A 57,671-nucleotide genomic window follows, 5' to 3' on the forward strand; every position below is an offset into this window, starting at 1 on the left:
GTCGTCCCGATGGGGTTGGAAATGCATTTGGGCGTGGGTTCCGGGACTCTGGAGCCGGGCCATTTTCATGATGTCGCGCCGGGAGACTGGGAAATGTCGGATAGCGAGTTTCAAATTTCTAATGGAAAAACCGGGAGGCTACGCAGATGTAGAACTGCAAGTTTTGGGTATCGATTGAGCAGGATCGGGAGGCTAATGAGTGATGGAAAATCGGAAGGTATCGGAAGGTATCGGAAGGTATCGGAAGGCTTGGAAAATTTCGAATGGCGAATTTCAATTGTCGAACGGAGGGGGCGAAAGGTTGAAAGATGAGAGCTGGGAGAACAATAGAAGCCGGGATTGAGCTGAAATGGTGCATTTCGGTTGGTTGTGGTCGGTTAATGTTAATACATGAATGAGGGTTCGGTCGGCCATGGAAATTTCGAATGGCGAATTTCGAATGCCAAATGGGAGAATCAGACGGTGGATGACGGTAATAGACGCCAATGGTCGGTAACGGTCGGTTAAATTTTTTTGCGGGCTTCGAGAGGACAAAATATGCGCTGCTTTTTTGCTTTAATTGTATTGGGGGGAGTCGTAGCGTCGTTTGCCATGGGAACTAATTCAAGCTCGGCGATGTCGGCGGATTTGGTGATTGTCAATGCGAAGGTTCATACGATGGACGAGGCGCGTCCGAAGGCGGAGGCGGTGGCGGTTTATGGGAATCGGATTGCCGCGATTGGGACCACCGAGGAGATCAAGGAACTCGCCGGCAAAAATACCCGGGTGGTGGATGCGGGCGGGAAGCTGGTGTTGCCTGGGTTCAATGATTCGCATGTGCATTTTTTGATGGGCGGTTTTCAGTTGTCGCAGGTCGATTTGCGGGATGCGAAGTCGCCGGAGGAAGTGGCGGAGAGGTTGAGGAAGTTTGCTGAGAAATTGCCGAAGGGGCAATGGATTGTGGGCGGTGAGTGGGATCATGAGCGGTGGCCGGGAGCGCCTTTGCCGCACAAGGAGTGGATCGATGCAGCGACGCCGAATAATCCGGTGTTCGTGAGCCGGTTGGATGGACATATGGCGTTGGCGAACAGCCTGGCGTTGAAGTTGGCGGGGGTGACGAAGGAGAGCAAGGAGATTGATGGCGGTTTGATTGTTCGTGACCCTAATGGGGAGCCGACGGGGTTGCTGAAGGATGCGGCGATGTCGTATGTGGATAATGTGATTCCGGACAAGACTTTTGATGAGAAGTTGGCGGCGGCGAAGGCGGCGACGGATTATGCGGCGAGCTTGGGCGTGACGAGTGTTCAGGATATGTCGACCGGGCGGGATGTGGGAGTTTACCAGACGCTGCTGGCGGAAGGCGGGTTGAAGACGCGGATTTATGGGATGTCGCCGATTTCGTCTTGGGAACGGTTGGGGAATACGGGGATGAAGGCACCTTTCGGGAATGACATGTTGCGGATTGGGGGATTGAAGGGTTTTTCGGATGGGAGTCTGGGGTCGTCGACGGCGTTGTTCTTCGAGCCTTATTCGGATGATGCGCATAATCGGGGTTTGCCTGGGCCGGAGATGTTTCCTGAAGGGATCCTGTTGAAGCGGGTGCTGGAGGCGGATCGCGCAGGATTTCAAATCATCATCATGCGATTGGGATGAGGCGAACGCGCAGATTTTGGATATTTATAAAAGACGGTGGACAAGAACGGAGCCAGGGATCGGCGTCCGCGCATCGAGCATGCACAACATTTGCGGGCGCAGGAGATTCCGCGTTTCGGCGCGGAGCATGTGATTGCGTCGATGCAGCCGTATCATGCGGTTGATGACGGGCGCTGGTGCGAGGAGCGGATTGGGAAGGAGCGGACGAAGGGGACGTATGCGTTTCGGTCGCTGCTGGATTCGGGGGCGATGCTGGCGTTTGGGTCGGATTGGACGGTGGCACCGTTGAACCCAATGACTGGCATTTATGCAGCCGTAACGCGTCGAACGTGGGATGGAAAGCATCCGAATGGCTGGGTGCCGGAGCAGAAGATCACGTTGGAGGAGACGTTAAGGGGTTATACAGTTGGATCTGCTTATGCGGAGTTTACCGAGAAGGTTAAAGGGACAATTACGCCTGGCAAGCTGGCGGACGTTGTAATTTTGGATAAAGACTTGTTTGCCATTAATCCGGAGGAGATTTTGAACACGAAGGTGGTGTTAACGGTGATGGATGGACGGGTGGTTTATGAAAGGGAAGGCAAATAAGGCATTAGACATATGAAGTCTCTGAAAGTCATCGTTGCGGCCGCAGGAGTATTGGTGCTTGCGGTAGTGGTTTTGGTCATGCTGAAAATGGCGGACCATACGAAGGAATTTCGGAACGCGCTGTATTCTGGAAATGTGGCGTTGGTAGAAAAGCTGCTGAAAGAGCATCCCTCCCTGGCGAATGTGAAAAACGTGGACGGACAGGAGAAGGGTTGGACGCCGCTGCATGTGGCAGCTTATGTAGGGGACGCGGAGTTGGCCAAGGTTCTCCTGAATCATCACGCGAAGGTGGATGCGATGGACAATCGGGGTCTTACGCCGCTGCTCTGGACAGCATTTGGCGGGAAGGAAGAGATGGCGGCGGTATTGTTGTCCAACGGTGCGGATGTGAATGCGCGGGGAAAGGATGGGAGGACGACATTGGATCTGGCAAAAAACACGCTGAATGAAAAGTTGATTCAACTTCTGCGTGAACGCGGGGCAAAGGAGTAGATTTCAGAACGGTTGGGCGGTCACGGTGGACCAATGCGTCGGCGAATGGGGGAAAATAATCAAAAACCTTCAATTCAGGACTTTACAACTCCCGGCAGTTGTTGTTTATTAAATATATCACACCATCAGAAGCGTTCCTCAAGAACGATTCCCGTACTCTTTTCGAGTGCCGCCATCGCATGGAAGCCTGGAAGAGAGAGCAACGCAGGCAGCAGAAAAACTGGAAACTGAAATGAATCTCCTGAATGGAGATCAATCCGACCTAAACGACCAGCAACCAGGAGAGCGAACATGAATATCAGCGGAACAATCGACTCGATCCTCAACTATAAAGGCAAGCAAATCTGGTCCATCCAACCATTCGCCACCGTTTATGAAGCCGTTGAGAAAATGGCTGAAAAGAACGTGGGCGCGTTGCTGGTGATGGAAAATGACAGATTGGTTGGCATGTTTTCAGAACGCGATTACACGCGCAAAGTGGTGCTTCACGGAAAATCCTCCCGCCAGACACTGGTGAGAGAAATCATTTCGAGACCGGTTATTTCGGTTGACCCGGATTGTTCGGTGGAAGAAGCCATGCGGATAATGACCGAGAACCGCATCCGTCATTTGCCGGTGATTGAGAGCGACCAGGTTGTGGGGGTGGTTTCCATTGGTGACCTGGTTAATTGGATGATCTCCGCGCAACATCTGGCGTTGAACCAGATGGAAGATTACATCACTGGCAAGTACCCGGGTTGAGTGGCGATACCGAGGCCGGGCCAACTGCGCGAGAGGGATCAATTTGCCTGCGCGGTTTGTTTTGGAGCAGCTTCCAGTTCGTAAATTTTTCCGTCGAAGGCAAGAAGATAAACTTCGCCATCTCGATCTTCACCAAAGCTGGCGATTGAGCGTGCAAGATTTGGTTTCGTTAGCTGGCTGTCCGCGGTTATCTGACCGTGCTCGTATTTCAGTCCCCACACAGTTCCTTGAACGAAATCTGCATAAAGATAAACGCCCTGCAACCCGGGCAATTTCTTTCCATGATAAACATAACCTCCAGTGATGCTGAGGCCAATACTATGGTCGGGAAATTTGCACTCTTTCTGCAAGGCCGGGGTATGGGCGTATTCCATGATGGGGTCGATTAGCCTGGTGGACTGGTCCTTGAGCCGGTCGACGGGTTCTTTGAAAGGATGAAAGCCTTCGCGCACGCTCCAACCGTAGTTGCCGCCTTTGACGATAAGATCTATTTCTTCAAACTTGTCCTGGCCGACATCGCCGACCCAGAGTTCGCCGGTTTCGCGGTCGAAGCTCATGCGCCAGGGATTGCGCAAGCCGCAGGCATAAACCTCGCCACGCAGGCCTTTGTCACTTTTGCCAACGAAGGGATTGTCGTTAGGGATGCCATATTGCAATGACCCGGTGCGGGAGTTGACATCGATGCGAAGAATCTTGCCGTAGAGGAAGCGGGTGCTTTGGCCGAAGTTGTGCGGATCTCCGCCGAGACCGCCATCGCCGACGCTGATATAGAGATATCCATCACGGCCAAAGAGAATGGTGCCGCCGTTGTGGTTTCCATAAACCATGGGCGTCTGCATGATAATGCGCTCCGAGGCGAGGTCAGCCTTTTGGGGATCGGTTGCGGAGACTGTGAATTCACTGAGAACGCTTCGTTTCGGATTCTGCTGGGAGTAGTAAACGTAAAATTTGTGATTTTGTTTGAAATCAGGATGAAACGCAAAACCGAGGAGACCCTCCTCGTTGTTTTCATGCGGTTTGCGTTCGGTGATGTCCAGAAAGACGTTCGTATCCTTGCATTGCGTATCCTTGGAAAAGGACAGAATGCGGCCAAACTGTTCCACCACGAACATACGCTTGGAATCATCTGGAGCTTCCTCCAGCCAGAGGGGGCGATTGAAGGTCAGGTTGGGGAAGGCGACTTTCAATTGCATGGCGGCCAGTTCGTCAGCAGCAGGGCTTCGCAAGGCTGAAAATGTCAGGAGACAGAAGAGAGACAAAACGGGAAAGAAAGTGAACCGATTTAAAATGAGAGCCTTTCGCATGGAACAACTAAAGCCTGTTTCTAACGTCTTTGTCAAATCGGCAAGTTGATGACAAGGCGTGTCACCAACGGATTATTTGACCACCAACAAATTATCGACGTTGGTTTGGCCCACAACATTGGAAGCTATACTTCCAATCTTTTCTCTTTGTTTCTCACTTTTAACTTTGCCTGAGATGGTGACGTGGCCATTCACTGTAAGGATTTTAAAGCGCCTGGCCTGGACGGCGAGTTCGGTATCTTCACGAACGATCTGGGTGATGATTTCCTTGGAGGTAGCCCGGTCGTTAGAGGTTGCGAATTTTTTTTCTTCTGAGGAACTGGAATTGCTGGTTGTGTTCCTGGCAATTTGGGCCTGGCTTTTTGAGGTTTCCTGTTGATCTGGCGGAGAGGCGAAGCAAACAGAATTAACAGCTGCCACCATCGATGCGAGAACAACAATATGTACGATAGTTTTCATGAGGAGCTTTCAGTATTCAAACCTTCCAGCGCACACAGCTTGAGATCAGGCTGTCAGCCGATATGGCTGATGATCAGGCGTGGTTGTTCGCTGAATAGCGAACGCCTATTCCCCAGAAGTGGGGTTCAAACCCATGAACGCCGAAAGGTATCGATGTCTTGAAAAGCATCGCTCGTGCCAACGCAAAAATGAGAAAGCCAAGCCATCCAAGATACGTAGATTACCAAAGAAAAAGGGCTCCGACGCTGAGGCGCCGAAGCCCTATGAGGCTCGAACAGCGTTATTCGAGGTTTAAATTATTGTCGGTCACGGCGCCTAATGATGCGGAGGTGACGAGGTGGGCATATTTGGCGAGTACGCCACGGGTGTAACGGGCCTTGGGCTGCTTCCAAGTTTTGCGACGGGCAGCCATTTCCTTCGCGGAAATGTTTACGGAGAGTTCACGTTTTTCTGCATCGATGACGATGGTGTCGCCTTCCTTCACCAGTGCGAGAGGACCGCCAACGTGGGCTTCCGGGGTGATGTGGCCGACCACGAAACCATGGGTGCCGCCGGAGAAGCGACCGTCGGTGATAAGGGCGACTTCCTTGCCGAGGCCTTTGCCCATGATGGCGGAAGTGGGGCTGAGCATTTCACGCATGCCGGGGCCACCCTTGGGGCCTTCGTAGCGTATGACCACGACATCACCTTTCTTGATGCCGCCATCGAGAATCTTTTTGAGGGCGAGTTCTTCGGAGTTGAAGACGCGGGCGCGGCCTTCAAAGCGGAGACCTTCCTTGCCGGTAATCTTGGCAACGGAACCCTCGGGAGAAAGATTGCCATAGAGGACGACGAGATGGCTGTCCTTCTTGATGGGATCGTTGAGTGGACGGATAATTGTCTGACCAACGGGGTAGGGGCGCACGCCTTTGAGGTCTTCCGCGAGAGTCTGGGCGCTGACGGTGAGGCAATCGCCATGAAGCAAGCCGGCGTCGAGCAAGGTTTTCATCAAAGGACGTATGCCGCCGATGGCGACGAGTTCCGACATGAGATGTTTGCCGCTGGGTTTGAGATCGGCGAGGACAGGAACCTTTTTGCCGATGCGGGTGAAATCATCGAGCGAGAGTTTTACCTTGGCGGCATTGGCCATGGCGAGCAGGTGGAGAACGGCATTGGTCGAGCCACCGAGAGCGATGACGACCGTGATGGCATTTTCGAACGCCTTTTTGGTCATGATGTCGAGCGGCCTGATGCCTTTCTTGATCAGGTTAACCACGGCGGCACCGGCGCGCTGGCAATCATCCTTCTTGGCCGGAGAGATCGCGGCTTGAGCTGAGCTGTTCGGCAGGCTCATGCCGAGTGCTTCGATCGCGCTGGCCATGGTGTTGGCAGTATACATGCCGCCGCATGAGCCGGGGCCAGGGATGGCGCAGGACTCGATGGCTTGCAGTTCGCCGTCGCTGATTTTCTTGTTGGCATGAGCACCGACGGCTTCGAAGACGGAGACGACGTCGAGCTTGCGCGTGTCGCCAGTGATGCAGCCGGGGAGGATTGTTCCGCCATAAGCGAAGACGGCGGGACGGTTCATGCGGGCGATGGCCATCAGGGCGCCGGGCATATTTTTATCGCAACCACCAATGGCGACATAGCCGTCCATGCCTTCGCAACCAACGACGGTTTCGATGGAGTCGGCGATGACTTCGCGGGAGACGAGGGAATATTTCATACCTTCGGAACCCATGGAGATGCCGTCGGAGATGGTGATGGTATTGAAAATAATGGCCTTGCCGCCGGCGGCGTTGGCGCCTTTCTCGGCTTCGAGCGCGAGTTTATCGATGTGCATGTTACACGGGGTAACCATGCTCCACGTGGAGGCGATGCCGATGAGGGGCTTCTTGAAATCTTCGGGTTTGAAACCGACGGGATAAAGCATGGCGCGGCTGGGTGCGCGTTCAGGGCCGTCGAGGACGAGGCTGGAATAGGGGCGCAAATTGTCGGCTTTAGGCGACTTGCTGGCTTTCGAATTGTTTTTCATCGTTCATACTAATTTCAGCATGAATAGGGCAGATTGACAAGGCTTGGGAATGGATGACTTGGCGATTTGCGATTCACGCATAAAATGCTGTTGGAAACCGTGGTCAGTTTTATAATGGCGAACGGAGGAAGCATGGGACAAGCTGGACTCAAAACAAAAGGCCGCCAACCCAATGCTAAAATGAAACCTGAGAAGAATTACGTTTCCGGGGAGCATCACTACAAAACTCGTTTTTGGTGTGGAATGGTGGCGGGTGGCGGTTTAGGGGCTTGGATCGGGGGCGGTTTATTTCAGTCAGGATGGTTGGTGCTGGCATTCAGTGTTGGTGCGTCTGTTGTGTGTGGGCTGATGGCAGATCACTGGAGAGACGGATTTTGGGATTTTGTGCTGGAATTGCTGACAAGCTTTTGGTGGTGGTGGTGAGAGGAAAAGAGAATGGTTGCAAACAAATGATTTGAGATGTCATCAAATGCTTAATGGTTAAATTCAGGTGATATGATAAAAGTTTTATCTGAAGTGCACTGGTTGGTCATCGGCCTGTTATGTTCCAGGTTCGGTGACTCGCTGCGTTTCCGCATGTAACCTGCTTAGAATCTTCGACATGATAAGGAGGACTGCGATGAAGATGAGAATCCACGCCGTCGCCGTCACAATTCATCTCCACCGACTGTAAGTCTGGACCCGCTCCGGGCAATTCAGGTAACTGCGTGGAATCTCTCTCAACATGGCAAGCTCTTGCTTTTGGGGCATGGCGTGATGATGTTTAAAGTACAAATCTGAGCCAACGCCGATGGCCGATGTGCCGCAGCGTCTCTCTACTTCAAATACTTAGGGAAAGACGGCAGCATATCAAAATTGCTTTTTTCATGTTGGATAAAGAGCTTCGCATTGAGATTTTTCGCAATCCGGTTGACCCGGTCGATGGAGGCAAGCGTGTCAGCGCGACTAATGTTGAAGGCGGGAACCAATCTCTTATCACGGCTTAAAGATTGGTGATATAGATCCCCGGCGAAAATCAAGTTTTTGCCGCTGTCGAGCTTGATTAGTAAAACTTCGTGGCCCGGAGTATGGCCTGGGGCGGAAAGAATCTTCACCTTGCCGTCACCGAAGACATCATGATCACCATCAATCATCTGTTTTTTCACTTTTTCAGATTGGGAAAATGTCGACGGATCGACGCCAAATGGAGTGGGTTGTGAATTCGCCCATTGCAATTCCTTGTTCTGCAGAATCCACGTAGAACTGAGAAACTCATTGGCATTACCTGTATGGTCGAAATGAAAATGGGAGAATGCCAGATAAGTAATGTCTTCGGGTTTCAACCCAATATCGGCCAGTTGAGATGAAAGAGTTCGTTTGCGTGTGAATTCAAAGCCGTCATATTTTTTCGGCTGAACCCCTGTGTCCCAAAGCAGCCAGCCCTTTGGGTGGGCTACCAGGATGCACATGTCACTCAAATGGCCGACCTTTCCGTCAAATTCACCCGTGTCTGAAAACGGCGCCATATCGTTAAACGTAATCTGGCCGCCATCCAAAATATAAACTCGTACTTCTGTGACTACCGGTTTTTCAGTGGAATGCGCATATGGAGCGAGAAGAGTTGAAAGAAAAAGTATCGCTATCAGAGTTTTATACTTCGTAATGATTTTAAGCATGAGCGGAAAGTAGCCGTGCTGGATCGTACGGTCAAGTTGACCGGGCCCAATGACTGGACACTTAACGGGGTGGTAGTGTGGAGAACCGTCCGTGGGCTGTTCAAGGTTGAATAAAGGTGTAACTTTGCAGTTCCATTTTTAACTTCACGTCCCTGTAATTCTGCTTCCATTGTCTCTGTGCGCTATTGGACTGAAAGAAACAAGAAGTGTAAAAAATTTGGTCTGATCTCCATTGTTGACCCTTTTGTGTAAAGAACTATGACCAACTCCTTAAAGGTGGAACTGTCGATGGTGCAATCAGGCTCGAGATTCTTATGATACCAAGATGCTGGCTGACCCGGGCGGTTTGTCAGGCCTACTTGTGCGCTGCTGCATTATTCGTTTCAGCATGTCGCGTGGGAGCATAGGCTATTTCATTAGTTCCGAATTTATACAGAAGCAGACGTTTGTCGTGGTCAAACTCGAAAGTTCCGAGGTCCGGATAGGTGAGTAATCGCTCTTCTGTCTTTTGGATCGGGTTGAAATATACAAGACGGTAAAGGTACTTATGTTGTTCCACCTGGCGGGATGAGCCGTCATACTTTACTGCGATCCATAAATTTGTGCTCGACAACGGTGCAACCAAATCCCAAGGCATGGCAAAGCCCGCCTTTGCTTGTAAAAAACGTAAAACTTTCCGTTCGCCATCTTCACCTTGCAGGTAGAATCTCCATGTCTCGCTCGCCACATAGTTTAACTGCATGCCTTCCGGCGAGAAAGGCATGAAGACGTGGTTTTCAGTTGGCACTGCGAAAATCTGCTCTGAAATTTGTCCTTCAGAGTTTGTCCTAACGCCAACCACGCTTTCCCTGCCGACTTTGCTGCCTATGGGAATCTGGATACAGCCTGTCTGAAACATTAAACAAAGTAAAAGAATGATGGTCGCAGATGTGCGGTGTAGTTGCATGGTGTGATTGGTCAACGTTATTTGCTTTTAGCTTCAGAAAACCGGAGCTCCAAAAGAATATTGAGGTCCCAAAAGACAACGAAATATGGCGACGATTGGCCGGCATGCTCGATATGCAAGCCGACCGAAAAGATGCCTCTGTACCAGCTCAAACTCCGAATTCTGCTTTTGGGAAAGATTGTAGCGCCGTCCAAAACCCGAAAGCTGTAACACCTGACGATCGCCTGAAAGTGTCGTAAATGGGTAACTTGCGTTGAGGGAATCCAACCTCGCTGCTCCTGTCTGTGTAAATGCAACATTCATGTCAGCACGCGAATCCGCATACGATGCAAAACTGAGCCACGTCGGGCCAATAATGTCAACCGCGAAAGCGGAACGGAAACGGCCAGGATGTTGTCGACTCCAGCATCTCGTCAGAAAGCGTGGTCAGGTTGTCTAAGATTATCTCGCAGGATGAAAAACAAAAGCCACTATGCAATCAAAGTGGGGGGGGCACACAAATGAATGCATGCTCTCCAATCGCCAACGTTACAAATCGAATAATCTCTTCGATCTGGGTTATCGTTTTCCAAGCCATAGTGCTCGGAAGTGTAACCCATCACTCCGGTTCATACCGACTGATGTGAAATCGGCTTCGCCGGGCCGGTGGGGTTGATGATGCACTCATTTATTTGTACCCGAACTTACGCGCCGGCTCCGACTGCATGTTTTTCGGCCGTGAGTACTTCTAGAAGTGCACGGGCCGCAGCGGTGGACGAGGCCGGGTTCTGCCCGGTAATGAGGCGTCCATCCACGATTGCAAAACTCTGCCAGTCGGGAGCTTTCTCATAAAGGCCACCCACTCGCTTCAACTCATCCTCGACGAGGAAGGGCACAACATGGGTGAGGTGCACTGCCTCCTCTTCTCCGTTGGTGAAGCCAGTGACACGCTTGCCCTTTACGAGCGAAGCTCCCTCGTACATGGCCCGATGGAACACGGCCGGCGAATGGCAGACCGCAGCGACGGGCTTGCCGGAATTGTAGAAAGACTCGATCAGGGCGATGGAATCGGGGTTATCGACAAGATCCCACATCGGACCGTGGCCGCCCACGTAGAATATCGTGTCGAAGTCCTCCGCATTCATTTCGGATAGTTTGAGTGTTCGGGACAGCGTCTCTTGCGTCTTCGCGTCCTGCTTAAAGCGTGTCATCGCGGGAGTCTGATTTTCCGGCAAATCGCTCTTCGGATCGATCGGTGGTTGCCCGCCTTTCGGCGAGGCCAGTGTCAAATCGACACCCGCATCCCGAAATACATAGTAAGGTGCCGCGAATTCCTCCAGCCAGAAGCCGGTCTTGCGACCGGTGTTGCCCAGTTGATCATGTGATGTCAGTACCATTAGTATTTTCATAGCTCGTTCTCCTTTGTTTTCTTATTTGATTGTCGGCTTACCTGGTGGTCAGGCTTTCTGAAGTAAGCCACCACTTAACCGTATATCCTCAGCACAAGCTTCGCAAAGCTGCTCGATTGGGGTTCCAAGTAAGGCCTTGGTGACTAGTCCCCTTGCGCGTTGGCGTAATCCGGAGTCATGCCGAAATCCGGTTAAGGGCGAAAGTCGGTTGTGATCGGTCACCTCATGACAAAACGAGCAGAAATCATTTCAATAAACAATTGGCAATCGTTTTATCGGATTCGGTGCTGAGCCTGATGGAGGCCAATTCACACTGAGCTATAAATGGGCCGGTCAAATTATTGACGCTCATTTGAGATGGGGGTGTAAATAAGTTGGTCTGACCCCGTTTATGACCCGTTTATAAGGCATGGGCAGGAGAGGAAAGTCTTGTCGGAAATTGCCGGGTTGAAAAGGAAATGCGGGGAAGCGGGCGAGATGCTGGCACGGGAGCAAAACCATTTTGCCAATCATGCATCCCCAATGAACTACCAGACCATTGCGCGGCGAGGCTGGCCAATCGGCTCGGAGGCAGTGGAATCGGCCTGTAAACAGAAGCAATGCCGCTTCAAAAGACCCGGACAGTTTTGGACTCCAAAAGGACTCCGACACCTCCTGGCCATTGATGAAGCCCGCCGCAACCACCACTGGGACCAACTTTGGACTTCAAACTAAGAACAGTGTCAGGATGCGCACTCACATGAACATGTGGTTGGGTGTTGGATTGACAGGAGTTTTGGATTGCTTTAATCTCGCGGGTGAATTTCCAGTTCGCGTTGCATGCCCAGATGCTCTCTATTCGCAAGTCAAGAATTCTAGTTCAATAAAGACCCTACTCGCAAGAGCATAGCCAGGTTTAAAAGAGACAAATAAACAAGCCAGAAGCGCAGTCGTTTTTAATTTTCAATCATCGGCACACACGCGGGCGAAAGCCCACTTCTTAAAAAGCAGAAATTTTTTAACTGGCCCTTGTGTTGTAGAAGCTTGGGCCGCTGTCCCACCGGCAATTTGCGGTGTGCCGGACATAAAAGTTCAGAGCTTGTACATCTTACAAATAGGGCAGTAACAGTCTCTGCTGGATGAGGAGTCTGTCGCTGCTTGAGCCGCCCTGCCTTGCACATCATGAATCTGAAACCAACCAGTTCAGAATCTGCAATCCTCCATCACTGCGGGAGCATTGGGAGATTACAGATCCACAAATTAATGCTCCTGCAAAAGACTAACAGAAAGAAACAAACCATGAAAACCTTATTACAACGTATCGGGATGAAAACATCCCTCGGACTGGCTGCCGCGCTGGCGCTGGTTGTTGGTGCGCAAAGTGCGCAAGCGAACAACCTGTTTGGCATCGATGTATCAAGCTACCAGGGGTCGATCAACTGGTCGAGCGCGCATTCCTGCGGAGCGCAGTACGGCTTTGCCAAGGCGACCGAAGGGACCTACTTCCAGGATGCTTACTTCAATGGCAACATGAACAACGGCAAGGCTGCCGGCGTGCAAATGGGCGCGTATGATTTCTGCCGCCCTGACCTCTACAGCCCGGCCACGGAGGCCAATTACTTCTGGGGCTTTGCGGGAGGCAAGATCGCTCCCGACGGCAAGTCCCTCTATCCGATGGCGGATTTTGAGGTGTTTAATGGCCATGTTGGCGCCGCCAACTACACGGCCTGGTTCAATGCCTGGTCTTCGACCGTTAAGGGCAAGACCTCGCACTTCCTGCATCCGGTGATCTATTGCAGCGCCGGCAACGGTGCCTGCGACCTGATCGAATATGACCAGCCAGGCGGCATCTATCTCTCTGCCTGGATTGCAAACTACAACGGTCAGAACCTGTACACGGGCAATCCCTGGACCTGCTGCACTTGCTGCAACGCCTGGCAGCAGGGCTGTGGTGGTTCCAATTGGACCTACTGGCAGGTAAGCTCGACCGGCAGTTTGTGCGGCATTTCGGGCAACACCGACTTCGATGCCTATCCGCTGTCTCTGTCGGAGCTGATCGCCTATCAGGGCGTGAAATAGCAGGAAAGAGCATTCCGGTGGCGAGAGAGAGTATCTCCACTGTGTATGAATTCAAAACCTGCGCAAATCCACGAGACTTTGCGCAGGTTCCCTGCAGAAAATAGGTTTTAGTAACGGAAGCAGAAATGCAGAAGAATCAGAGTGAACCACTTTTTTTTTAGGTACACAGATATAACCAGTAAACAACAGGACTATTATGAATTTAAAATTAGAGAAAACATTAATCTTGATCACGGCGTTCACAGCGTTTTCCATCATTGCCCAGGAATTCGCACCAATCATTCCACCAGACAAAGAGAAGGTAAGTTATGCTTTGGGAATGCAGATGGCTTTGGAATTCAAGCCTACTGGTGTGCATCTTGATCCCGATGTGGTTGCCCAGAGCGTCAAGGATGTGTTGGAAGGAAAACCGACAGTCATGAAGGAATCCGACATTGCGGAAATTCTTAATAAGGCACGGCAGGATGGGCTTTCGACCTATACGATGACAGTAAAGGGCAGGGACAAATTCAGCTATGCGGCCGGAATGAGAAGGGGACTGCAACTTCAACTCGCAGGTGCGGAAATAGATTCCAGTGCTCTTGGCTTGGGGTTGAAGGAGATGTTGGAAGGGAAGCCAACTAAAGTTAAGGAATCAGAAATCGAGCCGCTTTTCAAGCAGGCACAAGCATATGCATTGGGTCAACAATCCAAAAAGAATAAAGCTGCCAGCGAAGATTTTCTGGCTAAAAACGCCAAAGAAAAGGGAGTCAAGGTTATGCCTGACGGTTTGCAATACAAGGTTCTGGAAGCAGGCAATGGCGAAAAGCCCACCACCAACGATCTCATCATAGTAAAGTACCGGGGTACGTATGTTAATGGAACGGTATTTGACTACAAAGAGCATTTTTTGACCAGAAGCGACGCAGGAACCATGGGAATGCAGGAAGCTTTGCAACAAATGAGAGTTGGATCTAAATGGCAGATTTTTGTGCCCTCGGATCTTGCCTTTGGTCATAAAGGGGAACAGGCGCTGAAGATTGGTCCTGATTCAACTCTGATTTATGATCTGGAACTGGTTTCCATGCCCAAGCCTGGTGATCCATTAATTGGCACCGGCACGGTGGGCCATGGACTGGATGGGGAATATACAGCCTCCAATCCGGCCAAATGATACGCGTTGAGAATCTCACCAAGGCGTTTGGCCCAAGTGTTAAGTGCCGCACTGCGGTCGTAAAAAGTGCCGTCTTCTGGCCGAACTGGTGTCACAAACACGGCGAGTTTTATGATGCCAATGCGGCCAAAATCCCGGAAAAAGTTGAAGTCCACCGTCCACACGTGGTTGGGGTGCGTGGGCACGGTCAGCCCTTCGTTGAGCGCAACGTACAGCCCCGCCTTGCGCCGCCGCTTTACGCTCAGGCCGTGGCGCCGGAGAATCTCGCCGATGGTGCTCGGCGCGGGCGGCGACTCAATCCCATGGTTGAGCTCCAAAACCTTGTGCAGCTTCTTGGGCTCCCAGGTCTGGTGCAGCCGGCGCTCGGCCAGGACTAGGGCTTCCACCGCCAGGTCGGTTCGTTGCGGAAACTGGAGCGGACGATGGCTGCGCTGGGCCAAGCCCTGCAAGCCATCCGCGGCGTAGCGAGCCAAATGTTTGTAGCCAGTTTTGCGGCTGATGCCGAACTGCTCGCACAGTTCCGTCACCGTAAAGCGCGCGCTCCGCGCCAACATCACAAATCGAATCATCTCTTCCATCGGGGTCACAGTTTTCCAAGCCATAGTGCTTGGAAGTGTAACCCATCACTCCGGATAGACTGTAACCCATCACTCCGGTTCATACCTGGACAAATGGTGAAAATCTAACTCGATGATTTGAACTACACCGTCCGATAAACTCATCAATTGAAATACTCCGATCGTAAATGGCTTCCGCATCACCGCATAATTATACCGAATGCCAAAATTAATTTCCGGAATGGGGAAAGAACTGGAATAAATGGGGGGCAATAACTTCCCTTGCTTCACTTAGCACGACGCGCCGTTCTACTTGCAAAATGCGCCAAATGAAAGATGGATTTGGGTCAGATGATGGTGGTTATCGGTCTATGCTTATAGGGATGACCTTCGACCAGCTTGAGCCATCGGCGAAGGCGCCGTGAACGAGTACGATGTCTTTAACAATTGAAGCGGATTGGATGATTTACAGAGACATCGGGTTCTCCTCGAATAATTGGGCGACCATCGCTGAGTCCAAGTAGGCCCGAACTCTTGTGATGACATTGTTTTCGAAGGTGCAAACCCAGCAGTAACGATTGTCAAAACGCATGCCATTTTTTGCCGTCGCTAACGAATGTAGTTCAACCACGGCTTCGTCATCCTTCACGAGAAGGTGCTCGACCTGCAACTGCGTACCTTTCGGAAGCACTTTTCCGAGCTTGGCGAACGTGCCGGCGACGAAGTCCGCCTTCGAGTGATAATGACCGGCCAAGGGATGGGTGCCCTCCACGATCCAATCGACGTCATTGGCAACGTGCGCAAAAAATTCAGCGCCGTCACCACTCTCGAGGCCTTTGAAAACCTGACGAACATAGTCTGCGGTGATAGCCATAGTATTCTCTCTTTCTTTATTTGTTGGATTCAAACTATCTTCGTTAGCTACTTTGCACAAATCGGATCAACGTTGGCCTGTCTTGACGGAGCCGAGCAGTTTCATCAGGTCCCTGACCTGGATGTTTTCCACCGAACGCGCGGCGTCCTTGATCTCGCCGGATAGCCCCTCGTCGACGCGACCGGCCACGAGCCTGTCGAACTTCTCAACCTCGTCTTCCCATGTGAACGGATCGGAAGCGAGGCCTGGGTAGTCCTGGACCTCGTGCTCGATCACTTTGCCATCCTGTAGCCGGACTGTGATCTTGGCAGGCATTTTCCCGGGATACTCGTCCGTGTATTCATGATTCGGCCGGACCGAAACCTTCTTTAACAAGCCCTGCACGTCGGGCTTGATGATACGGTCTGGTGTGAATTGCGCCGGCATCACGTCGCCATCAAGCAGGGCCACGGTGAGCAGGTACGGCAGGCTGTGATCCGCCTGCTCCTTGGTGCGGATGAATTTGTCCACGCCGTAGAGGCCACCGCCGGCAAAATCGTAGGCGAGTTGGAAGACCTCTGCTTCAATCGAGACCACCTTTCCGGCGGCGAGTTTGTTCTGCCTGGCGAGTTCGACCATGCAATGGACTGCGGACTGCGTGTGGATCATAGAGTTGTACTTTTTGATGGTGCTCTCCAGAACGCCCTCGTACCCCTGTTTTTCCCAATTGATATTGATATTCATCCTCAGGAGGTGATCAATGCCCAGTGGGCCCTCGATCACTCGCAGCGGACCCTCCACCCCGCGGCGCGCGAGGAACAGTGTGTTCATGGCACCGAGCGCGGACTGCGCCGAGGCGAGGCCCTTCCATTGCGACAGTGGCTTCGCCCGAACAACAGCGAAAGACGCGTCGCTGACTGCGGCCATCGCGATGGCGTTCGCGATCTGCTGCTCGCTCAGACCGAGCAGCCGGCCGGCGGCGGCGTTGTGCGAGAAGGCCAGTTGTGCGGTGTGGTCGAAGCCGCTACTCATGAAGTTGGCATGATCAACGAACCGTGACTGAACCGTGTAGCCCAGTGCCACTCCCAGCATGAGATCGCGGCCGCTGCCGTCCATGTAATCAGCGATGGTCAGCGCCACGCCGAAATTGTCCGCCGTGTGACACGTTTCGGTTTGGGCCAAAAAGTTGTCCATGAAATCGACGTACCGAACCAGTGCTGTGTGCCAGAACGCCGCGTAGATCGGGTTTGCTTTTCCGCCGCCGATCAGCGCGCATGGACCCGTGCCGCCGAACTCCGCGACCTGCTCGCGACAGGCCTGAACAGGGCCGGCCCCCAGAGCCGCAATACAGCAGCCCAGAGAGTCCAGGATGTGGATTGGCAACTCCCTACGAGAGTCGGCCGAGAGGTCGTCGAAGGAAGCACGAGCGGCATACTTGGCGAGTGCTTCAACCTGGGTCATGATCGGGTTCCTCCGTTTTTGGTGTGTGAGTTCATTTCTGTTACTCAGCGCGTAGTTCAGCTTCGCAAAGGCAACGTTTAAATCTCTCCAAAGCAATCCCCGAACATCGGAAGACCACTCTTCGATGAAGCTCGATTCGCCTCCTCCTGAATCACGTCCCAATGCTCAGCCAGGACACCGTTTTCAACCCGCACGATGTCCACCACGATCCAGTTTGGCATGCCAGGACCACGCCCCGAGAATCGACCGTGCAGCATCAAGAAATCTCCATTTGCCAGGATCAACTGATTTTCGTATTTCAGCGTCGCCGGTGCATTCTTAACCAGGTCGAACAGTCCGTCTCGTCCAGGCGGAATATGGGCGCTATGCTGGATATATTTGGGAGACCAATAGCGTTCTGCCAGTGGGTAATCGCGTTTGTTAAACAGCGTTGCAAACGCATCAAGCACCAAGATCTTATTTTTCTCTTCGATAGATTGATTCATTCTATTTCCCCTCCAGGGCGTGCGATGCAGCGTCTTCGATCAGAGCCGCAACTTCCTTCGGTCTGGAAACGTAGACCGAGTGGCTGGCGCCCGGTACTTCGACCTTGTGGCTGTTGGCTCGTGTGGCATACCACCGTTCGAGGTCCGGGTTGATCATTCTGTCTTTTCCCGCGACCGCCACCCAGGTTGGTTTGCTTCTCCACGCAGGCGTGGTGATAACCGCATTGAAATTGTCAGCCAAGTTAAGCACTTGCGACCGCGCCATGAAAGCGGCCTGCTCCGCAGACAGGTCGGCTGCGAAGTACTCATGAAACTGCGAGGGGTCAATGTAAGTGAATCCGTCCGCCGTCTTCTTTATCGCGGCAGACTTGCTGACGTCACTTGGGAAGCGTTTTCCATCGTCCGCTTCATTCTCCCCAGCATCCGGCATATGTGCCGCGATGAACACCAACCCGGCAACCGATGGATCCATCCCGGCTTCCGTAATTACGGATCCCCCATAGCTATGAGCGACCAGAATGCATTGTCCAGCTTGTTGAGCCAGGACGCGCTTCGTGGCAGCCACATCTTCCTTAAAGGAGGTCTCCGGCTCCTGGACGATGCTGACGTTGTAGCCATCCTTGACCAGAATGTCGTAAACACCTTTCCAGCCAGAACCATCTGCCCACGCGCCGTGGACCAGAACAATATTCCGAAGGCGATGCTGTCCGTTCTGCGCTGAGACCGCGCAGGGGGCCGACAGTAACAACGCGAGGTAGAGAGACTGAAATATTTTTCGTCTTAATCGCGTAGACATTATTGAATTACTCATTTTGTTGTTCCTTTCTTTTTTTGCGTTAGTCCTTGCAGGACTGTCTCGAAGGAGACGTCCCCATTTGAGTGATACGGCCTTGCCCCCTTCGAACTCGATCCAACCCTCATTGAAACCGTCGAGCATTTGGATCCGTGGCAGCGGGTTTTTCATACCCTGCGACTTGAATAGGGCTTCCCAAGTTTCGCGAGGAACGACCTCCGCGCGGACCGGACGGCTAAGAATCTTTGAGAACTCAGCGGCAATGTCGTTTGGGGTTACGCGACGCGGCCCTTCCAACTCGACGATGCGCCGGCCGCTCCACGTTTCTTGAAGCAACGCCGCCGCGACGCGTATCACATCTGCCGTGGCAACCATCGGGACCGGCTTGTCGAGTGGTTGGAGAAAACTTGGAATCACGCCGTTGTCGCGGGCCGCCGCCACGTCCCAAGCGTAGTTCTCCACGAACCAACCCGGTCGCAAAAAGGTAATGGGCATGCGCAGCCCGTCGAGTGCCTCTTCCATGATCGCGAGCTGAGTGAGCAGATTCGACCGAGTTGCCTGTGCGCCAATCGTGGACAGGAACAGAACTTTCGCGGGACGCGCTGCTTCAAGAGCCGATCGCACAGCAGTCGCCATCATCCGAGCCTCGGGAAAACCAGGTGTCGGGTCGAAGTTCGGAGGAAGCAGGACGAAGACAGCTTCCACTCCCTCGAATGCGGCCGTGAGCGTTGCCGCATCATTTATATCCGCAACCGACAGCTCGCAGCCACGCTCTGCCCATGTCGTACCCTTGCCGACGTCGCGTACTACAGCGCGAAGAGATTGCCTGGCCGCCAGAAGTGCGCGCCCGACGCCGCCCCCGATACGACCCGTGATTCCAGTGATAGCGTACATATTCAGTTTCCTATTACTGTCGCCGTCTCGCATTGGCTTGCAACGGATCTTGTTGGTCTGTGCCCCGGTGCCGAACCCTTCGTGCTACCGGCCTTCGGATATCCATTTCAGTGTCGGGAGAAGCCAGAAGGCCGGGATTTTCGCGCTCCAATGGGACGTTGCGAGGTCCTATGATGGGCGCGCCACGGTCGCCCCGGCTCGGTTGCAGCCCGTTGCTAATGTCGCGCGTTCTTTGAATCATAATCGTTAATCCTTTCTTCGCGGAGCAAAACGAACCCTCGTTCACGATACCTCGCAACTTTCTTCCAGAGAAAACCACCAAGAGGTGCCCTGAGCATAGTATCGCGTGGCTCCAGCCGCAAAAATCAGCATATGGGGATTTACCCTTCCGCTACTGGCTGAATTGGACCCCATCAACCGACTTGGAAGGTTTCCCGTCGCGTTCGGAGTATCGATCATCTCGCATGCTGTTTTTCTCGCTGTCTGGTTGGCGAATAGCGGCCAACCTTCGACTAGTTGAGGTTGGACGTGAGTGAGCCAGTCTTCACAGAAGTAGCTGCCGTTGCTCGGGGTTTACACGCCCAGCAATGCCAGCGGGGCGTCCTTGGCAACGATGGACTGGAAGAGGGCGGCCCACGGTTCGAAGGGTACAGTTGAGGAGGGGATTTATTTCAAAGGTTGTTAAATGCAGAAAAAGTAAAAAAGTGGTTGACATAGTATTTAAGTAAGTTAGTTTTGTAAACGTTAAAAGTTATGTTCAGGCAGCTATATAAAGGAATGCCTCAGCGTATGAGAGCAAAGAATGAGCCTGTTTCGGCCATGGCAACAACGAGTGAGGCTGGGCAATTGGGTTTGCTTGGACTCGTCGGTCCTCTCGGGTGGGTGCCAAGGTTTAATCGTGTTTCAGTCAGATACATCCATTCATGCAGTTGGTTATCATGCCGGGTCGGCTCGTTGAAATTTCGAATGCCGATCGTTGAATTTCGAATTGGAAGAATCGGAAGGTGGATGAAGGTAGTAGAAGGTGGATGTAGCTGGATGAAGGCTAAATTTTTTTTAAGGGTGATATCGAATGACGGGTTTCGATTTTCGAGTGGAGAGGTCTAACGCCTGATAACGGTAAATAACGCTATATAACGCCAAATAACGGTTAAATTTTTTTTGGGAAGGAGTCAGGAGTCAGAATCCAGAACACAGGATGAAAGGGTTCGGTGCGTGGAGTGAATGGTTGGATGAGTGGCTGGTTATGAGCAATGCCGATTGCAAATCGGCGATACGGCAGATTAAAAATCTGCGCTATCTGGCAGGCAGTTCGGTCGGTATCGGACGGTAATAGACGCCAATGGACGGTAATGGTCGGTTAAAATTTTTTTATGAGGAGAGAAAACCGTATTAAGATGATGCAGGGAGTTGGAGGCTGGAGATTAAGCTTGAGTTAACATGAACTAAACTGAGTTAAACCGTGTTAACGGCAGTTAAAAAATTTATGAGAGCGGGAGCGTATAACAAGGTTCTGAGCAGGAGCAGAGTTTTGGCTGCAATGCCTTGCTTGACAGTGATTCGCGCAAACCGCATTTTTCTCGTCTGGCTGTTCGCCAAGATTTGGCAGGGCCAACTAATTTATGAACAAAGCGCATAACCTGTTTAACACATTTCAAAAGTTTGATTTGGGCAACGGCCAACAAGGGTCGTTCTACTCTCTTCCCGCCCTGGAAAAGGCCGGAATCGGTCCCATCTCCCGTCTGCCGGTTTCCATCCGTATCGTGCTGGAGTCGGTGTTGCGCAATTACGACGAGAAGAAGGTTTCCGAGACGAATGTTCGCACGCTGGCGAATTGGAAGGCGACGGCGGAGCGGTCGGAGGAGATTCCGTTTATCGTGGCGCGTATCGTTTTGCAGGATTTTACGGGGGTGCCGTTGCTGGTGGATTTGGCAGCGATGCGGTCGGCTGCGGCGCGGTTGGGGAAGAATCCAAAAATTATCGAACCATTGGTGCCGGTGGATTTGGTGGTGGACCACTCGGTGCAGGTGGATTTCGCCGGTAGCGCTGATGCGCTTCGCAAGAACATCGAGATGGAGTTTCAGCGCAATCGTGAGCGTTATCAGTTCCTGAAGTGGGGCATGCAGGCGTTTGATACTTTCAAGGTGGTTCCGCCGGGCATCGGCATTGTACACCAGGTGAATTTGGAATATCTCGCGAAGGGTGTGCTGTCGGACAAGAGCGGCGTGTATTATCCGGACAGTCTGGTGGGCACGGATTCGCACACGACCATGATTAATGGCCTCGGCATTGTTGGTTGGGGCGTGGGTGGCATTGAAGCCGAAGCGGGGATGTTGGGCCAACCGGTTTATTTCCTCACGCCTGATGTGGTGGGCGTGCATGTGACGGGAACTTTGCAGGAAGGGGTTACGGCGACGGACCTGGCGTTGACGGTGACGCAAATGTTGCGCAAGGCGAAGGTGGTTGGAAAGTTTGTGGAATTTTTTGGTGAAGGTGCGGCGGCATTGCCGGTGGTGGATCGTGCGACCATTGCGAACATGGCTCCGGAATATGGGGCTACGATGGGCTTTTTCCCGATTGATGAAGAGTCGTGCCAATATCTGACTTCGACTGGTCGCACGAAGGAGCAGGTGGATGCGTTCAGGAATTATTTCAAAGCGCAGGGGATGTTTGGCATTCCGAAAAAAGGTCAGTGCGAGTACAGCACGGTGGTGGAATTGAATTTGAGCGAAGTGAAGCCGAGCGTTGCGGGGCCGAAGCGTCCGCAAGACCGCATTAATCTGCCAGAGTTGAAGGACAAGTTCGTTGATTTGTTCCAGAAGCCGGTGGCCGACAATGGTTACAACAAAGCAGTGGCTGACTTGGGCAAGCGGTTTGCCACGCGGTTTGGAGGCCGAACAACCGCTGCTGAAATGATCAGTGGCGGTGGTGACCAGGTTCCTGCCGCCAAGAAGTCTCAGAATACAAGCGCATTGACGGAGTTGGAAATGATGAATAATCGTCCAACGCCGGATGTGATGCCGGCCAATGCCATGGGCAAGGAAGCCGGGTTTGCTGATCTCGGTCATGGAGATGTGCTGATCGCTTCGATCACTTCCTGCACCAACACTTCGAATCCGAGTGTGATGCTGGCGGCCGGCATTCTCGCAAAGAAGGCGGTGGAAAAAGGTTTGCAGGTGAATCCAACGGTGAAGACTTCGCTTGCGCCCGGGTCGCGGGTGGTCAGCGAATATTTGAAGAACAGCGGATTGCAACCTTACCTGGATCGGCTTGGATTCCAGATCGTGGGTTATGGCTGCACGACATGTATCGGTAACTCGGGTCCTCTCGATCCGCATTTGGAAGACACGATTGTGAGCAACGACATTGTCGCGGCTTCGGTGCTTTCGGGTAACCGCAACTTTGAAGCGCGCGTGCATCAGAGCATCAAGGCGAACTTCCTGATGAGCCCGCCGTTGGTGGTGGCGTTTGCGCTGGCTGGTCGCGTGAACATCGACATGTCGAAGGAGCCGATTGGCAAGGGCAAAGGTGGAGAGGATGTTTATTTGCGCGATATTTGGCCTACTCTGGGAGAGATTCGCGACTTGATGAAATCGTCCTTCAGTGCGGAGACGTTTCATGCGATGTATAAAGACTTTTCGTCGCAGAATCCGCTTTGGGACAAGATTCCATCTTCGGCTGGCAATCTGTATCAATGGGATGACAAGTCGACTTACATCCAGGAGCCCCCGTTCTTCACTGAGTTTTCGCTGCAGACGCATCCCATCACGGAAGTGTTGCAAGCTCGGCCGCTCGCGATATTTGGTGATTCAGTGACCACGGATCATATCAGCCCTGCCGGGGCCATTAAGGCGAGTTCACCAGCCGGAGTTTATCTGCAGGGGAACGGTGTTCCGGTGGTTGATTTCAACAGTTACGGATCGCGTCGTGGAAATGATCGCGTGATGGTGCGCGGTACTTTCGCGAATGTTCGCATCAAGAACTTGATGGTTCCGGGAGTCGAAGGTGGCGTTACAATGCTTCAACCTGAGGCGGAGAAGTTGAGCATCTATGATGCGGCCATCAAGTATGCGCAGCGGAAAACTCCATTGATCATCTTCGCGGGTCAGGAATATGGCACGGGCAGTTCGCGTGATTGGGCGGCGAAAGGCACGAACCTGCTGGGTGTCAAAGTGGTGGTTGCTCAAAGCTTTGAACGCATTCACCGATCCAATCTCGTCGGCATGGGTGTGTTGCCGTTGCAGTTCAAGGAAGGAACGAGCGCGCAGACGTTGAAGCTCGACGGCACTGAAACGTTCGATGTGCTTGGTCTCGATAAAAACTTGAAACCGCAACAGGATGTGACGTTGCGTATTACGCGGGCCAATGGCCAGGTGGAGAATGTAGCGGTGCGCTGCCGCATTGATACGCCGATTGAAATCGATTATTACCAACATGGTGGCATCCTGCCGTTTGTATTGCGTCAGTTGATTGCGGCGGCCTGATAGTTAAGAAAAGCTTAGAGCCCGCAAAACAGCAGGAACAAAAGATTTGGAGACCACTGTTTTGCGGGCATATTTTTGTAAATGAGCCAGACAATTTTATCCATAGCGGCGAAGGTGATAGCGAAGGCAAATCGTGAACGGCCTGCTGACGCGCAGCTGCGGACAGAGTTGCGAGGGCAGAAGGGAGTTAGTCCAGAGGATGGGCGTTACATCAGCGAAACGGTTTTTGCGTACTATCGATGGTACGGTTGGTTGGACCGGAGTCAGTCGATGGAAGAACAATTGCGCCAGGCGCGTAAATTGAATCGGGCGTTTTTAAATGAGCCAGCGAGCATACCTGATTCAGATTTTGTAAAAGCCGTGCCTGAGTGGACGAAGGATCATGTTGATGTATCGACGGCTTGGTTGAAGTCATTGCAACTCGAGCCGAAATTATGGTTGCGCGCGCGACCAGGCAAGGGCAGGGAACTGGCTGAGAAGTTGGGAGAATGTTGGATTGCCGGGGATGGTCCGTTGAGTGAGACGTTGGAATACGAGGGGAGTCAGGATCTCTTTCGCACGCCAGAATTTCACGCGGGTGAATTTGAGTTGCAGGATATCAGTTCACAAATGGTCGGGCTTATCTGTGCACCTAATCCCGGAGAGACATGGTGGGACGCCTGCGCAGGGGAAGGTGGCAAAACTTTGCATCTCGGTGATTTGATGCAGAACAAGGGATTGATTTGGGCCAGTGATCGAGCGGAATGGCGCCTGAAAAGACTTAAGCTCCGCGCGGGCAGAGCCAAAATTTTTAATTACAGATCAGTGATCTGGGATGGCGGCGCGAAGTTGCCTACAAAGACCAAGTTTAACGGTATTCTTATTGATGCGCCATGCAGTGGTGTGGGAACGTGGCAGAGAAATCCTCATGCACGCTGGACGACGACCTTGAAGGATGTTCAGGAATTGGCCGAGGTTCAAAAGCAACTAATCGCCTATGCTATGCCGGCGTTAAAACCCGGTGGTAAACTGGTTTATTCCGTTTGCACGCTGACACGGGAGGAGACTTCCGAAGTTGCAGCAGAGATCAGCAAGAGATTTCCCGAGCTCAAAGTAATGTCTCTAATCAACCCGCTTAAACCAGGGACAACGAGTGAGCAGATTTGGTTTTCACCCCAGGAGATGGGTGGGAATGGAATGTTTGTGTGCGCGTGGCAAAAGGCAGGATAGACTCAAATCCTGCCATTTGCGAGTGCCTAATTTGAGCGGTAGTAGTCGTCTTGAATTAAGACAGTGCTATCGTCGAAACGTTTGTTAGGCCCGGCCGAGCGGACCAACACGCCTTCGCCTGAAAAGTAGATGCGGAGTGGTGTGCCCCAAGGATCAATGAATTCGCCCTTGGAATTGAGGTCCTTCTTGCGACCTACGAGAATAATGAGGTTTTTATTATTGTTACCCATCAGAGCTTTAGCAACTTCTGCATTGCTGCCCACGGGATAGGCCCCGATTCGCTCCTTGTACTGCTGGAGCGCGACGAAGAGGTTATCGACATCCTCGTTGAATTGGTTGGTTTTGGCGCTCGCCTGGAAGCTGTTCCAGCGCTGAACACCCCAAGCCACGCCAGCCAGCATGGTTACGAGACCGACAATAAAGAGAATACGCTTCATACATGAAGGTAGGAAGCATAGGGAGTGCCAACCCGAAACAACTAAGTGGCTGGTGAGGGTATAAGCGGCCCTAATCTCGGTGTGCCTGTGCTGGCGCGAACCGCGATCTCTGCTTTCAAGCGCTTTGGTTCGCCACGTTCGCCACCGATCATTTTTAACATGACTTCCATTGCCGCAGAACCGAGGCGAAACTTGGCCTGACGAACTGTGGTCAGGGGAACGCGGAAATATTCGCTGGTGAGAATGTTCCCAAAACCAATGAGCGATAACTCTTGAGGAATCTTGACCCCTTGATCGAGGAAGGTGTTGGCGCAACCAATGGCTACGAGGTCATTTACAGCCTGGATGGCAGTGGCATCAGCCGACTCGTTCATGAACTGGAGGGCAGCCTTGGCACCATCATCTATCGTTTGGCCTGCCTGGAAGACGAGTCGATCATCCACGTCGAGGCCGGTTTCACGAAGCGCCCGACGGTATCCTTCAAAGCGTTCGTGAGCCCATGGTGAGGCGTGAGGGCCGGTGAAGAAGGCTATTCGTTTGTGACCTAGTTGAAGCAAATGTTGAGTGGCCGCATAGCCTCCCAATAAATCATCTGCTCCAACCGCCACAAACTGGCGGCAAAAAGGAGCATTGTTACCGAGAATAACGACCGGAGTGCCACGAGCCTGGAGGATTTGGTAAATCGGCGCTTCTGGTTTGAGTCGATACACCGGCGAAATGAACAAGCCATCCACGCGGCGAGCCAACAGGCGTTGGATGGCGGCCTCCTCTCTTTCTTCGCGATCCAGGGTTTGTGTCAAAATAATCTCGAAACCCGATTCGTAAGCCCGTTCCTCCAACGCCAATAGGACGCGGGACAAAATGGGATCGGTCAAAGAGGTTACAACCACACCGAGCAAACGACTGGTTCGAGTGCGAAGACTTTGGGCCGTGGAATCGGGAACATAGCCCATTTGTTGAGCGAGCACCTTTACCCGTGCCTTGGTGGCGGCCGAGATATCGGGGGCGTTGCGCATGACTTTGGAAACGGTCATGACGGAAACCCCCGCACGATTAGCAATGTCCTTTAATCGAACCATGGTTAAACGTTGGCACCGCTCCAATTAAGCTTGCGCCGCAAAGTATCGAAAAACGAGTATCCTGGAAGGTGAAGCAATCGGACGGAGTCCGCGCTTCGACGAATCGTCACGGTCTCACCAGGCAGCATTTCGCTGACCATTTCTCCATCGGCACTCAGAATAATGTCCGGTTTGGGACTGACCACCCGGACCTGAATCGTGGAGTTGAGGCTGACGATGACCGAACGATTGGAAAGTGTATGCGGACAAATTGGGGTGAGTTCGAATACGTCGGCGGAGGGATGAACCACCGCTCCGCCAGACGAGAGTGCGTAAGCAGTAGAGCCCGTGGGCGAACTGACAATCAAACCATCGCAACGATAGCGCGTAAGGAGTTGTCCATCCACGCTAACTTCCAAAGTAATAAGTTTGGAAATGATGCCGCGGCTGATTACAAAATCGTTGAGCGCGCACTTGCTGATGATTATTTCACTGCACCTGCCGTCGACCTGGATCAGTGCCCGCGATTCAATTTCATATTCTCCACGCAGGATTCGCTTTAGGGCATTCTCGATTTCGTTTGAGGAAACGGCCGTAAGAAATCCGAGTCCGCCTAAATTGATGCCAAGGATTGGAGTCGTTGATCCAGCGATTTCGCTGGCGGCACGCAACATTGTTCCGTCACCACCAAAGACCAATAGTAAATCAACGTTCTTGGCAAGCGACGCAGCATCTCGATAAATCTTACTTTTGAGATTTGCCATCCGGGCGGTCACCGGGTCGCTGCAGATTTGTCGGCCGCCACGTGAGATAATCTGTGCGGCTTTGGATATAAAGCCGCTGCTGGCAGCCTTTTCCGAATTCCCAATGAATCCGACCCGTTTAATTGATTTGGCCAGTTTTTTCAATCAACGCAAAAAATTCTTTATTGCCGGCCGGCCCGAGCAAGGGCGATTCCGTAGACCCGCGCCATTCGGCCAGAGGTTGTTCACTTACGAATTGTTCAAGCTCCCGCAACACCCGTGCGTGAATGGCGGGATCGGTTATCACGCCTTTGCCTTTATCCGCTTCCGCTTTCCCAGCTTCGAACTGAGGCTTGATCAAGGCGACTATGTTAGCGGAAGGCCGGAGCAATGCAATCGCAACAGGAAGAATCTTACTCAGAGAAATAAAAGAGCAGTCAATAACAATCAGGTCGGCAAGGGAAAACGGAGCAGGGAAGCGGGCGGGTGTCAGTTCGCGTGCATTGGTCTTTTCCATGACCACGACTCTATGGTCTTGTCGCAGTTTCCAGGCGAGTTGGCCGTGTCCGACGTCCACAGCATAAACCTTCGCTGCGCCATTTTGCAGTAAACAATCGGTAAAACCACCAGTGGATGCTCCCAAATCAATGGCGGTTAATCCGGCAACATTCAAGGCGAAATGCTTTAGGGCATGCTCCATCTTTAACCCGCCCCGGCTTACGTATTTATCGCCCGACGCCAACGCTATATTGTCACCCTGTTTGACGCGGTCACTGGGTTTTTTAGCCGGTTGCTGGTTGATGGTGACCTGGCCAGCCATGATGGCGCGACGAGCCTTTTCACGGCTTTCGCATAAGCCGCGCTCCACAAGTGCCTGATCCAATCGATCCAATGCCATCTGGATGTTAGTATGCGGGAGATTTTCCTCCACGACAACTCTGACATTCCAAGGCGGGAACGTGGATTAGCTGTTATGGGTGCTGGCCTGAGCCTCGCGATAGCTGTTCAGGAAGAAAGTATTATCGGCCACCGCTTTTTCAATCAATTGCTTCAGAAGAAAAAGCTCCGATGCATTGATTACCGCATGCACACTCTGCTGGAAGGCTTGCATGGGAGTGAAAGTTTGGAAGGAAGTGCCGAAAAGAATCACGGTGGCATGGCGACGCTGACTCATGGTCATGCCCTGGATGAGATGGAGGGTGGAATTCTCCTCCAGTGAGTTCGCGGCAAAGCACTCCTCAATAATCACTACTTGATAGCGAATCTGACTAAATCGTGTGGCAAAGTCACTGTGAGTGGCCGCGGTATGGACTTTATACCCCAGTTCAATCAACGCAGATTTGGCGATTTCAAGCCACTCCGGCGTGGAGAAAGCCAGCAGGGCCGGCTTGTCTGTCGCGCTAACAAAATCGAAATCTTCAGCCATGGCATTATTTCAGTTTGAGGGTTGTGGGGATTGGAGGCGGAGCGACTTTCCCAAATTCCGCCGAAGGCTTCATTTTCAAGCTGTTCATATGATGGGTATTCTCACCACGGCCTTTTTTGAGGTTATCGATGCCACGAGTAACAGGTCCTCGTTTCGAACAGTAGAGCAGGGCAGTTTCCTCGGTGATGGTCCCTTGTTCATATCCTTCGAGAGCCGAATAATCGAATGTTCGCCAACCAAACGGTTGGCTGGCTTCGATGATTTCGTAGAAGCTTTTGCCTTCGCTCTCACCTTGAACAATGGTTTCCTTTGTGCGGAGGTTGGCGCCCATGACTTCCAGAATGGCATGCCGACCACCGCCGATTCTTGGAACAAGACGCTGGCTGACAACCCAGCGCAGTGTATCTGCGAGGCGAACCCGGATCTGCTCCTGTTCGTCCGTCTCGAACATACCCAGGATACGATTGATGGTCTGACCAGCATCGACGGTGTGTAGAGTGCTCAAAACCAGGTGACCGGTTTCGGCTGCGCTCAAAGCAATTTTCACAGTTTCACGGTCGCGCATTTCGCCGACCAGAATCACCTTCGGTGCCTGACGCAATGCGGCGCGCAGGCCGTTGGCGAAGTTGTCGAAATCGCTTCCCAACTCCCGTTGATTGAAAGTAGACTTCTCATGCGGATGAACAAATTCCACCGGGTCTTCCAAGGTGATGATATGAATGGCCCTGGTCCGGTTGAGCTCATTCAGGACGGCAGCGATGGTGGTGGATTTACCCGAGCCGGTGGCACCAGTAACCAGGACCAAGCCGGTCTTTTCATTGGGAACCTGGTAAATAATCTCAGGCAGCTGCAACGCTTCCAGCGTTGGCATTTTGGTATTCAGCTTGCGAAGAACAATGGAGTAATTGCCGCGCTGGGAGAAAATGTTGATACGCAGGCGGGCTTTGTCAATAACGGTGTAAGCCGAATCGCAAGAGCCAGTCCGAAGCAGGTCCTTGATATTCCAGATATTTTCCCCAACGAGATTCAAAGCAATCATCTCAGTTTGAAAAGGGGTGAGTTTTTCAATCGGAGGATCGCAAGAGACCGGAGCCAGTTCGCCGGCTGCTTCCACCTGGAGCGGCTTGTCGACGGTGAACAAAAGGTCGGATACCTCCGGGGCGGAGTCCAACATGGTTGAGAGAATATAATCCAGTTCAGGACGTCGCATAATTTAAAGGGATTTCAAACTTCATCATCATCGGGCGGAGTGGCCAGGAAGTGACGGAATTTCTTTTTATCCAGGCATTTGTCGTAGGCTTCCTCGGGTGAAATGCGTTTCATACGCACATGTTCCATGATCGCATCGTCAAGGGGTTGGTTGCCGTGCTTCTTGCCCACCTGGATCATGCCTGGAATTTGATGGGTTTTGCCTTCACGAACCAGGTTCGCGATCGCCGTGGTAAACACGAGAATCTCCAGCGCTGCAACACGACCTTTCTTATCAATTCGCTTGAAAAGGTTCTGAGCCACGATGCCCTTGAGGGCTTCTGACAGCGTGGCACGGACTTTGTTCTGTTGCTCGGCCGGAAACACGTCAATGATACGATCGACAGTTTTACCTGCGCTTTGGGTGTGCAACGTGCCGAAGACCAAATGGCCGGTGGCAGCTGCCGTGATAGCGAGCTCAATCGTTTCCAGATCGCGCAACTCACCAACCAGAATGATGTCAGGATCTTCACGCAAAGCCCCGCGCAGCGCGGCCGCAAATGATTTGGTGTGAATGCCTACTTCGCGATGATTGACCAGCGAGTTTTTGCTTTCGTGGACGAACTCAATGGGATCTTCCACGGTAATGATATGGTCGCGACGATTTTTATTTGCATAATCAATCATCGCCGCCAGCGTGGTTGACTTACCCGAGCCAGTGGGACCGGTAATCACCACCAGGCCTTTATGAAGCATGGAAAGCTTCTTTAACACTGCTGGCAACGGCGCATCAAATTTTTCAAAATCTTCGAAAGAAAGCACACGGCTGGGAATTTGGCGGAACACCGCGCCAATACCGTTCTTTTGATTGAAGAAATTGGCACGAAAGCGGGATATGTTCGGGATTTCGTAGCCGAAATCGACATCACCGGTTTCTTCGAATAGTTTAATCTTATATTCCGGGGCGATTTCGTATAGCATCATCTTTAGATTGTCGCTTTCCAGCGGAGGATAATCGACACGATGAAGTTCGCCATTAATGCGGAGCATGGGAGGATTCCCTGAGGACAGATGCAGGTCGGAAGCCTTTTGCTCGAACATTAAATTGAAGAATGCATCAATTTTCGCCATAAATCTGTAAGCTAAATAGCAGATAGTGTGCCTAGGCATGCGGACGGCACTACATAATGAGCGACATCAATGAAATCATACTAAAAGAGGTGCTCGTGAAGGGGATTATTCCCTTTTCGCGCTTCATGGAACTGGCGCTGTATTGTCCCAAATTTGGATACTATGAGCGACAGGATGTATCGCCTGGTAGGAAGGGTGACTTCTATACCAGCGTGAGTGTGGGCGCCCTTTTTGGAGAATTGCTGGCATTTCAGTTCTCCGAGTGGCTGTATGCTCTGAGTGTGGCAAAATGCCAGATCGTGGAAGCGGGAGCGCATGATGGGCGGTTGGCCCGTGACATTTTGCAGGAGATAAAGGTGCTGCAACCTCAGCTGTCCGATAATCTGGAGTATTGGATTATAGAGCCTTCGGAAGCGCGGCAGGGATGGCAGGCAGACACCTTGGGGGAATTGGCACGGTCGGTTCGTTGGTATCGGTCGTGGCAGGAGACGCCTGAGACTGGCGTCAACGGAGTGATTTTTTCCAACGAATTATTGGACGCAATGCCGGTGCATCGAATGGGTTGGGATGCCAGCGAAAGGAAGTGGTTTGAATGGGGGGTGATTTTAGAAGGTGGAAGATTTGCGTGGTCACGCATGCCACAAACAAATCCAGAGATTGGGGGAGCTCTACTGGAACTTCCTCAGGAATTTACCGCGGTTTTGCCAGATGAATTCACGACCGAGGTCTGTCCTGTGGCCCTGAATTGGTGGAGGCAGGCAGCCGGCAAGTTAAAGTCCGGCAAATTGCTGGCTATTGATTATGGATTAACAGCCGATCAGTTCCTCACTCCAGCGCGAAGAAATGGAACTTTAAGGAGTTATTATCGGCACCACCAATCAGATGATTTACTGGCGGACGCAGGTAACCAGGATATTACTGCGCATGTAAATTTCAGCGCTGTTCAAAAGACAGGTGAAAGTCAGGGATTGAAAACGGAAGGTCTATGGTCGCAAGCGCAGTTTTTGACGCGGATCGCCGGAAGGATTTTTGAGCGGAAAGGACACCATGCAGCGTGGAATTCCGGCAAGGTCCGACAATTTCAAACTCTCACGCATCCCGAGCATCTGGGAGAATCTTTCCGCGTGCTGGTGCAGTCCGCTGAATAGACTAAGCGTAATTGGACTGGAGCTCGTAGTTGAGAACCGAAAGGGAATAAATGGCCGCGGTTTCGCTACGCAGCACCAGTTTGCCCAGAGTGATGGGGAGCACTCCCGCAGATTTGATGAGGTTCATTTCCGCGGGAGTGAAGTCGCCCTCGGGACCAATCCAAATCGACACAGTTTTCGGGAGCCGCTTCCGTTCGTTGTGGAACGTTTTGAAATATTCACGGGGATGACGGCAATCATTTTGAAGCGAGCCAATCAATGGCAGTTCAAATTTTTCACCGCGAGCCAGATAATCCTTCGGACTTACCGGTGCATCGACCTGCGGCAGCCACGGCGAACCACATTGTTTGATGGCTTCGATTGCAGTCTGTTTCCATTTTTCCACCTTGGAGGCAGCCCCTTCATCATCCAACTGGGTAACTACGCGATCAGAGAGCAGGGGAACGATGCGGAAAGCGCCAAGTTCGGTGGCCTTTTGTATGATTGTCTCAATGATTTTTCCCTTGGGTATGGCCTGGAACAAGGTGATTTGATAAGGCAGCTGCGGCTGGAAATTGCGTTGCAGGACCTTTAACTTCAGCTGATCCTTTTCCGCTTTTTGCGCCTCGCACAGAATCTCCTGTCCTGCACCATCCAACACCACCAGCTTTTCCCCTTCGCGTAACCTGAGGACCTGCAGCGCGTGATGCGCTTCGCGGTCGGTCAGAATTAATGTGTTTTCCTTACATTCCTCTGGTGGCAAATAGAATCTATGCATTGAACAGATTTCCTTCTGATTACGAACTGAGATTAACTGAAAAGGTTTTTAGCCTTTTCAAAGAAACCCTTGGTTAGAGGATTGACGGTTTCATCGCACAAGGCGGCGAATTCCTGCAGCTTCGCTTTTTGAGCGCTGTTAAGATGCGCGGGAACCTCGACGGTTACACGGACGTGCAAATCTCCTGAGCCAAATCCTTGAACGTTTCTCATGCCCTTACCTTTAAGCCGGAAGGTGGTGCCAGGTTGTGTTCCAGCAGGAACTTTGATATGAGTTTTACCTGCCAGCGTTGGGACTTCAATTTCCGATCCCAAGGCAGCCTGAACAAAACTAATGGGCACATCACAGATCAGATCGTCACCTTCACGCTGGAATATTTCGTGTGGCTTGACGTGGAGGACGACATAGAGGTCACCGGGAGTACCGCCTCGAAGTCCAGCTTCGCCATTCCCGGAAGAACGCAGACGCGATCCTGTGTCAACACCAGGAGGAATCTTTAATTTGATCTTGGTAGTACGTTCACGGCGACCAGCGCCATTACAGGCTTTGCAAGGCTTCTCGATGACCCGGCCAGCACCTTCGCAACGAGGGCAGGTTTGGGCTATGCTGAAAATGCCACGTGAACTGATCACCTGACCGCGACCGCCACAGGTGGGGCAGGTTTTGCTCTTGGAACCGCTCTCTGCGCCAGTGCCATTGCAAACGTCGCAACGGTCCTGCTTGGTAACGGTAATTTCTTTTTCAACGCCGTGGGCTGCTTCATCAAACGAAATCTCCATATCGTACCGGAGATCGGCTCCACGCTGCGGTTGGGTGGGATCGCTGCGCCCACCGCCGAACAAGTCTTCGAAAATGCTGCCGCCACCACCGCCGCCGAAAACTTCACGGAAAATATCTGAAGGATCGTGGAAGCCTCCGGCGCGTCCGCCACCACCACCTCGCATCCGGGGATCGAATGCAGCGTGGCCGTATTGGTCATACGCAGCCCGCTTCTGAGGATCGCTAAGAGCCTCATAGGCTTCACCGAGTTCCTTGAATTTCTCCTCGGCCGCCTTATCGCCTGGATTTTTGTCAGGATGAAATTTGACAGCGAGTTTGCGGTAGGATTTTTTAATTTCCTCGAATTCGACAGTGCGCTCGACACCGAGCACCTCGTAATAATCTCGTTTAGCCATTGGAAGATCTAAGCAGCAGGTTTTTTGGCGACCATTACACTGGCAGGCCGGATCAATCGTTCCCGCAATTTATACCCCTTGCGCAATTGTTGCAAAACCTGTCCTTCGGGGACTTCAGTGCTGTCCTGTTGAGAAATGGCTTCATGGAGATTTGGATCAAAAGTTTTGCCGGTGGCATCCACTTCCTCCAAACCCGATTCAGCGAGCGCGTTTTTGAGTTGTTGAAGGATCATGTTTACGCCAGTCTGCAGCGACTGAACCGACCCTCCCTGGGCTTGGTTGGCTGCGGCCATGGCGGCATCGAAATTGTCGAGTACTGGCACCAGTCGCTTGATGAGTGACTCGTTGGCGAACTTGATGGCCTCTTCCTTCTCGCGGCTCGCACGTTTTTTGAAGTTGTCCAGGTCGGCGGCTGTGCGGAGAGCACGTTGCCAATTCTCGTCCGCTTTGGCTGCTTGAGTCTTCAGATCCTCAATCTGTTCAGGGGACAATGGCTCTGGCACCAGAGCCTTGGCTTGATTTTGAGTTTCCGCACTCTCCATGTCCGTTGGTGGTTTAACTTCTGGCATTGTGTTATTCATTATGACCGAATTGTTCCCTATGGAAATAAATCAATATTGTTTAAAATAAATGATTATTTGCCTATGGGCAACTCTCATAAGCTTACCAATGATGTAAGGTAAACTTGATTAACTACTTTGAATCGACAAGTTTCAGAAATTCCGGATTTTTCCGTAGTTTATCAAACCGAGGATCATTTTTGGCAGTAATTGAGAGATTGGTGGCTTTAGGGTCTTTTGCCAACCGTTTAGCGTTCGCGGCCAAGGCATTACGTAATGCCTGAATGGCTTCCTCAGGCTTATCGACCGCGGTTTTCATCGCGGCGAGGTCATAGGATGCTTCCGGGGAGTCCGGCTCCATTTTTGCAAGTTTTTCCAGCGCAATTTCCAATTTGGGAGAGTTCGCAAGCTGAGCATATAATCTGGCGACAGAAAGGACTGCGTTGGCGTCAGCTTTGGGACTATTCAGAATCTGGTCCAGAATTTGGAATGCCTTGTCGTTCTGTTGGGTCTGCAGGTAGGCAACCGCAAGGTTGAATCCGACTTGGAAATTTACAGGGTTGGCTGCCCATTCTTTTTCCAAAGCCGGAATGTTTGCTGTGGGTTGAGGAGCATTCTGCGGAGGAGCCATGGTATAACCGCCCTTCCTAATTTCCTTGAGCTGCTTAACCAGACCTTCCACCTGTGTGTTGTAAGGATCGAGTTTCAAGCAGGTACTCGCAACCAAAATGGCATCATCCAATTTTTCCGGCTTGTTTTGACTGGCTAATAGTTGAACGTACCGAAACACGGCCTCTGGACTGTATGGACAAAAAGCAAAGGCTTGGCGGAAAGCAAAGTCGGCTTCCTTCAGCATGCGCTCGTGGTCCGGGGTTCCCAGTGGTGAATTGTTGGCTCTCCAGGCATAAATTCCGCCAATGGAACTACGGAGCTTCGAAAAGGCTTTTTGTCCCTGGTCATCACGAACGAATTTACGATCTCCTTTAAATCCATTGAAATCGCGCTCGAGATAAACCTTTTCAATAAAGGCAGCGATGTCCTTGACTGACGTCTCGTTGGTAACCACGTTTCCGGTAAGGCGTTCTGAATATTTAGCCCAGAAATCATGGTCTTTCTTGATGATGTCAGCCGAGAATTCAGCCAGGGGCTGTCGGTTGATCTTCATGATGATGCCAAAGGGAGTAAGGTAGGGATACATCCAGTCCAGAGGAAAACTCTCTTCGACAAAGAACTCATTATTAGTATTGTGCTCAAATATAGTCTTGGTCAGCAGGCCGTTGATGGACATTACAGCGACCTGGCCTGAAACCTGAACACGATTTTCGATGACCCGAACGTCCTCCCCCGGTTTTATCTGTTTTGCCTCATTAGGACGCTGCTCGTCATGAGCATACCGGCGCTGGGCGTCTCCCAGATACTCCTGGAAGCATTGTTCTGAGTCCTTTGGTGTCGGAGTGTAGATTTCATTGGGAGGATATACACCTTCAGCGCGGCGCTGGGCTTCAATTTTTGCGCCCAAGCGCAGAAACGGTTTATCCAGGACATTATAAGCGAGGCCAGCTAGAATGTTCGTTTTATAATTGTCTTCCTTTTCCTTTTTCGAACGCAACAATTCCTGGAAGAATGGAGGATCAATCTGCGTGCTGCGGTTGTATTGGGCACGGATATACTCAAGGTAGGTGCCATCCGCGAGCGCGTTTTGAGTGATGATATAAACGTCGCGACGATCAAATTTAGGATCCAGAGGTTTGCAGCGAGGGGGGATAAAGCTCTCGCAAAAAATCATATAAGTAGGACAAAAACGGCCGGGATCAGTGCCACCGAACAAAACCGCATTCTTAGTCATTTCGGGGTAAATGCTAAAAGGCGGCGTGAACATATCGTGCCCGAACCAATAGCCGAAAAGATGTCCACGCTGCTCATTGTCAGACCAATGCGAGAGAATGGAATTGAGAGGGAGGAGGGCAAAAATTCCCAAAGCAACCGGCAGTAGTGGTTTTTTGACTGACACCAAACACAATATTGTGAAAAGAACTGCCAAACCGATCAGGATCAGTCCGCCAAAAATAGGCAGGCCATACTGGTTCGGTGCAAATGCTTTCTTTATGGCATAGAAGAACTGCTGAATTCCATTCATGTCCGGCACATTGCCAAAGATGGTCGAGGTGGTGGTTGAGAGGGAATACAGGGCCAATGCGGCTGCCAGTGCGCCTCCTGCCAGAGCCCACAATCGAAAACGCTGATAATTTGTGATCAAGGAGGCCGCAATGAGCGTCAAACCGTAGCCAACGAATATGGCAATCACGGTATAAGATGCAGTAAAGAACACGCGGATCAGTTCGCGAGTGGCGCGATCCGGAGTTGGATTCAGCAAGATCATCAGGAGGATAGCCAGGCATGACCAGAGACCAATAAGACCAATCAGCCAGGCCCGTTCACGCCTCTGCATTTTCAAGAAGAAGAAGAAGGGAACCAGTGCGATTAATAAACTGACGTAGTTAAATTCTTCCTGGGCTCCATCAAAATACATGCCGAGCTGGATGAAAAACCGCTGAGGGTCGTTGAAGAAATTGGTTGGGTTGGTCTTTTCATACTGACCACGGGTCAGGGCATGAATGAAACCTTCAACGGTACGAGGATAGCCCCAGTTCATAGGGGGATTGGACATGGAAGAGATGGGCATCCAGAGATAAAGGGCGGCGCCAACTACAAAGAGGCTGAACATGATGATCACCGGCAGTATTTCAGTGCCGAGTTTTTTCGTGGTAAGCGTCAGCCAACCGCAGGTGATGATCGAGGAAACGCCTACGATGTGGTAAATGATTAATACCATTTGATTGGGTTGGAAATCACCGAGCAGCTTTGTGCTCAAGGCAACCAACCCAATGAGGTAGACCACGGAGTTGGCGAGGGCCAGATCTCGTCCGAGTTTGGGTTGAGCAGCAAGAATTGCGATTTCAAGACCCATGGCTGCCACAATGAGAGTTTGATGGTTGGTAAAGCAAATCCCGAAGAGAATCCATGCCCAGTAAAGGTAGCGCCGTTGCTGCGGAGCATAAATCCATCGCAAAAGACAGCAAACCATGCCCATGAGGGACATCACGCTGAAGGGATATACCTCGACAATGACGCACTGGCTCCACATGTATCCGTTAAAACCGAGAAGCATGCCTGCTGCAAAACCGGAAACCAGGCAGATGGCGTTTTCCGCCCGGCGGGAAATGCCCTTAAATTCTTCGATACTTTCGATCATCATGCTACTGCCTCGAGAAACGATCAGGGAGAGCAGTCCGCAAGCTACCGCCCCGGAGAAAGCAGAAGCAATCGAGACTCGATAGGCAGTGTTTGAGAAAGGAATAAGCTTGGTAAAAACCCAGGTGAAAATAGTCCAGAGAGGATAACCAGGAGGATGGGGAACCCCGGCGTAAAAGGAGCCAGTAGCCAACTCGCCAGAATCTTCAAGTGTCAGGTCGGGCGCCAAGGTCAGCATATACCCAATAAAAATTGGGATGGCGGTAAGGGCGAAAGTCAGCCAATCGACTTTACGAAACAGCGGCGGCACAATCACCTTAGGCGGCTGTACTGCTGTTTTGGGTTTGTCAGTAGGTTTTAAATTATCAGCACTCATTAATTAAAGTTTCTCGATATTGGTCTTCCACGAGGGAAAAGAGCCGGTAGTTGACAGGGAAGAAGGGGTTTTTGTCCAATCAAAAGTGGTGGATAAGCTGTTTCCCTCCCTCCAAGTTGGGGTGGAAGAGATAAATGTAAGCAAATTACGGTCAGGCATGGTAAGGCTGGCCAGAATGAATGTGGCAGATAATACGTTCCATTCCTGACATTGGCGGTCGGCAGCCAAACCGGGGAGCAATTTGTGATCAGATAAGCTGACTAACATATTGGAGTTGCTGGACGTAAGGGGTAAGTGTCCGGCGACATCGTTGTGAGAAAGCCAGATGGTGCAGGCTAAGATTAGCATGCAGAGAGCAGGGGCAAACCAGGACCAAAAAGGAAAGGTCAGCGGTCGGCTCTGAAGCAGCATGGCCTCGGGAAATAACTGTTGCTTGATTTTATCCGAGGGCGGACGGGGAATCCATGATTGCAACTCCTTCTCCAATTGACTCCAGTCGTTCATAATTTTCTCCTTTCAAGCAGACTCTAAGCTTCTGCAAACCATAACGATACCTTCCGGCGACGGTATTCGGTGATAGGTTGAACAGGTTGGCAATTTCTTCGAAAGTATGTTGATTCCAGATCTTTAAAACAATTACTTCGCGCTGCTCCGTTGGCAGTTCCGCGAGACATTTCATGGCTGCGCGCTCATGTGGTGATTCCGTCGAACTCTTTTCGAACCAATGATGTGATTCCAGTTCACGTTTCAATCGGCGCCAGAGACCTCGGCGGTAATTAAGAGCACGGTTGCGAAAACTGCGAAGGCAGTAGTACTCCGGTTCCTTGGGGATCTCCTCTTTATGGATCAAGGCCAGAAAGGTCTCCTGAAGCACGTCTTCAGCTTCGCTGTGAGAGAGACCTAAGGCGCGACCATAAAGGATTAACCCTGAGGCTTTAGCCTCATAAATCTTCTGACACCAGATGTTGCTATTACCGCTCACTTTTAATGTTTCCGACCTATAGACACCAAGATGGAGGAATTTGTATAAAAACGAAAAGGAATATTTATGGATGTAAGTGGTTTAATACAAAAATGATACGAAGGTATGCCCACGCTTCGGTCAAAATGTCGACCTTTTAGGCTTGGAGAAATAAAAAAACCGGGACTTGCGTCCCGGTTTGTCGTTAAGAACCAATCTTTGCTGTGCGCTTATTGGCGAAGTCGGAAGAATCTGGGCGCACCGCTGAACGTATTCGTATATGGGCTATTCAAGACCGGTCCGGCCACATCAGTATATGGACCGCTTGCGCTCGTAGCAGTTTGCAGAGTGTAAGAGCCTGTCCAATTGAGGATGACGTGACTTTTTGCATCCATGCCTGCGTTGATTTTACCAGGAGGCGCTTGGGGCTGTTGAGCGCCAACCGGCAACAGGAGCATGCGGAACGAGATTGGGTCCGTCATATTCACCATCGGATCGGCTCCAGATGTGGTAAACCTGAGCCACTTCGTATTATTCGTGCCGCTAAACTGGAAGCGGACGTGGAGTGAGTTAGTGCCGGTATCGGCAATGATATTGGTAACGGCGGAAACATTCGGATTAGCCAATATATTTCCGCTTGTAGTTCCCGAGAATGAGGGCTGGCGGAAGATAGATGTACCATTTTCGAAAGTTTGGAAGACAGTAGTTCCATTTTGGACATTGTCGATATAGAGATCGAATGGTCCGGAATCGGTGCCATTGATTGCAAAGTCAATGGAATCTAAAATTCCCCATGAAGTAGCAATGTTATTGGCATTGCCGACTGTAGGATTCCATTGGATGGAAGGTGAGAGAGGGATGCTGTTTGGAGTGAGCGTTGGTGATCCAACAGTCCAGCCCGTATTCGAATCAGTATAGCTGTTGTTGGTCACGTCACGGTAATCATTGTATCCAAAAAAGTTAGTCTGACGAAGCAGGCGGTAACCGGTTGCTCCAGGAACTGCATCCCAAGTCCATTGGACCCGGTAAACATCGTTGCTGGACGTGTAACCGTTCCCTGCCGAAAACACTGGATTCGCCGAGTAAGCGGTTGAGCCGTTAATCGTTTCGTAGGCATAAACCTTAATATCCACGTAGTCGTTGGCAGCATAGCCAGAGCCTGGAAGTGCGTTGCCGAAAGCAGTTGGAACATCGCCAACGGTTGCTGTGCCGTATTGGAAGGAGACCGTCTGCCAGGTGTTACTCGGATAAAACACAGGAGCATCAATGGGAGCTTGTGATGAGACTTGGGTCGCGCCCAGGAAATGTACGATCCCACTGCCGGTATTACCAGTTTGGCCAACTGGGCCGGTGCTGGATGTTTCCCGGATGCTCAGAGCTATGCGAACACTAGGATTGGCGCCTCCCCCGACGAACAGTCCTGTGCTAGGCACGCAACTCTCCTGGCCAGCAATGGTTTGAGTTGCTGCTATTTGAGCAAGTTTCACCAGACCGGTTACAGGAATCGAATTGTTACCGGCGACGAGGCCTGAGGCCTTTTCGCCAATTTTTTGCGTTCCACTGGCAGTAATTTGATAAATTGAGACGTCCGTGGCATTGGCTGCCACTCCGGTAACAGTCACAGCAGTCTGACCGATAGCGACAGGACCATCAATGGAAGGTGAGGCGACGCTCTGGCAAAGTTGTGCCAGAGTGAACCGGAAGCAGTCCACAATAAGTCGGTTGTTTTCGGCTGAAGATATTCTTCCACTTGAATAACGAAAGCTGATAGTCGGAGCCAAATTACCAACAGCGTTGGTGATGTACCCGACGGTTTGCCAGGTTTTGGTACCATACTTCCTCTGAAATTTGTCCGTGCTGGAGAATGATAATGTGCCTCCCGTGCAGGATGCTGAAAAGATGGCATTCGTAGTCACGTTGTTAGCGGAACTATCGAAAGTGTATTCAATCAGGTAAGCCGCCCCTCCAATGGCCAAGACGGGCTTAATGTCTATACCCGCACTTTGAGAGGTGACCAGCGGGCTTGATGTATATGCCCTGGAACCACCCCGTGTGGAAGGAGCGTCGGCAACCGAGCTCTTTGCGCTTGTATCGCCGAGGGTTATGCCCGTTTCGGAGTAAGTGCCGTCCTGGTTTGCTCCCGCGCCAGTAGTATTAGAGGGTGAGATCAGAGCCCGGGCTGTAACATAAACGGTTTCTGCCATCAGGTTGCTCGCGCAGAGCGAACTTAAAACCGTCAAGACAGCAAGGGATAGTAATTTTCTTTTCTTCCAAAAGGAAGGAAAGACCGATAGTCGAGTGTAGGCGTATTTTTTCATGAATGTTAAATATTTTTTTGGAATCTTCCTACTAATCGAAAAACGCTGCCGCTAAGGCCAGTGGTAGGTAGATACTCATAAGAATAATTAAAGCAGCTTGACAATGGGGAGGTCAATTGTGTTTGAGCTAAAAGGTGAAATTTTCTTGCTACATGTTCATGTAAGTCTCACTAATATAACGACTTGTGCATCATTATTGGACACTTTTGGTGGTTTTCGAGGCAGTGAATTTTTCATCGCAGCATTACCTCCTCACATGAGTGTTAAAAAAAGAAAAGCCGGAGCAGAAATGCTCCGGCTTACTGACTTAAAACCAATCGTTCCTTATTCGCTAATCAATCGAAAGAACATTTGCGGATTGGCAGTGAGGTCATTGGTGTACGGACTCGTTGAGCCTGTGACATCGACGTATGGTCCTTCGACGTTGGGGGAGCTTTGCAGGGTGTAAGATCCCGTCCAATTCAGAATGAGATTAGTACCATTGCTTACTCCTGCAGCAGTGAGCTTGGGGTTGGGAGCCGATACGCCCGGGTAGAGTTGGGTTTGCGGAATAATTTGTTTAACCTGGCCTAGGCTGGACCAACTTAATTGTGCCACAGCACCTACAGCGTGTTCGTAATATTCCATGATGATATCATACTTTTGATTAGCGACGAGAGAGATCGTGCCGCTCGCCTCGGTGGGACCTTGGTCAATCCAACGATCGACGATTTTTTGTCCGTTCACCCACAACCTGGCACCATCATCAGTTCGAGTGTAGAAGGTGTAAGTTTGCGAATAAAGCGGTTGCACCTGACCGGTCCAACGAATAGTAAAGTTGTCGACGGTTATCAAAGGATCGGGTGAGCCTGAGCCGAAGTCGAAATCGATGGTGGGATCGATACGGTTGAGATCAGGAGAGCTGGCAAAAGTCTTAAGCTGGTTGGAGTAATAATCGCCATTCAGACCGGTGCCATTTCCCAAGGTTCCAACCGTAAGGCTTGCTACCAGGCTGGTGGCGGTTTGGCCAAGCGGGTCGGTGACGAGCACCGTATAACCGCCCGCATTGGATTGCTGAGCGTTGTTAATAGTCAGAGATGATAAAGTGGCTCCGGCAACGTTGGTGCCATTCAAACTCCATTGATAGGTAAATGGAGAATTGCCATCAGCCGCCACGCTGAAGCTGGCGGCGCCGCCAACAGCGACCACCTGGCTCACTGGCTGATTGGTGATGACAAGCGGGAAGTCCAGCACGGCGATGGAACTGGTGATGAGGCCGAGAGAATTCGTTATGACGACAGTATAATTTCCCAGGTTGGCCAATTGAACATTAGGAAGGTCCAAGGTCCGGTTGGTGGCGCCGGCCAGGTTGGCTCCGTTCAATCGCCATTGATAATTCTGAAGTGAACCGATGGAACCCACATCGAAGAATCCAAGGCCGCCGCGCGGGACGATATAATTTTGCGGCTGGCTGCAGATGCTGGGCGCAGCAAGTTTTGGGGCCAGGCTAAAGGCGATGATGCCGCTGCCGCTGTCCAGAGTATAGAGCCGGCTGCCATCAGGAGTGAAGTCAACCGAGCCGGTTCCAAAAGTGCCAACCGAGACGGCAAATGGTTTGGCATCCACCGGGCTGTTGGTTGTGGGGGCGACGACGAGAGCATTTAAATCGAACAGATTCATCGAATGAGACGAGCCGGTATTCGGGAGCGTCAAATCTCCAATGAGACGTTGATTGGCAATGTCCACGCCGATTGGGCCAAACCCAGGCGAGCCCTGTTTATCATAGATGGCATAGGATGCAGTCAGACTGGCGACAGTTGACGTAGGGCTATTAAATGAAACGAACTTCGTGGAGTTGGCGGTGGTTTGGCCGTAGAATGTGTTGCCGCAACCAAAGGCGAGGCCCAAACGAACACTGGCATTCGGCAAATTGGCAACGCTGAGAGCTATGCCGGTAAAATTGATGCCATCAGTCGTGCTGAAAATCGGTACCGTATTTACAGCACTGTTTCCGGAGACGAGGATCTGGGTGCCCGCACCAGAACGGCGGACGACAAAATCATCGCCGCACCGTGTCGAGCCACCGAGCGCAAGCCCGCTAAAGGCAGTTGTTGGCGTCGAGTTCTCATCCTGCCAGCGATAGATGATCAGTGGAACGGTGGCCCATGAGGTTGTCAGATTGCATGCATAGATGGCTCCATCGTCAGCGATATCAATCATGTTTAACTTAAACGTACCTACTCCTGTGGAGGCGATGGTGCCGAGATTTAGCTGCTTGATATAAAGACCGGTATTGCCATCGAAGACACCTACGCCCAAAGCATTCGGACCGTCGGCACCGGTGGCGGAATTCCGGCTGATAACCAGCACATGGCCGGTCTTTGGATTGTACGCCAGGCCGCGTTCCGTGCCAGCTGAAGTGATCCATTTTGCCCAGGTTGGATTGGCGGCGGATGCCGGGGGAATCGCCCAAAGCTGGGTCAGGATGTTTTCAACCACGAACTGATAGGAGTTTGTACGACGAGTAGAGCTGGTATCTGTGAAGGCGATTTGGACGGTGTTGGTGGAGTTGGGGGACAAAGGTGTGGCGGGTTGGTATTGCACACTCGTGATGCCAGCTCCGCCTGAAGTAATCGCCGGTGTAACAACCACCCCATTCAACTGGATTTGGATAGTGTTCGTTTGAACGGTAATGGAGCCGTCAACCAGAGTCGCGTTGATCGTGGCGGCACGGGGAACGCCGGTATCACCTGGCGCCGGATTGAGTACGGAAATATAGGGCTTGGTGGCTGCGGCCTGAAATGCAGGGATATAGCCGGCCACATTGGTGTCATTGACCAGCGTTTTGACACCATTTACGTCCGTTGAAAAGAATTCGAGGCTCGGATCGGTTGTTCCGGGATTCGCCGGTTCCAATCCGCCAGCAAAGTAAATCACGCGAAACGGATAGTAACCAGTCTGAGTGACGGCGAATGTGAAGGTGGAGTCTGCCGCTGCCCGGACGCCATCAAAGGCACGGGCCTGCGTGGCAAAGACGTCTGCATTCGCCGCCTCGGTCAGTTTGAAACCGTCGGAACTGTTTACTCCGAGAGTGTAGAGGCCGGGAGTCAAATGTAAGTAAGTAACGGCATCCAAGGCAATGTTGGTCGCTCCACCTGTAGTCCCAGGAATACCTGGCATGGAGATATCTGGCGTGAAGTTGCCTTGATCAAAGGTCAATGAATAGTTGAGTGTGTTGGTTTCCTGATAGATAAAACTGGCATCGATGGGATTTGGAGTTGCCAAATTGGTGTAGGGCAGGCTGGTGGTCGGGTCAATGAGCCGGTTGGCGAGTTGATTTTCCGCGCGCTGTAGTGTTGGCCCAAGGTTTACATCGATCTGGCTGACACGGATGGTGAATCCGGGATTGGCGCTCACGAGCGATGGCGTAGCGATCAGGTTGGTGGGGAGAGTGGTATAGGTAGCGACGGTGAACCCATATTGAAAGGTGTTCGTATTCGGCGTTGGGGTGGCATTATCCGCAAAAGTCAAACTGACCGAGTGGGTTGAACCGGACGTGAAGAGGGCTGGCGGAGTGAAGCTGATCAGGGTGCTGGGAGCAGATTGAGTGATGCTGGAAGCGACATTAGTGCCATCCAACGTTAGCACAATCGTGTTCGTATCCACCGAACTGGTATTATCAGAAAGGGTGATGTTAATTGGACTGTCTCCGCGCACGTTTCTGCCAATAGGGGCAAACGATTGTACAAATGGCTGGGCATTTGTGAAAGTTGTTATATTCAGGTTATCTATGAAGTGATTATCATTTTGTCCCCCGGTGCGAGCGCCAAAGCCGAAGTGCCCACCGGTAGTTGGTGAAAGGCTCACGAACAAATTGGTATAAACTGGTACGCCATCGTAATAAACGTCCAGGGTGCTATCAGGATTGAGTTGAATGACAACATCGACGAATGCATTGGCCCTGATTCCTGGAAAAGAGGCGGTTGCCACTTCAAACCCGCCCACCTTGACGTCGATCGAAGGAGCAGCATCGTTGGGATCTGTTGTATTAAGAAATGTGTCGAATTCCACTGTCAAGCCGGTGCCTGCGCCTTCTTCCCCCAGTGGGAAAACTCCAAACGGCAGATCCGGAGCAAAATTAAAGCTAAACCCGTCCGCCGCAGAACCGCCACCCACCAGCGCTTTGAACGAAGCGGTGAAACTCACCACTGGTTGGCCTGCGTCCAGATCATTTGTGATAACAAAGGTTCCAGTTTGGCTGGCAGTTGTGGTTGTTAATTTAAGACAGCCGCTATTCGAAAACCCTCCATTCGTGGAGACCACCGCGTTTCCAAACACAGCAGACCCTGCGGGTACACCGGAATTGAAATCAGTGACGAAACTGCCAGCCTGTGCAGAAACCGTTGCTCCAAGCAAAATACTGCTGGCAAAGGCGGCGTATTTCGTCAGGAACCGGGAAACGACAAGGGGTGTAATATTCAAGTTTTGAATACGAGTTAAGAGTAAACACTTTTTTATAGAGGTCATAGACTTGATGACGGGTTAGCGACAGGGCCATGCCATGCAACGTTTACTACGGGGAACTTTATTGTTATAGAAACCGGCTATGGGGAAGTCAAGACACAAGTAGTCCAGCACCCTAACATATTTATGTAGAGTAAGAGATTTGAGGCGAAAGAACCAATCGTTCAGCAGCAGGTCGGTGAGGGAGCAGGCTCGTTTCGGCGAATGAAAAAGTTTATTCCCAACCAAGCAGGCGCCCGCCTTGGTATGTAATGAAGGCAAGCAACCAGGCAAGCGCTCCCATGTAGAGCCATTGAAACGCCGGCCATTTCCAGGAATTGGTTTCGCGGCGAACCACGGCTACTGTGCTTACGCATTGAAGAGCAAAGACGTAGAAGACCATCAAGGCGACGGCGGTCAAAGGAGTATAAATCGGTTTGCCGTCGGCACGTGTCTGCTTCGTTAAAGTCTGCGCCAGACTGGGCGTGATGCTTTCTGAGCTTTCAGCCTTGCCAAGATTGTACACCGTTGACATGGTGCTTACGAAAACTTCACGAGCCGCAAAGGACGCAACGATGCCGATGCCGATTTTCCAATCAAATCCCAGTGGTGCGATGGCCGGCTCGATAAATTGCCCCATGCGTCCGGCAAAGCTGTAACGGAGTTTGGCACCGCTTTCTTCCTTCTCGAGCTCCGCGAGCTTTTCGGTGGCTGCATTGGAGTCGGTTGGCGACTTCGATACTGCTGCGAGAATCGCCTGGCGTTGCAGGTCATACTTTTGGTTCAACTCAGCACTGCGCGGATAGGTAGCCAAAAACCAAAGCAGTATGTTGATGCCAAGAATGACAGTTCCCGCGCGGCGCAGGAACAATCTCGAGCGATCCCACATGTGCCGGAGAACGACCCGGGCGAGTGGCCGTTTGTAAGGCGGGAGTTCCATAATAAGCATGGGTGTCTCGCCCTTGAGCAAAGTCTTTTTGAAAAGCCAGGCCATCAGCAAAGCAACGACAATCCCAAGCAGGTACATGGATAGCATGGTGAGGCCAGGTAACCGGAGGAATCCCAGGAAGCGTTTATTGGGAATGCAGGCAGCGATGAGCAGGGTGTAAACTGGCAATCTCGCAGAGCAACTCATCAAGGGGGCGACCAGGATAGTGACGAGTCGGTCTTTGGGGCTTTCTATCGTCCGTGTGGCCATGATTCCTGGAATGGCGCAGGCGAAGGAGCTGAGCATGGGAATGAAGCTCTTGCCGTGCAGCCCGACCTTGCTCATCAAACGATCCATTAAAAATGCAGCGCGTGCCATGTAGCCCGTGTCTTCCAGAAGCCCGATAAATAGAAACAGCAAAAGAATTTGCGGCAGGAAAACAATCACGGCACCAACGCCGGCAATGATCCCGCCCACCAACAAACTGTTCAAATCCCCGGCAGGGATCGAGCGGCCTACCCATCCCCCAAACCAATCGACTCCGGCCTGAATGGCATCCATGGGGATGCGCGCAAAGCTGAAGATGCTTTGAAACATCAGCGCCATGATCCCTAAGAAAATTAAAGTGCCCCACACCTTGTGGGTCAGGATGGCATCGAGTTTGTCACTGAAGCTTTCCTGATCGAGTTGCGTCTCCGTCACCACTTCCTGATAAATTTTGGCGACGCTCGTATAACGGGCTTCGATGGGAACACCCCGCCAATCGATCTGTGCGGCATCCAATCTTTGGCGTGCGGCTTCGACGGCCTGAAGAATATGGGCAGGATAATGTTCAAGACTGGAGGCAATGGCCTTTTCATTACTCAGAATAAGCAAGGCTTCAGCGGTTGCCTGGGTGCGATGCTCGTGAAAAGTAATGGCAAGCTGGGAAGCGATGTCTGCCGTTTCCTTCGAAAAGGATGCCGGCAGATCAGCGAATTGGCGGGGGGTTGTCTTTGGCGGCTTCGAGCGCAGACAAGAAAGTATTCGGTCGCGCATTTCCGGAATGCCGTTGCCGGAACTTGCGACCAGGGGAATTACTGCAGTTCCGAGGGACTTGGCGAGCGCCTGGATATCAATCTGATGGCCGTTGCTCTCAGCCACATCGATCATGTTTAAAGCGATGAGGGTGGGGTAGCCCAATTCAATAACCTGGGTTGCATAGTAGAGATTACGCTGCAGGTTTGACGCATCCACCACGATCACAATCAACGCAGGAGCCGGGAGTTGTGGCAGACGATGCAAAAGTACATCGCGGGAGACCTGTTCATCCAGAGATTGTGGACTCAGGCTGTACGTGCCCGGCAGGTCCAGCACCTTGATGCCCATTTCCGGCGGACTTCCCATGAGACGCCCCTCCTTGCGTTCCACAGTGACGCCGGCATAATTCCCTACTTTGGCCCGCAGACCGGTAAGGGCATTAAATATAGTGGTCTTTCCGCAATTTGGATTTCCAGTGAGAATGACGTAGTTTTCAGACGCAGCCGCCGGACGTTGATCGCCCAAACCGGGTGGTTCGTTTGATTGACGAGATACCCCTTCATCCGTGTTGGCAGGTCCTGAACTCATTGGCTGGGGAGTGCAGGGTTCAAGGCTTGGGAGCCAAAGGTTTTACCCAGATCTGGTCCGCCTCGTGTTTGCGCAAGGTCAAATGATATCCACGGACTTTAATTTCCACGGGATCACCGAGCGGCGCAAAGCGGACGAGTTCGACGGGAGTGCCTACGAGTAATCCCATTTCCATCAATCGGGGGCGACTGGTAGAAGGAAGTTTTATATCCGTGACAGTTGCCGTGGTTCCGACAGCGACCGAGGTCAGCGGCTGGATGGCATCAGACATAGGGCTTAAGCCACTTTGAGACGTGAGGAAACCGGTTCAACCATGATGGATTCAGCCAATTGCGAACTGATTCCAAGACGGGCATTGCAGACCTGACAGATTAGATTTCCGTTGCGGCTGATCAGTTTGATGGTCTGTTGCTCACAGAAACCCATTTCGCGCAGGCGACCGGTGATTTCTTCTGGAGCGGAAAGCTGTTTGATGCAAACGACTGTGCCTGCCTGAACCCGGCTGAGCGGGCAGATGGAGGGTTGGGCACATTGACCTTCCCGAACGACGTTCGATGATTGCACAGATCCGTTCACTGGGAAGCAAGTTATGCCAATTGAGACTTAGTTGCAAGAAGGAATTTGAATCGAAACGACCGAAAGCAAACAATAAAACCTGCACAACCAAGCATCGGTTCGCGACTCGGAGAACAATCAGTTAATATGTCGTAAACCTGATGATTTTCTGCAAGTCAATATTGGGTGTGCCAATCCCACTGGGGGAAGTCCATTGAGCAGTGGTATTGGTATCATTCATTTTGAATATCTCGGCATGGCCATCCGCGAAATTCCAGGAGAACGCATTGGCGTGGCGCCGTGTAGGAGCATCGAGAAATTTGGCACCAGTTAGATCAACCAGGAACATGCCGTCATTGATGCTGCTGGTGTCCTCATCTATCAATACCCATGTCTCCGAGGGTTTGGTGATTTGGATGCTTTTCGTAAAAAACGTATGAGTCAGACCGGATGGGGATTGCCAGTAACTGGGATTTCCTCCTTCACCGTATGCTATGCCGCCCACCCAACCATTCATGGACAAACTGCGCAAGACTGGTACACCCCTCCAATTATTTTTATCTGCTGGACAATGATATACTCCGGCACTCTTCACATAGGGCCAGAACTTGCCTTGTTCCAACGCATATTGATTGGTGCCATCATAGAGGGGTGGTGGGCCATATGTAGCGTTGGGGCCCGACGCAGCACAATTGCCGGGACACCAGGTATAAGGGTTTACGCCAGTAGTAGGAGTGAGAGGAGAAGTGCCGATCGGGTATGCAGGAGCAATAAAGCCTCCGCTATCGTCGGCATACATCACAAAGGCTAATCCCAACTGCCGCATGTTACTTGTGCACGCAGTTCGCTGCGCCTTCAGTTTTGCTTTGGCAAGCGCAGGCAAGAGGAGCCCCGCAAGAATCGCGATAATGGCAATAACTACAAGGAGTTCGATCAGCGTAAACGCGCGGTATGCAAAACCGGGCCGGACTCGAGCGTGTTTCATAAAGGCAATATGGAGTAACGAATTTTCAACTACAAGCCTGTGCATCGAAACGCACAGTACGCAGTTTGTGTAATAGCATTAGCAGTTTGCAAATGAGAGGTCAATTAGTTGTAAGTGCTTCTTATGGCTCAAATCAGGTGGCAACAAGAAAAAAAGAGGTCTTCATCGCTGAAGGCCTCTTTTGTTTAATATGTGATAATCAAGATCACTTCTCACCACGGACACGACGGAACAGGAACATCATACCGATGCCGCCGAACAGTCCGAGTGCCAGAGTGGAAGGCTCAGGAACAGGCACAGGAGTGACAAGACCGGTCGCATCAATCTGACCGTGAGCATTGCCAAAGTCAGCGAAGACGATATCGTCCAGTTGTGCTTGGGTAAAGCCGGTATTGTCTGTGCCGAACTGAAGAGTGCTCGAACCGAGAGTGAAATTGATGATTGTAAGGTTAAAACTGGTCCAATCAAAGGCTTTACTGTCATCAATAGAAACGGTACCGCTGTTAGCCAGGTCAATCGTAAGGTTACCTTGCAAATCCATTGGGCCAATGTGCTGGTTTAAGCCTCCAGTTTCAAAAGTCGATGTGCCGGTAACCTTTAAAGCATTGCCGGATCCCAATGCATCCACCTTCGCGGCGGTTATGGTGCCCTGTTGAATGACATTTGTTCCAACGAATGTATTTGCAGCTGTGCCACCAAGAACAAGTTTGCCTGCCCCGTTTTTAATCAATCCCGAGAAGGTACCTGTGTTTGTATTGACAATCTGACCACCGCTTGTTGTTCCAATTGTGATCGTCTTTCCCGCCGCAGCAGTGAGGGTAAGGGCGGAAGCACCATTGAGGTTGATGGTCCAAGGGGCTGAGGACTGGTTAACGCCGTTGAAGAGCAGGTTACCTCCCGCTGCATTGAAAGTCATTGCAGCGCCTGCTCCTACACCACCAGCACTAGTGGTGAGTTTCATTGGCACGTTGAAGGTCTGAGTATTGTCATCATTATTAATGATGCCATTGGCCGTGCCTCCCGCCCGCAGGAACCATCCTGGGCCAGGATTGGAACTGCTGCTAAAAACGAAACCAGAGCCACCTGAGAAGGCATCAAACCTTATGCCGGTTGCGACTCGCCCAAAGCCGCCTAAATCTACTGAGTGCTGAATCGTTGAGCTGTCTGCATAAATCGCCAGTGTGGTTGCGCCAGCACTTGGCAGCACACCGCCAGTCCAATTTCCAGTGGTCGCCCAGGCAGTGCTGGAAGTACTGATCCAGGTCGTATCAGCCATGGCTGCTGGCACTATCGCCAGCGTTAATGCGGTGACAACTGCGGCTGAGCCGGCTTTTTGCTTTGAAGAGCGTAATGATGATTTGTTGTTCATTTAGTTGCTTCTGTTTCGGACCATTCGTGCCAGTTTTCTACTTCACTAATAAGGACTTCCACGGAAATGTTTTTCAGATCACACATGGCATCTCACGGAAGCAATACTTGCTCCAGAAATCCCATTTCCGCCTGCTGACTCAAAGAATTCCGCTTAATTAACCGTCAATTAGAACCAGCTTTCCCGTTTTGATCGCAATCAGCGTGCCAAAATCTGAATCAGTGGAACCATTACATGTTCATGTAGTAAGTACTTAAATCTGGCAAGCCCTGTATTGGAAATCCTAATGAATCTTGTATTGGAAATCCTAATGACCTTATTGACCTAGAAATACTATGTCCATTTGCATGACACTATCGTGTCTCTAATGTCGGGACACTAAGTGCCGAACGTGTATTATATTTTTAAGCTTCTCAACCACTAGGTGATTGTGCATTTTCTCAGGCAAATCTGGGGCGGGGTGGGCAATCTGTTTCGGTTTTTGCCCTGCGTCCACTTTAATGGAACGGAATCGTCATGTTTCAAAATAAAAAAGTCATCGTAGTCATGCCGGCTTACAATGCCGCCAAAACTTTGCGTCGCACCTATCACGAGGTGATGGACCAGGGGGTGGTGGACGGAATTATCCTGGTGGATGACAAAAGCAAGGACGACACGGTGGCGGTGGCGAAGACACTTCCCGGAATTAGGGTGCATGTCCACGAAGTGAACAAGGGTTATGGCGGGAATCAGAAGACATGCTATCGACTCGCACTGGAGGCGGGGGCGGATATTGTAATCATGATACACCCCGATTACCAATACACGCCGAAGTTGATTCCGGCCATGGTTTCAATCATTGGCAATGGCCTGCATCCCTGCGTGCTGGGAAGTCGTATTTTGGGTAACTATGCGCTTAAGGGGGGTATGCCGCTTTGGAAATACGTGGCGAATCGATTTCTGACACTGGCGGAGAATATTTTATTGGGAGCCAAGCTCTCGGAATATCACACCGGTTATCGCGCTTTCTCGCGAGAACTGCTGGAAAAAGTTGATACGAGCAGGAATTCTGACGACTTCGTTTTTGATAACCAAATGTTGGCGCAGATTTTTTGGTATGGCTACACCATCGGAGAGGTGAGTTGTCCTACGAAGTATTTTGCGGAGGCTTCATCGATTAATCTTCGGCGCAGTATTAAATATGGTTTCGGTTGTCTGGGAACCGGGCTGGGTTACCGCCTGTCGAAGTGGGGAATTAAAAGCTCAGCGCTTTTTCCCAAGCAGACAGTCAAGCTGGAAAATGAGGTCCAACCGGTCCTGGGAACGAATCAACGTTCCTAATTGGGAGCCCTGGAGCATGCGGGAGTATCCTGAGCTGTGGTGCATGAGAGGGCGGAATTGGGTGTTTACGATCAGTGTGAATGTGGGTTTATATTGATTTGCAGCAGTTGAGGTGTGATGATCGACAACATGCTGAAGTTTGCTTTGGGAGTTAATTATGAGGATGTAGAATAATAGTTGACTAATTAGTAAACATGCGTAATTGTTCACTTGAAGAGCAGCGAAAGCACTGCGAAGAAATTTAAAGAATTAATCATGAGCCGTTGTAGTGATGCCAAAGAACGTTTGATGGGAGCTGTTTCAGAGTTGATCTGGACAGGGTCCTATGGCAGCACGACGATTGATCAAATTTGTGAAAAGGCGGGGGTTAAAAAGGGAAGTTTCTACTATTTCTTCGATTCCAAGTCCGATCTGGCGATTGCAGCCCTGGATGCGAATTTTAAAGCGAAAAAAGCACAACTAGATTCCAATTTTTCCCCGACCGTTCCTCCCTTGGAGCGGATTCGTTGTCTGTGCGACACCTGTTATCAATTCCAGCTCGAAGCCAGGCAGAAATATGGCTCTGTGTTGGGATGCCCACTGTGTACGCTTGGAACTGAAGTAAGCACGCAGGATGAAAAACTTCGCGCGAAGATCCAGGAGATATTGGAATATCACGGAAAGTATGTTGAGTCAGCCATCCGCGATGCCCACGCGCAGGGGCAGATTCATGCTCCGGACGCCGCTGCGACCGCCCGCATGATTGAAGCTTACTACGACGGGATGTTAACGCAGGCCCGCATCAAGAATGATGTGGAAATTCTTAAGGAAGTGCCCACCGGTGTTTTTAAGCTTCTCGGAGTCACAGAGCAAAGACCATTAGTGGTATAGACAGATTTTTTTTGCCCGTTAACTTTACTAAACAGTCAAATACTAATTTTATGAGTAACGAAATTGAGAACCCGACACCGCCTGTTCATGTCCGTTGTTTAAATTCCTGCCGCCAAATCCTCACGCAAATCAAAGCGGCGCTGTTGTCCGAATTGCGCGAAGTTATCGCTTTGCATGGTGAAATCATACGGGCAGCAATCAACGAGGCCGAAGCCCTGGCCTGCGGAACGGAGTTTCCGCATTTATTTTTCCCCACACTGGCGATGGAGAAAGTCCAGGCGGTGGCGAAGAGCAATCAGGGGCTGGTCCGCAGATAAGCCGATTCAACATACAATTCATCGTTATAATTCAGAAAGCCTAACTACAGAAAATTTATGGTGCGTGATCAATTATTCCGTTTTTCGACCGTTATGTTAGCCGTTGGAGGGGCAGGATTGCTGGTCGCCGGTTGTGAACACAATCAGGCTCAGCAGCAGATGCCGATTCCGCAGGTCACGGTAGCCAAAGTGGAAGCGAAGGAAGTCGTCGAATGGGACGAGTTTACCGGCCGGACCGAGGCGGTGGAGACGGTTGAAATACGGCCACGCGTTTCAGGTTACATGCAGGAGGTCAAATTCCAGTCCGGCCAAATGGTTAAGAAAGGAGATGTGTTGTTCGTCATCGATCCGCGGTGGTATCAGGCGGATTACAATCAGAAGCAGGCATCGTACGAGCAGGCCAGGGCGCATTTCGAAAATGCGGAACGTGAAGCCAAACGAACCGGCCAATTGCTTAGCAGCAAAGCCATTTCAACCGAGGAAGCAGAAGCGCGTCAATCGCGGTTTCAGGAAGCGAAGGCAGCTCTGGCCGCCGCCGAGGCAATGCGTGATTCGTCCAAGCTGGATTTGGACTACACAGAAGTTCGCGCCCCAATTGATGGACGGGTGAGCAGGGCCTTGGTGACCCAGGGCAATTTCGTCAGCGGGATTTCCGGTGTGAACACATTGCTGACCACCTTGGTGACGGTTGATCCCGTCTATGTTTATGCAGATGTGGATGAGAATTCGTTGCTCAAATTTACCAACCTTGAGCGTTCGAAGAAGCTCGAGGGAGAGGTGCCGATTGAATTGCAGTTGGGGGATGAAGAAGGGTTTCAGCACAAGGGCAAAATCGAATCGTTTGACAATCATCTCGATCCTAATACCGGGAGCATTTTGTTGCGGGCAGTGTTTCCGAATCCGGATGGCAAGATCATGCCCGGATTGTTTGCCAGGATTCGCGTGCCGTTGAGCGAGCGTTATTCCGCTCCGTTAATCGAGGAGCGATCGATCGGGACGGACCAGGGACAAAAGTTTGTGCTGTCATTGACGTCCTCAAATACCGTGGCTTATCGCGCCGTGAAACTGGGACCTCTGGTGGATGGCAAACGCATTGTGCGATCAGGCGTGCAAGCGGGCGAAAGCATTGTCGTTAACGGATTGCAAAAGGTTCGTCCGGGAGCACCAGTGGAACCGAAGGAAGAAACGGCCACGAATGCTTCGGAATTGAAAACGGCGCAACGCTAATCGGCTGCAGACGGTTAAAACCTACAACTAACTGCCATGAACTTTTCGCATTTTTTCATCAAGCGCCCGATCTTTGCCGGCGTATTGTCGATTATTATTTTCCTGCTCGGCTTGATATCGATGTTCCGGTTGCCGATCAGTGAATACCCGGAAATTGTGCCACCCACCATTGTGGTGATGGCAACATATCCGGGCGCCAATCCCAAGACGATTTCTGAAACCGTGGCCGCGCCGTTGGAGCAGGCGGTCAATGGCGTTGAGAACTCGTTGTATATGTTTTCCCAGGCAACTGGGGACGGGGTCATGACCCTGACGGTGACGTTTGCGTTGGGAACCGACGTGGATAAGGCGCAGGTGCAGGTGCAGAATCGTGTTTCGCAAGCCTTGCCAAAGTTGCCGGAGGAAGTGCGCCGCCTGGGCGTGACAACGATTAAACAATCGCCGGATTTGACGATGGTGGTGCATCTCATTTCTCCAAGCGGCCGGTATGACGAAATTTATTTGCGCAATTATGCCACGCTGCAGGTGAAGGATGTACTGGCGCGTATCCCGGGTGCCGGGTCGGTGCAGGTATTTGGGTCCGGGCGACTATGCGATTCGTATTTGGTTGGATCCCAACAAAGTTGCAGCGCGAAATATGACGGCGACCGACGTGGTAAATGCCATTCGCGAGCAGAATGTCCAGGTCGCCGCCGGCGGCATCGGGCAACAGCCGGTGAGCAAGCCAGTGGCACTGGAATTGCAAATTAACGCCAAGGGACGTTTGATTGATGAAGATGAGTTCCGCAATATCATCGTTAAGACGGGACCACATGGCGAGAAAACGCTGCTGAAAGATGTGGGCCGGGTTGAATTGGGGGCGGCAGGTTACGCATTGCGCTCGTTGCTGGACAATAAAACGGCGGTCGCGCTGCCGATTTTTCAATCTCCGGGTGCCAACGCGATTCAGCTTTCCACCGATGTTCGCAAGGCAATGGATGAGTTGAAGAAGAACTTTCCCGAGGGTGTTGATTACAGCGTGGTTTATGATCCAACGGTTTTCGTGAAGCACTCCATTGAAGCGGTGCTGCATACGCTGCTCGAAGCCATCATGCTGGTGGTGATTGTGGTTATTCTCTTCCTGCAGACGTGGCGCGCATCGATCATTCCATTGGTGGCGGTGCCGGTCTCGTTAGTTGGAACATTCGCAGTAATGTTGGGGCTTGGATTCAGCATCAATGCGCTCTCCTTGTTCGGCCTTGTGTTGGCCATCGGTATCGTGGTGGATGATGCGATTGTGGTGGTGGAGAACGTGGAGCGAAATATCGCGCTTGGATTGTCACCACTTGAGGCCACGAGAAAGGCGATGACGGAAGTGACGGGGCCGATTGTGGCCACGGCGTTGGTGCTATGTGCGGTGTTCGTGCCGACCGCATTCATCAGCGGGTTGACGGGGCAGTTTTACAAGCAGTTCGCGATCACCATCGCCATTTCAACGGTTATTTCGGCGTTCAACTCCCTGACGTTGTCGCCGGCACTTTGCGCGGTGTTATTGAAGGGGCATGGGGCGAGGAAAGACATCGTTTCACGTGTCATGGATCGCGGCCTTGGATGGCTTTTCCATCCGTTTAACCGCTTCTTCGCCTGGACTGGCATCAAGTATTCCGCTGGCGTAGGCCAGGTGATCCGGAAGAGTGCGATCGCATTGATTCTCTATGCGGGCTTGGTGTTCCTGACGGGATGGGGTTTCAACAAGGTGCCGACCGGTTTCGTGCCGACACAGGACAAGCAATATGTGATTGCTTACGCGCAATTGCCTGATGGTTCTTCACTGGACCGCACCACCGATATCATTCGCAAGATGACTGATATGGGATTGCACACTCCAGGTGTGGCAAATGCCGTGCAGTTTCCCGGTTTGAGCATCAGCGGGTTCAGCGTAGCTCCCAATGCGGGAATTGTGTTCTTTGGACTCAAGCCATTTGAGGAGCGCACAACAAAGGATAAGAGTGGCATGGCGATTGTGGGGGCGTTGCAGCAGCAGTTCTCCTCCATAAAGGACGCGTTGGTTTTTGCCTTTCCGCCGCCGCCGGTGATGGGCCTGGGGGCTTCGGACGGCTTCAAGCTGTATGTGGAGGATCGCGCGGATCTTGGCTACGATGCCTTGTACCAAAATACAATGGGCGTATTGGGCAAGGCCTGGCAGAGCAAGGAACTAAACAGCCATAGCACTTACTCCACTTTCACCGTGAATGTGCCGCAAATCGATGCGAACATTGATCGCGTTAAAGCGAAGGCTCAGGACGTTCCGCTCGCGAGTCTTTTTGATACGATG

At 51.6% G+C, this 57,671-nt stretch carries 44 protein-coding genes and 3 pseudogenes (1 of these 47 running past the window's edge); 15 read left to right on the top strand and 32 right to left on the bottom strand.

Annotated elements, in window-relative coordinates; translation table 11 throughout:
• Window positions 1–657: 657 nt before the first annotated feature.
• From CFLAV_RS36600 to CFLAV_RS22215, 3 genes and pseudogenes are all read left to right on the top strand, one after another.
• Window positions 658–2,220, top strand: a pseudogene (locus tag CFLAV_RS36600) (amidohydrolase).
• 12 nt (window positions 2,221–2,232) lie between these two features.
• The gene (locus CFLAV_RS32860; protein WP_007417089.1) at window positions 2,233–2,712 is read left to right on the top strand and encodes an ankyrin repeat domain-containing protein; all 480 of its coding nucleotides are present in this window, start codon (window positions 2,233–2,235) and stop codon (window positions 2,710–2,712) included.
• A gap of 291 nt (window positions 2,713–3,003) precedes the next feature.
• Entirely contained in the window at window positions 3,004–3,453 is a 450-nt protein-coding gene (locus CFLAV_RS22215) for a CBS domain-containing protein (protein ID WP_007417090.1), read from the top strand.
• 38 nt (window positions 3,454–3,491) lie between these two features.
• Here the strand turns inward: CFLAV_RS22215 and CFLAV_RS22220 are convergent, their stop codons facing one another.
• From CFLAV_RS22220 to ilvD, 3 genes are all read right to left on the bottom strand, one after another.
• On the bottom strand, window positions 3,492–4,757 hold the full coding sequence (locus CFLAV_RS22220) for a PQQ-dependent sugar dehydrogenase (protein ID WP_007417091.1): 1,266 nt from the start codon (window positions 4,755–4,757) through the stop codon (window positions 3,492–3,494).
• Between the two features lie 72 nt (window positions 4,758–4,829).
• Window positions 4,830–5,216, bottom strand: coding sequence for a BON domain-containing protein (locus CFLAV_RS22225; protein WP_007417092.1), 387 nt, complete (start codon window positions 5,214–5,216; stop codon window positions 4,830–4,832).
• A gap of 280 nt (window positions 5,217–5,496) precedes the next feature.
• The gene (ilvD, locus tag CFLAV_RS22230) at window positions 5,497–7,230 is read right to left on the bottom strand and encodes a dihydroxy-acid dehydratase (protein WP_007417093.1); all 1,734 of its coding nucleotides are present in this window, start codon (window positions 7,228–7,230) and stop codon (window positions 5,497–5,499) included.
• Window positions 7,231–7,410: 180 nt separating this feature from the next.
• Between ilvD and CFLAV_RS22235 the strand changes: the two genes are divergently transcribed.
• Window positions 7,411–7,653: a hypothetical protein gene (locus CFLAV_RS22235; RefSeq protein WP_160164635.1), complete on the top strand. Its 243-nt coding sequence runs from the start codon at window positions 7,411–7,413 to the stop codon at window positions 7,651–7,653.
• 392 nt (window positions 7,654–8,045) lie between these two features.
• Here CFLAV_RS22235 and CFLAV_RS22240 read toward each other — a convergent pair whose 3' ends face one another.
• From CFLAV_RS22240 to CFLAV_RS22255, 3 genes are all read right to left on the bottom strand, one after another.
• Complete coding sequence (locus CFLAV_RS22240; protein ID WP_160164636.1) at window positions 8,046–8,765, bottom strand: N-acyl homoserine lactonase family protein; 720 nt, start codon at window positions 8,763–8,765, stop codon at window positions 8,046–8,048.
• Window positions 8,766–9,240: 475 nt separating this feature from the next.
• Window positions 9,241–9,846, bottom strand: coding sequence for a hypothetical protein (locus CFLAV_RS22245; protein ID WP_150107541.1), 606 nt, complete (start codon window positions 9,844–9,846; stop codon window positions 9,241–9,243).
• Window positions 9,847–10,514: 668 nt separating this feature from the next.
• Complete coding sequence (locus CFLAV_RS22255; protein ID WP_007417097.1) at window positions 10,515–11,219, bottom strand: type 1 glutamine amidotransferase domain-containing protein; 705 nt, start codon at window positions 11,217–11,219, stop codon at window positions 10,515–10,517.
• A 1,278-nt stretch (window positions 11,220–12,497) separates the two neighbouring features.
• Between CFLAV_RS22255 and CFLAV_RS22265 the strand changes: the two genes are divergently transcribed.
• Window positions 12,498–13,277, top strand: a complete 780-nt coding sequence (locus CFLAV_RS22265; RefSeq protein WP_150107542.1) for a glycoside hydrolase family 25 protein — start codon at window positions 12,498–12,500, stop codon at window positions 13,275–13,277.
• A gap of 196 nt (window positions 13,278–13,473) precedes the next feature.
• On the top strand, window positions 13,474–14,430 hold the full coding sequence (locus CFLAV_RS32865) for an FKBP-type peptidyl-prolyl cis-trans isomerase N-terminal domain-containing protein (RefSeq protein WP_007417100.1): 957 nt from the start codon (window positions 13,474–13,476) through the stop codon (window positions 14,428–14,430).
• Here the strand turns inward: CFLAV_RS32865 and CFLAV_RS34320 are convergent.
• The 7 genes and pseudogenes from CFLAV_RS34320 to CFLAV_RS36205 form a co-directional block, all read right to left on the bottom strand.
• On the bottom strand, window positions 14,319–15,032 hold the full coding sequence (locus tag CFLAV_RS34320) for a helix-turn-helix domain-containing protein (RefSeq protein ID WP_007417101.1): 714 nt from the start codon (window positions 15,030–15,032) through the stop codon (window positions 14,319–14,321). The two genes, CFLAV_RS32865 and CFLAV_RS34320, sit on opposite strands and share 112 nt — an antisense overlap.
• Window positions 15,033–15,453: 421 nt before the next feature.
• Window positions 15,454–15,861, bottom strand: coding sequence for a nuclear transport factor 2 family protein (locus CFLAV_RS22285; protein ID WP_007417102.1), 408 nt, complete (start codon window positions 15,859–15,861; stop codon window positions 15,454–15,456).
• 66 nt (window positions 15,862–15,927) lie between these two features.
• Window positions 15,928–17,301 (bottom strand): MmgE/PrpD family protein, encoded by a 1,374-nt coding sequence (locus CFLAV_RS22290; protein WP_007417103.1) that lies wholly within the window; start codon window positions 17,299–17,301, stop codon window positions 15,928–15,930.
• A gap of 77 nt (window positions 17,302–17,378) precedes the next feature.
• The gene (locus tag CFLAV_RS22295) at window positions 17,379–17,786 is read right to left on the bottom strand and encodes a nuclear transport factor 2 family protein (protein WP_007417104.1); all 408 of its coding nucleotides are present in this window, start codon (window positions 17,784–17,786) and stop codon (window positions 17,379–17,381) included.
• Window position 17,787: 1 nt separating this feature from the next.
• Window positions 17,788–18,597 carry an alpha/beta fold hydrolase gene (locus tag CFLAV_RS37680; protein WP_085998887.1) on the bottom strand — a complete coding sequence of 270 codons (810 nt, stop codon included), beginning with the start codon at window positions 18,595–18,597 and terminating at the stop codon, window positions 17,788–17,790.
• Window positions 18,594–19,473: pseudogene (locus tag CFLAV_RS37685) on the bottom strand (NmrA family NAD(P)-binding protein). Before CFLAV_RS37685 ends, CFLAV_RS37680 begins: the two are co-directional and overlap by 4 nt.
• 13 nt (window positions 19,474–19,486) lie before the next feature.
• Window positions 19,487–19,714, bottom strand: coding sequence for a hypothetical protein (locus CFLAV_RS36205; RefSeq protein ID WP_007417106.1), 228 nt, complete (start codon window positions 19,712–19,714; stop codon window positions 19,487–19,489).
• A 957-nt stretch (window positions 19,715–20,671) separates the two neighbouring features.
• On the opposite strand from CFLAV_RS36205, the gene CFLAV_RS36995 reads away from it, so the two are divergent.
• From CFLAV_RS36995 to CFLAV_RS22315, 3 genes are all read left to right on the top strand, one after another.
• Complete coding sequence (locus CFLAV_RS36995; RefSeq protein ID WP_007417107.1) at window positions 20,672–20,806, top strand: hypothetical protein; 135 nt, start codon at window positions 20,672–20,674, stop codon at window positions 20,804–20,806.
• 289 nt (window positions 20,807–21,095) lie between these two features.
• Entirely contained in the window at window positions 21,096–23,957 is a 2,862-nt protein-coding gene (locus CFLAV_RS22310) for an aconitate hydratase (RefSeq protein WP_007417109.1), read from the top strand.
• Window positions 23,958–24,038: 81 nt separating this feature from the next.
• Entirely contained in the window at window positions 24,039–25,166 is a 1,128-nt protein-coding gene (locus CFLAV_RS22315) for an RsmB/NOP family class I SAM-dependent RNA methyltransferase (protein ID WP_007417110.1), read from the top strand.
• A 26-nt stretch (window positions 25,167–25,192) separates the two neighbouring features.
• On the opposite strand, the gene CFLAV_RS22320 is transcribed toward CFLAV_RS22315, so the two are convergent.
• The 7 genes from CFLAV_RS22320 to CFLAV_RS22350 form a co-directional block, all read right to left on the bottom strand.
• Window positions 25,193–25,603, bottom strand: coding sequence for a hypothetical protein (locus CFLAV_RS22320; RefSeq protein WP_007417111.1), 411 nt, complete (start codon window positions 25,601–25,603; stop codon window positions 25,193–25,195).
• A gap of 41 nt (window positions 25,604–25,644) precedes the next feature.
• Window positions 25,645–26,682: a LacI family DNA-binding transcriptional regulator gene (locus tag CFLAV_RS22325; RefSeq protein ID WP_007417112.1), complete on the bottom strand. Its 1,038-nt coding sequence runs from the start codon at window positions 26,680–26,682 to the stop codon at window positions 25,645–25,647.
• A gap of 2 nt (window positions 26,683–26,684) precedes the next feature.
• Window positions 26,685–27,569, bottom strand: a complete 885-nt coding sequence (locus CFLAV_RS22330; RefSeq protein ID WP_150107543.1) for an NAD(+)/NADH kinase — start codon at window positions 27,567–27,569, stop codon at window positions 26,685–26,687.
• The gene (locus CFLAV_RS22335; protein ID WP_007417114.1) at window positions 27,544–28,302 is read right to left on the bottom strand and encodes a TlyA family RNA methyltransferase; all 759 of its coding nucleotides are present in this window, start codon (window positions 28,300–28,302) and stop codon (window positions 27,544–27,546) included. Before CFLAV_RS22335 ends, CFLAV_RS22330 begins: the two co-directional genes overlap by 26 nt.
• A 66-nt stretch (window positions 28,303–28,368) precedes the next feature.
• Window positions 28,369–28,830, bottom strand: a complete 462-nt coding sequence (locus CFLAV_RS22340) for a hypothetical protein (protein WP_007417115.1) — start codon at window positions 28,828–28,830, stop codon at window positions 28,369–28,371.
• A gap of 4 nt (window positions 28,831–28,834) precedes the next feature.
• Window positions 28,835–30,040, bottom strand: a complete 1,206-nt coding sequence (locus CFLAV_RS22345; RefSeq protein WP_007417116.1) for a type IV pilus twitching motility protein PilT — start codon at window positions 30,038–30,040, stop codon at window positions 28,835–28,837.
• A 14-nt stretch (window positions 30,041–30,054) separates the two neighbouring features.
• Window positions 30,055–31,149 (bottom strand): type IV pilus twitching motility protein PilT, encoded by a 1,095-nt coding sequence (locus CFLAV_RS22350; protein ID WP_007417117.1) that lies wholly within the window; start codon window positions 31,147–31,149, stop codon window positions 30,055–30,057.
• Window positions 31,150–31,205: 56 nt separating this feature from the next.
• Between CFLAV_RS22350 and CFLAV_RS22355 the strand changes: the two genes are divergently transcribed.
• The gene (locus CFLAV_RS22355) at window positions 31,206–32,297 is read left to right on the top strand and encodes a class I SAM-dependent methyltransferase (protein WP_007417118.1); all 1,092 of its coding nucleotides are present in this window, start codon (window positions 31,206–31,208) and stop codon (window positions 32,295–32,297) included.
• Window position 32,298: 1 nt separating this feature from the next.
• Here CFLAV_RS22355 and CFLAV_RS22360 read toward each other — a convergent pair whose 3' ends face one another.
• From CFLAV_RS22360 to CFLAV_RS22420, 12 genes are all read right to left on the bottom strand, one after another.
• The gene (locus tag CFLAV_RS22360; RefSeq protein WP_007417119.1) at window positions 32,299–33,054 is read right to left on the bottom strand and encodes an RsmE family RNA methyltransferase; all 756 of its coding nucleotides are present in this window, start codon (window positions 33,052–33,054) and stop codon (window positions 32,299–32,301) included.
• A gap of 32 nt (window positions 33,055–33,086) precedes the next feature.
• Entirely contained in the window at window positions 33,087–34,229 is a 1,143-nt protein-coding gene (dnaJ, locus tag CFLAV_RS22365) for a molecular chaperone DnaJ (protein ID WP_007417120.1), read from the bottom strand.
• Window positions 34,230–34,237: 8 nt separating this feature from the next.
• The gene (gene grpE / locus CFLAV_RS22370) at window positions 34,238–34,798 is read right to left on the bottom strand and encodes a nucleotide exchange factor GrpE (RefSeq protein ID WP_040549792.1); all 561 of its coding nucleotides are present in this window, start codon (window positions 34,796–34,798) and stop codon (window positions 34,238–34,240) included.
• Between the two features lie 124 nt (window positions 34,799–34,922).
• A complete protein-coding gene (locus tag CFLAV_RS22375; protein ID WP_007417122.1) occupies window positions 34,923–38,417 on the bottom strand; it encodes a glycosyltransferase family 117 protein in 3,495 nt (1,164 codons plus the stop codon).
• Window positions 38,418–38,856: 439 nt separating this feature from the next.
• The gene (locus tag CFLAV_RS22385) at window positions 38,857–39,399 is read right to left on the bottom strand and encodes an RNA polymerase sigma factor (RefSeq protein WP_040549794.1); all 543 of its coding nucleotides are present in this window, start codon (window positions 39,397–39,399) and stop codon (window positions 38,857–38,859) included.
• Between the two features lie 209 nt (window positions 39,400–39,608).
• Window positions 39,609–41,696, bottom strand: coding sequence for an autotransporter outer membrane beta-barrel domain-containing protein (locus CFLAV_RS22390; RefSeq protein WP_007417124.1), 2,088 nt, complete (start codon window positions 41,694–41,696; stop codon window positions 39,609–39,611).
• Between the two features lie 324 nt (window positions 41,697–42,020).
• Window positions 42,021–46,157, bottom strand: coding sequence for a PA14 domain-containing protein (locus CFLAV_RS22395; RefSeq protein WP_040549795.1), 4,137 nt, complete (start codon window positions 46,155–46,157; stop codon window positions 42,021–42,023).
• Between the two features lie 256 nt (window positions 46,158–46,413).
• Complete coding sequence (gene feoB, locus CFLAV_RS22400; protein ID WP_007417127.1) at window positions 46,414–48,714, bottom strand: ferrous iron transport protein B; 2,301 nt, start codon at window positions 48,712–48,714, stop codon at window positions 46,414–46,416.
• Between the two features lie 19 nt (window positions 48,715–48,733).
• On the bottom strand, window positions 48,734–48,985 hold the full coding sequence (locus tag CFLAV_RS22405) for a FeoA family protein (protein ID WP_007417128.1): 252 nt from the start codon (window positions 48,983–48,985) through the stop codon (window positions 48,734–48,736).
• Between the two features lie 5 nt (window positions 48,986–48,990).
• Window positions 48,991–49,278: a FeoA family protein gene (locus CFLAV_RS22410; RefSeq protein ID WP_160164637.1), complete on the bottom strand. Its 288-nt coding sequence runs from the start codon at window positions 49,276–49,278 to the stop codon at window positions 48,991–48,993.
• 133 nt (window positions 49,279–49,411) lie between these two features.
• Window positions 49,412–50,254: a type II secretion system protein gene (locus CFLAV_RS22415; RefSeq protein WP_040549797.1), complete on the bottom strand. Its 843-nt coding sequence runs from the start codon at window positions 50,252–50,254 to the stop codon at window positions 49,412–49,414.
• A gap of 205 nt (window positions 50,255–50,459) precedes the next feature.
• Window positions 50,460–51,623: a PEP-CTERM sorting domain-containing protein gene (locus CFLAV_RS22420; RefSeq protein ID WP_007417131.1), complete on the bottom strand. Its 1,164-nt coding sequence runs from the start codon at window positions 51,621–51,623 to the stop codon at window positions 50,460–50,462.
• Window positions 51,624–52,139: 516 nt separating this feature from the next.
• Here CFLAV_RS22420 and CFLAV_RS22425 point away from each other — a divergent pair.
• The 5 genes and pseudogenes from CFLAV_RS22425 to CFLAV_RS37690 all read left to right on the top strand — a co-directional run.
• Entirely contained in the window at window positions 52,140–52,943 is an 804-nt protein-coding gene (locus CFLAV_RS22425) for a glycosyltransferase family 2 protein (protein WP_007417132.1), read from the top strand.
• A gap of 255 nt (window positions 52,944–53,198) precedes the next feature.
• Complete coding sequence (locus CFLAV_RS22430) at window positions 53,199–53,813, top strand: TetR/AcrR family transcriptional regulator (protein WP_007417133.1); 615 nt, start codon at window positions 53,199–53,201, stop codon at window positions 53,811–53,813.
• Between the two features lie 50 nt (window positions 53,814–53,863).
• On the top strand, window positions 53,864–54,130 hold the full coding sequence (locus CFLAV_RS22435) for a hypothetical protein (protein WP_007417134.1): 267 nt from the start codon (window positions 53,864–53,866) through the stop codon (window positions 54,128–54,130).
• 93 nt (window positions 54,131–54,223) lie between these two features.
• The gene (locus tag CFLAV_RS22440) at window positions 54,224–55,357 is read left to right on the top strand and encodes an efflux RND transporter periplasmic adaptor subunit (protein WP_160164638.1); all 1,134 of its coding nucleotides are present in this window, start codon (window positions 54,224–54,226) and stop codon (window positions 55,355–55,357) included.
• A 36-nt stretch (window positions 55,358–55,393) separates the two neighbouring features.
• Window positions 55,394–57,671 (top strand): annotated as a pseudogene (locus CFLAV_RS37690) (efflux RND transporter permease subunit) (its annotated part continues 867 nt past the right edge of the window); the annotation flags it as partial.

Source organism: Pedosphaera parvula Ellin514 (genome assembly GCF_000172555.1).
Classification (GTDB): Bacteria; Verrucomicrobiota; Verrucomicrobiia; order Limisphaerales; family Pedosphaeraceae; genus Pedosphaera.

What these genes read in the sequence shown, in the direction of transcription:
- CFLAV_RS22225 (WP_007417092.1), bottom strand. Translation starts at nt 5,216, where the DNA reads ATGAAAACTATCGTACATATTGTTGTTCTCGCATCGATGGTGGCAGCT.
- grpE (WP_040549792.1), bottom strand. Translation starts at nt 34,798, where the DNA reads ATGCCAGAAGTTAAACCACCAACGGACATGGAGAGTGCGGAAACTCAA.
- CFLAV_RS22420 (WP_007417131.1), bottom strand. Translation starts at nt 51,623, where the DNA reads ATGAACAACAAATCATCATTACGCTCTTCAAAGCAAAAAGCCGGCTCA.
- CFLAV_RS22425 (WP_007417132.1), top strand. Translation starts at nt 52,140, where the DNA reads ATGTTTCAAAATAAAAAAGTCATCGTAGTCATGCCGGCTTACAATGCC.
- CFLAV_RS22430 (WP_007417133.1), top strand. Translation starts at nt 53,199, where the DNA reads ATGAGCCGTTGTAGTGATGCCAAAGAACGTTTGATGGGAGCTGTTTCA.
- CFLAV_RS22350 (WP_007417117.1), bottom strand. Translation starts at nt 31,149, where the DNA reads ATGGCGAAAATTGATGCATTCTTCAATTTAATGTTCGAGCAAAAGGCT.
- CFLAV_RS22375 (WP_007417122.1), bottom strand. Translation starts at nt 38,417, where the DNA reads ATGAGTGCTGATAATTTAAAACCTACTGACAAACCCAAAACAGCAGTA.
- CFLAV_RS22285 (WP_007417102.1), bottom strand. Translation starts at nt 15,861, where the DNA reads ATGGCTATCACCGCAGACTATGTTCGTCAGGTTTTCAAAGGCCTCGAG.
- CFLAV_RS37680 (WP_085998887.1), bottom strand. Translation starts at nt 18,597, where the DNA reads ATGAGTAATTCAATAATGTCTACGCGATTAAGACGAAAAATATTTCAG.
- CFLAV_RS22220 (WP_007417091.1), bottom strand. Translation starts at nt 4,757, where the DNA reads ATGCGAAAGGCTCTCATTTTAAATCGGTTCACTTTCTTTCCCGTTTTG.
- CFLAV_RS22340 (WP_007417115.1), bottom strand. Translation starts at nt 28,830, where the DNA reads ATGGCTGAAGATTTCGATTTTGTTAGCGCGACAGACAAGCCGGCCCTG.
- CFLAV_RS22335 (WP_007417114.1), bottom strand. Translation starts at nt 28,302, where the DNA reads ATGGCATTGGATCGATTGGATCAGGCACTTGTGGAGCGCGGCTTATGC.
- CFLAV_RS22255 (WP_007417097.1), bottom strand. Translation starts at nt 11,219, where the DNA reads ATGAAAATACTAATGGTACTGACATCACATGATCAACTGGGCAACACC.
- dnaJ (WP_007417120.1), bottom strand. Translation starts at nt 34,229, where the DNA reads ATGGCTAAACGAGATTATTACGAGGTGCTCGGTGTCGAGCGCACTGTC.
- CFLAV_RS22310 (WP_007417109.1), top strand. Translation starts at nt 21,096, where the DNA reads ATGAACAAAGCGCATAACCTGTTTAACACATTTCAAAAGTTTGATTTG.
- CFLAV_RS22440 (WP_160164638.1), top strand. Translation starts at nt 54,224, where the DNA reads ATGTTAGCCGTTGGAGGGGCAGGATTGCTGGTCGCCGGTTGTGAACAC.
- CFLAV_RS22345 (WP_007417116.1), bottom strand. Translation starts at nt 30,040, where the DNA reads ATGCGACGTCCTGAACTGGATTATATTCTCTCAACCATGTTGGACTCC.
- CFLAV_RS22355 (WP_007417118.1), top strand. Translation starts at nt 31,206, where the DNA reads ATGAGCGACATCAATGAAATCATACTAAAAGAGGTGCTCGTGAAGGGG.
- CFLAV_RS22265 (WP_150107542.1), top strand. Translation starts at nt 12,498, where the DNA reads ATGAAAACCTTATTACAACGTATCGGGATGAAAACATCCCTCGGACTG.
- CFLAV_RS22235 (WP_160164635.1), top strand. Translation starts at nt 7,411, where the DNA reads ATGAAACCTGAGAAGAATTACGTTTCCGGGGAGCATCACTACAAAACT.
- CFLAV_RS22315 (WP_007417110.1), top strand. Translation starts at nt 24,039, where the DNA reads ATGAGCCAGACAATTTTATCCATAGCGGCGAAGGTGATAGCGAAGGCA.
- CFLAV_RS22360 (WP_007417119.1), bottom strand. Translation starts at nt 33,054, where the DNA reads ATGCATAGATTCTATTTGCCACCAGAGGAATGTAAGGAAAACACATTA.
- CFLAV_RS22325 (WP_007417112.1), bottom strand. Translation starts at nt 26,682, where the DNA reads ATGGTTCGATTAAAGGACATTGCTAATCGTGCGGGGGTTTCCGTCATG.
- CFLAV_RS32865 (WP_007417100.1), top strand. Translation starts at nt 13,474, where the DNA reads ATGAATTTAAAATTAGAGAAAACATTAATCTTGATCACGGCGTTCACA.
- CFLAV_RS22290 (WP_007417103.1), bottom strand. Translation starts at nt 17,301, where the DNA reads ATGACCCAGGTTGAAGCACTCGCCAAGTATGCCGCTCGTGCTTCCTTC.
- CFLAV_RS22435 (WP_007417134.1), top strand. Translation starts at nt 53,864, where the DNA reads ATGAGTAACGAAATTGAGAACCCGACACCGCCTGTTCATGTCCGTTGT.
- CFLAV_RS32860 (WP_007417089.1), top strand. Translation starts at nt 2,233, where the DNA reads ATGAAGTCTCTGAAAGTCATCGTTGCGGCCGCAGGAGTATTGGTGCTT.
- CFLAV_RS22415 (WP_040549797.1), bottom strand. Translation starts at nt 50,254, where the DNA reads ATGAAACACGCTCGAGTCCGGCCCGGTTTTGCATACCGCGCGTTTACG.
- feoB (WP_007417127.1), bottom strand. Translation starts at nt 48,714, where the DNA reads ATGAGTTCAGGACCTGCCAACACGGATGAAGGGGTATCTCGTCAATCA.
- CFLAV_RS22405 (WP_007417128.1), bottom strand. Translation starts at nt 48,985, where the DNA reads ATGTCTGATGCCATCCAGCCGCTGACCTCGGTCGCTGTCGGAACCACG.
- CFLAV_RS22215 (WP_007417090.1), top strand. Translation starts at nt 3,004, where the DNA reads ATGAATATCAGCGGAACAATCGACTCGATCCTCAACTATAAAGGCAAG.
- CFLAV_RS36995 (WP_007417107.1), top strand. Translation starts at nt 20,672, where the DNA reads ATGAAAGGGTTCGGTGCGTGGAGTGAATGGTTGGATGAGTGGCTGGTT.
- CFLAV_RS22320 (WP_007417111.1), bottom strand. Translation starts at nt 25,603, where the DNA reads ATGAAGCGTATTCTCTTTATTGTCGGTCTCGTAACCATGCTGGCTGGC.
- CFLAV_RS22295 (WP_007417104.1), bottom strand. Translation starts at nt 17,786, where the DNA reads ATGAATCAATCTATCGAAGAGAAAAATAAGATCTTGGTGCTTGATGCG.
- CFLAV_RS36205 (WP_007417106.1), bottom strand. Translation starts at nt 19,714, where the DNA reads ATGATTCAAAGAACGCGCGACATTAGCAACGGGCTGCAACCGAGCCGG.
- CFLAV_RS34320 (WP_007417101.1), bottom strand. Translation starts at nt 15,032, where the DNA reads ATGGCTTGGAAAACTGTGACCCCGATGGAAGAGATGATTCGATTTGTG.
- ilvD (WP_007417093.1), bottom strand. Translation starts at nt 7,230, where the DNA reads ATGAAAAACAATTCGAAAGCCAGCAAGTCGCCTAAAGCCGACAATTTG.
- CFLAV_RS22390 (WP_007417124.1), bottom strand. Translation starts at nt 41,696, where the DNA reads ATGAAAAAATACGCCTACACTCGACTATCGGTCTTTCCTTCCTTTTGG.